The 56,176-nt window shown below is 72.6% G+C and carries 49 protein-coding genes, 4 tRNA genes and 1 pseudogene (2 of these 54 only partly in view); 29 read left to right on the top strand and 25 right to left on the bottom strand.

Annotated features, from left to right (window positions below; translation table 11 throughout):
- Both ACIBK8_RS04260 and ACIBK8_RS04255 read right to left on the bottom strand, forming a co-directional pair.
- Nucleotides 1-1,026: the 5' portion of an acyl-CoA dehydrogenase family protein gene (locus ACIBK8_RS04260; protein ID WP_399039984.1), read on the bottom strand. The gene continues 132 nt to the left of window position 1, outside the view; the window shows 1,026 of its 1,158 coding nt (coding positions 1-1,026); it begins with the start codon at nt 1,024-1,026; the stop codon falls past the left edge of the window.
- A gap of 104 nt (nt 1,027-1,130) precedes the next feature.
- Entirely contained in the window at nt 1,131-1,745 is a 615-nt protein-coding gene (locus ACIBK8_RS04255; protein ID WP_399039983.1) for a TetR/AcrR family transcriptional regulator, read from the bottom strand.
- Between the two features lie 130 nt (nt 1,746-1,875).
- On the opposite strand from ACIBK8_RS04255, the gene ACIBK8_RS04250 reads away from it, so the two are divergent.
- Genes ACIBK8_RS04250 through ACIBK8_RS04235 form a run of 4 tightly spaced genes read left to right on the top strand, consistent with a single transcriptional unit; the run spans nt 1,876 to nt 7,689 of the window.
- A complete protein-coding gene (locus ACIBK8_RS04250; protein WP_399039982.1) occupies nt 1,876-3,507 on the top strand; it encodes a carboxyl transferase domain-containing protein in 1,632 nt (543 codons plus the stop codon).
- A 53-nt stretch (nt 3,508-3,560) separates the two neighbouring features.
- A complete protein-coding gene (locus ACIBK8_RS04245; RefSeq protein ID WP_399039981.1) occupies nt 3,561-5,585 on the top strand; it encodes a biotin carboxylase N-terminal domain-containing protein in 2,025 nt (674 codons plus the stop codon).
- A complete protein-coding gene (locus tag ACIBK8_RS04240; protein ID WP_399039980.1) occupies nt 5,582-6,523 on the top strand; it encodes a hydroxymethylglutaryl-CoA lyase in 942 nt (313 codons plus the stop codon). Before ACIBK8_RS04245 ends, ACIBK8_RS04240 begins: the two co-directional genes overlap by 4 nt.
- Before the next feature lie 5 nt (nt 6,524-6,528).
- Nucleotides 6,529-7,689, top strand: a complete 1,161-nt coding sequence (locus ACIBK8_RS04235; protein ID WP_399039979.1) for an acyl-CoA dehydrogenase family protein — start codon at nt 6,529-6,531, stop codon at nt 7,687-7,689.
- 64 nt (nt 7,690-7,753) lie between these two features.
- Here ACIBK8_RS04235 and ACIBK8_RS04230 read toward each other — a convergent pair whose 3' ends face one another.
- Both ACIBK8_RS04230 and ACIBK8_RS04225 read right to left on the bottom strand, forming a co-directional pair.
- A complete protein-coding gene (locus ACIBK8_RS04230) occupies nt 7,754-8,590 on the bottom strand; it encodes an alpha/beta fold hydrolase (RefSeq protein ID WP_399039978.1) in 837 nt (278 codons plus the stop codon).
- Between the two features lie 246 nt (nt 8,591-8,836).
- Nucleotides 8,837-10,432 (bottom strand): beta-N-acetylhexosaminidase, encoded by a 1,596-nt coding sequence (locus ACIBK8_RS04225; RefSeq protein WP_399039976.1) that lies wholly within the window; start codon nt 10,430-10,432, stop codon nt 8,837-8,839.
- Nucleotides 10,433-10,623: 191 nt separating this feature from the next.
- On the opposite strand from ACIBK8_RS04225, the gene ACIBK8_RS04220 reads away from it, so the two are divergent.
- Nucleotides 10,624-10,923 carry a hypothetical protein gene (locus ACIBK8_RS04220; RefSeq protein WP_393685453.1) on the top strand — a complete coding sequence of 100 codons (300 nt, stop codon included), beginning with the start codon at nt 10,624-10,626 and terminating at the stop codon, nt 10,921-10,923.
- 205 nt (nt 10,924-11,128) lie between these two features.
- A complete protein-coding gene (gene glmS / locus ACIBK8_RS04215) occupies nt 11,129-12,958 on the top strand; it encodes a glutamine--fructose-6-phosphate transaminase (isomerizing) (RefSeq protein ID WP_399039975.1) in 1,830 nt (609 codons plus the stop codon).
- A 414-nt stretch (nt 12,959-13,372) separates the two neighbouring features.
- Here glmS and ACIBK8_RS04210 read toward each other — a convergent pair whose 3' ends face one another.
- A complete protein-coding gene (locus ACIBK8_RS04210; RefSeq protein WP_393685457.1) occupies nt 13,373-13,894 on the bottom strand; it encodes a universal stress protein in 522 nt (173 codons plus the stop codon).
- 1,086 nt (nt 13,895-14,980) lie between these two features.
- On the opposite strand from ACIBK8_RS04210, the gene ACIBK8_RS04205 reads away from it, so the two are divergent.
- From ACIBK8_RS04205 to ACIBK8_RS04195, 3 genes are all read left to right on the top strand, one after another.
- Nucleotides 14,981-16,078, top strand: coding sequence for a helix-turn-helix domain-containing protein (locus ACIBK8_RS04205; protein WP_399039974.1), 1,098 nt, complete (start codon nt 14,981-14,983; stop codon nt 16,076-16,078).
- Between the two features lie 5 nt (nt 16,079-16,083).
- A complete protein-coding gene (gene orn, locus ACIBK8_RS04200; RefSeq protein WP_393685461.1) occupies nt 16,084-16,701 on the top strand; it encodes an oligoribonuclease in 618 nt (205 codons plus the stop codon).
- Between the two features lie 109 nt (nt 16,702-16,810).
- Nucleotides 16,811-16,886: transfer RNA gene (locus ACIBK8_RS04195), tRNA-His, on the top strand.
- A gap of 76 nt (nt 16,887-16,962) precedes the next feature.
- Here the strand turns inward: ACIBK8_RS04195 and ACIBK8_RS04190 are convergent.
- Nucleotides 16,963-17,613, bottom strand: a complete 651-nt coding sequence (locus tag ACIBK8_RS04190) for an NAD(P)-dependent oxidoreductase (protein WP_399039973.1) — start codon at nt 17,611-17,613, stop codon at nt 16,963-16,965.
- Between the two features lie 117 nt (nt 17,614-17,730).
- On the opposite strand from ACIBK8_RS04190, the gene ACIBK8_RS04185 reads away from it, so the two are divergent.
- The 4 genes from ACIBK8_RS04185 to ACIBK8_RS04170 all read left to right on the top strand — a co-directional run bounded on the left by ACIBK8_RS04185 (nt 17,731) and on the right by ACIBK8_RS04170 (nt 22,101).
- Nucleotides 17,731-18,666 (top strand): helix-turn-helix domain-containing protein, encoded by a 936-nt coding sequence (locus ACIBK8_RS04185; protein ID WP_399039972.1) that lies wholly within the window; start codon nt 17,731-17,733, stop codon nt 18,664-18,666.
- Nucleotides 18,667-18,877: 211 nt separating this feature from the next.
- Nucleotides 18,878-20,182: an extracellular solute-binding protein gene (locus ACIBK8_RS04180; protein WP_399039971.1), complete on the top strand. Its 1,305-nt coding sequence runs from the start codon at nt 18,878-18,880 to the stop codon at nt 20,180-20,182.
- A gap of 28 nt (nt 20,183-20,210) precedes the next feature.
- Entirely contained in the window at nt 20,211-21,182 is a 972-nt protein-coding gene (locus ACIBK8_RS04175) for a carbohydrate ABC transporter permease (RefSeq protein ID WP_399039970.1), read from the top strand.
- A 43-nt stretch (nt 21,183-21,225) separates the two neighbouring features.
- A complete protein-coding gene (locus ACIBK8_RS04170) occupies nt 21,226-22,101 on the top strand; it encodes a carbohydrate ABC transporter permease (protein ID WP_399039969.1) in 876 nt (291 codons plus the stop codon).
- A gap of 37 nt (nt 22,102-22,138) precedes the next feature.
- Here ACIBK8_RS04170 and ACIBK8_RS04165 read toward each other — a convergent pair.
- The 3 genes and pseudogenes from ACIBK8_RS04165 to ACIBK8_RS04155 all read right to left on the bottom strand — a co-directional run.
- Nucleotides 22,139-23,029 (bottom strand): annotated as a pseudogene (locus ACIBK8_RS04165) (chitinase); the annotation flags it as partial.
- A 360-nt stretch (nt 23,030-23,389) separates the two neighbouring features.
- Complete coding sequence (locus ACIBK8_RS04160) at nt 23,390-24,805, bottom strand: sensor histidine kinase (RefSeq protein WP_399039968.1); 1,416 nt, start codon at nt 24,803-24,805, stop codon at nt 23,390-23,392.
- The gene (locus ACIBK8_RS04155) at nt 24,802-25,494 is read right to left on the bottom strand and encodes a response regulator transcription factor (protein WP_399039967.1); all 693 of its coding nucleotides are present in this window, start codon (nt 25,492-25,494) and stop codon (nt 24,802-24,804) included. Before ACIBK8_RS04155 ends, ACIBK8_RS04160 begins: the two co-directional genes overlap by 4 nt.
- A 119-nt stretch (nt 25,495-25,613) precedes the next feature.
- Here ACIBK8_RS04155 and ACIBK8_RS04150 point away from each other — a divergent pair, with 119 nt between their 5' ends.
- Complete coding sequence (locus ACIBK8_RS04150) at nt 25,614-26,165, top strand: hypothetical protein (RefSeq protein ID WP_399039966.1); 552 nt, start codon at nt 25,614-25,616, stop codon at nt 26,163-26,165.
- A gap of 51 nt (nt 26,166-26,216) precedes the next feature.
- On the opposite strand, the gene ACIBK8_RS04145 is transcribed toward ACIBK8_RS04150, so the two are convergent.
- Both ACIBK8_RS04145 and ACIBK8_RS04140 read right to left on the bottom strand, forming a co-directional pair.
- On the bottom strand, nt 26,217-27,077 hold the full coding sequence (locus tag ACIBK8_RS04145; protein WP_399039965.1) for a spermidine synthase: 861 nt from the start codon (nt 27,075-27,077) through the stop codon (nt 26,217-26,219).
- A gap of 153 nt (nt 27,078-27,230) precedes the next feature.
- A complete protein-coding gene (locus ACIBK8_RS04140; protein WP_393685610.1) occupies nt 27,231-27,491 on the bottom strand; it encodes a chaplin in 261 nt (86 codons plus the stop codon).
- Nucleotides 27,492-28,176: 685 nt separating this feature from the next.
- On the opposite strand from ACIBK8_RS04140, the gene ACIBK8_RS04135 reads away from it, so the two are divergent.
- The gene (locus tag ACIBK8_RS04135) at nt 28,177-29,472 is read left to right on the top strand and encodes an NAD(P)-binding domain-containing protein (RefSeq protein ID WP_399039964.1); all 1,296 of its coding nucleotides are present in this window, start codon (nt 28,177-28,179) and stop codon (nt 29,470-29,472) included.
- A gap of 74 nt (nt 29,473-29,546) precedes the next feature.
- Here the strand turns inward: ACIBK8_RS04135 and ACIBK8_RS04130 are convergent, their stop codons facing one another.
- A complete protein-coding gene (locus ACIBK8_RS04130; protein WP_393685613.1) occupies nt 29,547-29,984 on the bottom strand; it encodes a hypothetical protein in 438 nt (145 codons plus the stop codon).
- Nucleotides 29,985-30,217: 233 nt separating this feature from the next.
- On the opposite strand from ACIBK8_RS04130, the gene ACIBK8_RS04125 reads away from it, so the two are divergent.
- Entirely contained in the window at nt 30,218-31,624 is a 1,407-nt protein-coding gene (locus ACIBK8_RS04125) for a tetratricopeptide repeat protein (RefSeq protein ID WP_399039963.1), read from the top strand.
- Between the two features lie 68 nt (nt 31,625-31,692).
- On the opposite strand, the gene ACIBK8_RS04120 is transcribed toward ACIBK8_RS04125, so the two are convergent.
- Nucleotides 31,693-32,286 carry a histidine phosphatase family protein gene (locus ACIBK8_RS04120; protein ID WP_393685616.1) on the bottom strand — a complete coding sequence of 198 codons (594 nt, stop codon included), beginning with the start codon at nt 32,284-32,286 and terminating at the stop codon, nt 31,693-31,695.
- A 301-nt stretch (nt 32,287-32,587) separates the two neighbouring features.
- On the opposite strand from ACIBK8_RS04120, the gene ACIBK8_RS04115 reads away from it, so the two are divergent.
- The 7 genes from ACIBK8_RS04115 (at nt 32,588) to ACIBK8_RS04085 (ending at nt 39,057) form a co-directional block, all read left to right on the top strand.
- Nucleotides 32,588-33,481 carry a phosphatase PAP2 family protein gene (locus ACIBK8_RS04115; RefSeq protein ID WP_399039962.1) on the top strand — a complete coding sequence of 298 codons (894 nt, stop codon included), beginning with the start codon at nt 32,588-32,590 and terminating at the stop codon, nt 33,479-33,481.
- Nucleotides 33,390-34,688 (top strand): hypothetical protein, encoded by a 1,299-nt coding sequence (locus ACIBK8_RS04110; RefSeq protein WP_399039961.1) that lies wholly within the window; start codon nt 33,390-33,392, stop codon nt 34,686-34,688. Before ACIBK8_RS04115 ends, ACIBK8_RS04110 begins: the two co-directional genes overlap by 92 nt.
- Nucleotides 34,679-36,223: a hypothetical protein gene (locus ACIBK8_RS04105; RefSeq protein WP_399039960.1), complete on the top strand. Its 1,545-nt coding sequence runs from the start codon at nt 34,679-34,681 to the stop codon at nt 36,221-36,223. Before ACIBK8_RS04110 ends, ACIBK8_RS04105 begins: the two co-directional genes overlap by 10 nt.
- The gene (locus ACIBK8_RS04100) at nt 36,220-37,602 is read left to right on the top strand and encodes an AAA domain-containing protein (RefSeq protein WP_399039959.1); all 1,383 of its coding nucleotides are present in this window, start codon (nt 36,220-36,222) and stop codon (nt 37,600-37,602) included. Before ACIBK8_RS04105 ends, ACIBK8_RS04100 begins: the two co-directional genes overlap by 4 nt.
- Nucleotides 37,603-37,704: 102 nt before the next feature.
- A complete protein-coding gene (locus ACIBK8_RS04095; RefSeq protein ID WP_393685625.1) occupies nt 37,705-38,088 on the top strand; it encodes a hypothetical protein in 384 nt (127 codons plus the stop codon).
- 191 nt (nt 38,089-38,279) lie between these two features.
- Nucleotides 38,280-38,915: a bifunctional DNA primase/polymerase gene (locus tag ACIBK8_RS04090; protein ID WP_399039958.1), complete on the top strand. Its 636-nt coding sequence runs from the start codon at nt 38,280-38,282 to the stop codon at nt 38,913-38,915.
- Between the two features lie 68 nt (nt 38,916-38,983).
- Nucleotides 38,984-39,057 (top strand) — tRNA-Lys (locus ACIBK8_RS04085).
- Nucleotides 39,058-39,115: 58 nt separating this feature from the next.
- Here ACIBK8_RS04085 and ACIBK8_RS04080 read toward each other — a convergent pair.
- A complete protein-coding gene (locus tag ACIBK8_RS04080) occupies nt 39,116-40,357 on the bottom strand; it encodes a M6 family metalloprotease domain-containing protein (protein WP_399039957.1) in 1,242 nt (413 codons plus the stop codon).
- A 292-nt stretch (nt 40,358-40,649) separates the two neighbouring features.
- Here ACIBK8_RS04080 and ACIBK8_RS04075 point away from each other — a divergent pair, with 292 nt between their 5' ends.
- Nucleotides 40,650-42,563 (top strand): putative bifunctional diguanylate cyclase/phosphodiesterase, encoded by a 1,914-nt coding sequence (locus tag ACIBK8_RS04075; protein WP_399039956.1) that lies wholly within the window; start codon nt 40,650-40,652, stop codon nt 42,561-42,563.
- 106 nt (nt 42,564-42,669) lie between these two features.
- Here ACIBK8_RS04075 and ACIBK8_RS04070 read toward each other — a convergent pair whose 3' ends face one another.
- The 3 genes from ACIBK8_RS04070 to ACIBK8_RS04060 form a co-directional block, all read right to left on the bottom strand.
- Nucleotides 42,670-43,785: an LLM class flavin-dependent oxidoreductase gene (locus ACIBK8_RS04070; RefSeq protein WP_399039954.1), complete on the bottom strand. Its 1,116-nt coding sequence runs from the start codon at nt 43,783-43,785 to the stop codon at nt 42,670-42,672.
- Nucleotides 43,786-43,884: 99 nt separating this feature from the next.
- A complete protein-coding gene (locus tag ACIBK8_RS04065; RefSeq protein WP_399039952.1) occupies nt 43,885-44,616 on the bottom strand; it encodes a decarboxylase in 732 nt (243 codons plus the stop codon).
- Nucleotides 44,617-44,744: 128 nt separating this feature from the next.
- Nucleotides 44,745-45,641, bottom strand: a complete 897-nt coding sequence (locus ACIBK8_RS04060) for a decarboxylase (RefSeq protein ID WP_399039951.1) — start codon at nt 45,639-45,641, stop codon at nt 44,745-44,747.
- 206 nt (nt 45,642-45,847) lie between these two features.
- On the opposite strand from ACIBK8_RS04060, the gene ACIBK8_RS04055 reads away from it, so the two are divergent.
- Both ACIBK8_RS04055 and ACIBK8_RS04050 read left to right on the top strand, forming a co-directional pair.
- Nucleotides 45,848-46,813: a D-2-hydroxyacid dehydrogenase gene (locus ACIBK8_RS04055; RefSeq protein WP_399039950.1), complete on the top strand. Its 966-nt coding sequence runs from the start codon at nt 45,848-45,850 to the stop codon at nt 46,811-46,813.
- Nucleotides 46,814-46,912: 99 nt separating this feature from the next.
- The gene (locus tag ACIBK8_RS04050) at nt 46,913-48,328 is read left to right on the top strand and encodes an amidase (RefSeq protein ID WP_399039949.1); all 1,416 of its coding nucleotides are present in this window, start codon (nt 46,913-46,915) and stop codon (nt 48,326-48,328) included.
- On the opposite strand, the gene ACIBK8_RS04045 is transcribed toward ACIBK8_RS04050, so the two are convergent.
- Entirely contained in the window at nt 48,309-48,809 is a 501-nt protein-coding gene (locus ACIBK8_RS04045) for a DUF3830 family protein (RefSeq protein ID WP_399039948.1), read from the bottom strand. The genes ACIBK8_RS04050 and ACIBK8_RS04045 overlap by 20 nt on opposite strands.
- Nucleotides 48,810-49,292: 483 nt before the next feature.
- Between ACIBK8_RS04045 and ACIBK8_RS04040 the strand changes: the two genes are divergently transcribed.
- Together ACIBK8_RS04040 and ACIBK8_RS04035 are read left to right on the top strand one after the other, a co-directional pair.
- Complete coding sequence (locus tag ACIBK8_RS04040) at nt 49,293-50,051, top strand: IclR family transcriptional regulator (protein WP_399039947.1); 759 nt, start codon at nt 49,293-49,295, stop codon at nt 50,049-50,051.
- Nucleotides 50,052-50,191: 140 nt separating this feature from the next.
- Nucleotides 50,192-50,265: transfer RNA gene (locus ACIBK8_RS04035), tRNA-Lys, on the top strand.
- Nucleotides 50,266-50,495: 230 nt separating this feature from the next.
- On the opposite strand, the gene ACIBK8_RS04030 is transcribed toward ACIBK8_RS04035, so the two are convergent.
- From ACIBK8_RS04030 to ACIBK8_RS04020, 3 genes are all read right to left on the bottom strand, one after another.
- Nucleotides 50,496-51,089 carry a lytic polysaccharide monooxygenase gene (locus tag ACIBK8_RS04030; protein WP_399039945.1) on the bottom strand — a complete coding sequence of 198 codons (594 nt, stop codon included), beginning with the start codon at nt 51,087-51,089 and terminating at the stop codon, nt 50,496-50,498.
- 267 nt (nt 51,090-51,356) lie between these two features.
- Entirely contained in the window at nt 51,357-52,652 is a 1,296-nt protein-coding gene (locus ACIBK8_RS04025) for a hypothetical protein (RefSeq protein ID WP_399039944.1), read from the bottom strand.
- On the bottom strand, nt 52,652-53,071 hold the full coding sequence (locus ACIBK8_RS04020) for an SsgA family sporulation/cell division regulator (RefSeq protein WP_399039943.1): 420 nt from the start codon (nt 53,069-53,071) through the stop codon (nt 52,652-52,654). Before ACIBK8_RS04020 ends, ACIBK8_RS04025 begins: the two co-directional genes overlap by 1 nt.
- A 646-nt stretch (nt 53,072-53,717) precedes the next feature.
- Between ACIBK8_RS04020 and ACIBK8_RS04015 the strand changes: the two genes are divergently transcribed.
- Nucleotides 53,718-53,791 (top strand) — tRNA-Lys (locus ACIBK8_RS04015).
- Between the two features lie 70 nt (nt 53,792-53,861).
- On the opposite strand, the gene ACIBK8_RS04010 is transcribed toward ACIBK8_RS04015, so the two are convergent.
- The 4 genes from ACIBK8_RS04010 to ACIBK8_RS03995 form a co-directional block, all read right to left on the bottom strand.
- Nucleotides 53,862-54,599 (bottom strand): class F sortase, encoded by a 738-nt coding sequence (locus ACIBK8_RS04010; protein ID WP_399039941.1) that lies wholly within the window; start codon nt 54,597-54,599, stop codon nt 53,862-53,864.
- The gene (locus ACIBK8_RS04005; protein WP_399039940.1) at nt 54,589-54,924 is read right to left on the bottom strand and encodes a hypothetical protein; all 336 of its coding nucleotides are present in this window, start codon (nt 54,922-54,924) and stop codon (nt 54,589-54,591) included. The genes ACIBK8_RS04010 and ACIBK8_RS04005 overlap by 11 nt, the downstream gene beginning before the upstream one ends.
- Nucleotides 54,925-55,078: 154 nt before the next feature.
- Nucleotides 55,079-55,858, bottom strand: a complete 780-nt coding sequence (locus ACIBK8_RS04000; RefSeq protein ID WP_227048831.1) for an HAD-IIA family hydrolase — start codon at nt 55,856-55,858, stop codon at nt 55,079-55,081.
- A gap of 175 nt (nt 55,859-56,033) precedes the next feature.
- Nucleotides 56,034-56,176: the end of a 2-aminoethylphosphonate ABC transporter substrate-binding protein gene (locus ACIBK8_RS03995; protein WP_399039938.1), read on the bottom strand. Its footprint extends 922 nt past the window's final position; only the last 143 of its 1,065 coding nucleotides appear in the window; its start codon lies beyond the right edge, outside the window — the gene reads right to left on this strand; the stop codon is at nt 56,034-56,036.

Genomic DNA, 56,176 nt, shown 5'->3' with positions numbered 1-56,176 from the left:
CTGGAGGCACTTGTCGATGACGACGGCGGCGCGCTCGGTGGTGAAGAGCTTGGCGGACGCGGCGTCGGCGGCGGTCAATTCCCCGGCGTCGTGGGCGTCGAGGGCGCGGTCGACGACGGCCTGCATGGCGTCGACCTCGGTCTTGCAGTCGGCGAGCACGAACTTGGTGTTCTGGAAGGAGGCGACGGACTTGCCGAAGACCTCGCGCTGCTGGACGTACTCCTTGGCGAACCGTACGGCCGCGTCGGCCTGGGCGTAGGCGCTGACGGCTATGCCGAGCCGCTCCTGCGGGAGGTTCTGGCCGAGGTAGGAGAACGCCTTGCCCTCGTCGCCGAGGCGGTCGGCGACCGGCACCTTGACGTCGGTGAAGGAGAGTTCGGCGGTGTCGGACGTCTTCAGGCCGAGCTTGTCGAGCTTGCGGCCGACGGCGTATCCGTCGGATGTGGTGTCGACGACCAGGAGGGTGATGCCGGCGCGGCGGTCATCAGGGTTCAGCGGAGTGGTGCGGGCGCAGACGATGACGCGGTCGGCGAGTACGCCGCCGGTGATGAAGGTCTTGGCGCCGTTGAGGACGTAGTGCGTGCCGTCGTCGGAGAGCTTGGCGGTGGTCTTCATGCCGGCCAGGTCGGATCCGGTGCCCGGTTCGGTCATGGCGATGGCCATCATCATCTCGCCGGCGATGAAGGGCGGCAGCCAGCGCTGCTTCTGCTCGTCGGTGGCGTAGGCGAGGAGGTAGGGCAGGCAGAGCCCGGTGTGCACGCTGGAGCCGCCGAAGCTGACGCCGGCGCGGGCGCACTCCTCGGTGATGACGGCGTTGAACTTGAAGCTGGTCTCGCCCGCGCCGCCGTACTCCTCGGGGACCTCGATGCCGAAGACACCCAGCTCGCCGAGGGTCCGGTAGAAGTCGCGCGGGGCCTGGCCCGCCGCGATCCACTCGTCGTAGACGGGGACGACCTCGGCCTCGATGAAGGCGCGGATGGTCGCGCGGAACGCCTCGTGGTCCTCGTTGAACACTGTGCGACGCACGGCCGCCTCCTCCGGATCGCTGGCTAAGCGCTTGCTCAGCGAAAGCTACCGGCCGGTCCTTATGCCTGTCCAGAGGTGACCACGTGCCACCCCCGGGAAGCCGCTCAGCTTCCCGCCGCCGGCTCGCCCGCCATCGCGCCGAACGCGCCCAGCGCGAGCCGGTGCAGCAGCCGCGCCATGTCCGTGCGGTCGGGGAGCGAGCCGGGGCGGCCGAGGTGCGGGGTGGAGTTGAGCAGGCCGAAGACGGCGTGCACGGCGGCGCGGGCCTCCGCTTCGGACGGCATGGGGTGGACCTGGCGCACGACCTCCACCCACAGCTCGACGTACTCGCGCTGGAGCCGCCGCACCCGCTTGCGGTCCGCCTCGCGCAGCCGGTCCAGCTCCCGGTCGTGGACGGTGATCAGCGGGCGGTCGTCCAGGGCGAAGTCGATGTGCCCGTCGATCAGCGCGTCGAGCACCGCTTCGGGCGTCTCGCCCCCTTCGGCGACCCGCATCCGGCCGCCGTCCAGCAGCCGCTCGCTGATCCCCACGAGGAGTTCGGCGAGCATCGCGTCCTTGCCGGCGAAGTGACGGTAGAGGCCGGGGCCCGAGATCCCCACGGCCGCCCCTATCTCGTCCACACCGACGCCGTGGAACCCGCGTTCGGCGAAGAGCCGGGCGGCCTCCTTGAGGATCTGCTCGCGGCGGGTGGCGGGGGCGGGGGCGTGCGCATTGCTCATGACGACAATTGTAGACAGCCGGGTTAGTGCTCGTTAACCTGAAGGGAGTCACGTTAACGCCCATTAACCGCAGGTCGGGACTTCCACGAGAAGCCGGGCCTGCGGAGACCGAGCAAGGGGGCTCGTACTGATGGAGCAGGCACCGGTGCTGGGGAGCGCCGCCGACCCGGCGTCCGACTCCTGGCGGGCCAACGAGGCCGCGCACCGCGAACTGGCCGCGCGGCTGCGCGAGAAGCTCGCGGCGGCCCGGCTGGGCGGCGGCGAGAAGGCCAGGGCCCGGCACACCGCGCGCGGCAAGCTGCTGCCCCGGGACCGGGTGGACACGCTCCTGGATCCCGGATCCCCGTTCCTCGAACTGGCGCCGCTGGCCGCCGACGGCATGTACGGCGGGGCCGCACCGGCCGCCGGGGTGATCTCCGGCATCGGCCGGGTCGCCGGCCGCGAGACGGTGATCGTCGCGAACGACGCCACGGTCAAGGGCGGCACGTACTACCCGATGACGGTCAAGAAGCACCTGCGGGCCCAGGAGATCGCCCTGGAGAACCACCTGCCGTGCCTGTACCTGGTGGACTCCGGCGGCGCCTTCCTGCCGATGCAGGACGAGGTCTTCCCCGACCGCGAGCACTTCGGACGGATCTTCTACAACCAGGCGCGGATGTCCGGCGCCGGCATCCCGCAGATCGCCGCGGTGCTCGGCTCCTGCACGGCGGGCGGCGCGTACGTCCCGGCGATGAGCGACGAGGCGATCATCGTCCGCGACCAGGGCACGATCTTCCTGGGCGGGCCGCCGCTGGTGAAGGCCGCGACCGGCGAGGTCGTCACCGCCGAGGAGCTGGGCGGCGGCGAGGTGCACGCCAGGACGTCAGGCGTCACCGACCACCTCGCCGAGGACGACGCGCACGCCCTGCGGATCATGCGCACCATCGTCGGCACCCTCGGCGACCGCGCCCCGCTCCCCTGGTCCGTGCGCCCCGTCGAGGAACCGAAGATCGACCCGGCCGGGCTCTACGGCGCGGTGCCCGCCGATTCCCGTACGCCCTACGACGTCCGGGAGGTCATCGCCAGGATCGTCGACGGCTCGCGGTTCGCCGAGTTCAAGGCGGAGTACGGCCAGACGCTGGTGACCGGCTTCGCGCATCTGCACGGCCACCCGGTCGGCATCGTCGCCAACAACGGCATCCTGTTCTCCGAATCCGCCCAGAAGGGCGCCCACTTCATCGAGCTGTGCGACCAGCGCGGCATCCCGCTGGTGTTCCTCCAGAACATCTCCGGCTTCATGGTCGGCCGGCAGTACGAGGCGGGCGGCATCGCCAAGCACGGCGCGAAGATGGTGACCGCGGTCGCCTGCACCCGCGTCCCCAAGCTGACCGTCGTCATCGGCGGCTCGTACGGCGCGGGCAACTACTCGATGTGCGGCCGTGCCTACTCCCCCCGCTTCCTGTGGATGTGGCCGAACGCCAAGATCTCGGTGATGGGCGGCGAGCAGGCCGCGTCCGTCCTGGCGACCGTCAAGCGCGACCAGTTGGCGGCGCGCGGCGAGGAGTGGAGCGCCGCGGACGAGGACGCCTTCAAGGCGCCGGTGCGCGAGCAGTACGACACCCAGGGCAACGCCTACTACGCCACCGCGCGCCTGTGGGACGACGGCGTCATCGACCCGCTGGAGACCCGGCGGGTGCTGGGCCTCGCGCTGACCGCCTGCGCCAACGCGCCACTGCCGGCCAAGGACGCCACCGCGCCCGGCTACGGCGTCTTCCGGATGTGAGCGCGATGCCACAGGGGAGCGGGATGTCCGACACGAGAGGGACCGCCACAGCCATGCCCATCACCATGTTCGACACCGTCCTGGTCGCCAACCGTGGCGAGATCGCGGTCCGCGTCATCCGTACGCTGCGCGCCCTCGGCATCCGTTCGGTGGCGGTCTTCAGCGACGCGGACGCGGACGCGCGGCACGTACGGGAGGCCGACACCGCCGTACGCATCGGGCCCGCGCCGGCCGCCGACAGCTATCTGTCGGTGGAGCGGCTGCTGGCCGCGGCGGAGCGCAGCGGCGCACAGGCGGTGCACCCCGGGTACGGCTTCCTCGCCGAGAACGCCGGCTTCGCCAAGGCGTGCGCGGACGCAGGTCTGGCGTTCATCGGCCCGTCCGCCGACGCGATCGACCTGATGGGCGACAAGATCCGGGCCAAGGAGACGGTGCGGGCGGCCGGGGTGCCGGTTGTGCCCGGCTCGTCGGGCAGCGGCCTGACGGATGCCGAACTGGCCGCCGCCGCCCGGGAGATCGGGGTTCCGGTGCTGCTCAAGCCGTCCGCGGGCGGCGGCGGCAAGGGCATGCGGCTGGTCCGTGACCAGGCACTGCTCGCCGATGAGATCGCCGCGGCCCGCCGCGAGGCCCGTGGCTCGTTCGGCGACGACACGCTGCTCGTCGAGCGCTGGATCGACCGGCCGCGGCACATCGAGATCCAGGTGCTCGCGGACGGCCACGGCACCGTCCTGCATCTGGGCGAGCGCGAGTGCTCGTTGCAGCGGCGCCACCAGAAGGTGATCGAGGAGGCGCCCTCGGTCCTCCTCGACGAGGCGACCCGCGCCGCGATGGGCGAGGCGGCCGTGCAGGCGGCGCGCTCCTGCGGCTACCGGGGCGCGGGCACCGTCGAGTTCATCGTCCCCGGCAAGGACCCGGCGTCGTACTTCTTCATGGAGATGAACACCCGTCTCCAGGTCGAGCACCCGGTCACCGAGCTGACCGCGACCGTCGCCGGGCACCGCGGCCTCGACCTCGTCGAGTGGCAGCTGCGGATCGCGGCGGGCGAGCGTCTCCCGTTCGCCCAGGAGGACATCACCTTCACCGGGCACGCCGTCGAGGCCCGGATCTGCGCCGAGGACCCGCACCGCGACTTCCTGCCCACCGGCGGCACGGTCCGCCTGCTGCACGAGGTGCAGGGTGGCGGCGTGCGCACCGACTCCGGCCTCTCCCAGGGCGCCGAGGTCGGCAGCCGCTACGACCCGATGCTGTCCAAGGTCATCGCGTACGGCCCTGACCGTGCGGCGGCGCTGCGCACCCTGCGGGCGGCGCTGGCCTCGACCGTCACCCTCGGCGTGACCACCAACGCCGGGTTCCTGCGGCGCCTGCTGGCCCACCCCGACGTGGTCTCCGGCGATCTCGACACCGGGCTCGTCGAGCGGGAGGCGGCGGATCTCGTCCCGTCCGGGGTGCCGGACGAGGTGTACGCGGCGGCTGCGGCGGTGCGCCAGGCCGGTCTGGAGCCGGTGGTTCCGGACGGCGGCTGGCGCGACCCGTTCGCCGCGCCCGACGGCTTCCGGCTGGGCGGTGAACCGGCGCCGGTGCGGCACTGGCTGCGGGTGCCGGGCCAGGAGCCGGTGGCCCGCGACCTGCGGCCGGGCGAGGGATCAGCGCAGGTCGGGCCCGCGCTGGTCCGGGTGACCGTGGACGGCGTGCTGCACACCTTCCACCGCGCCGGCGACTGGCTGGGCCGGGACGGCGACGCCTGGCACGTACAGGACCACGACCCGGTGGCGGCGACGCTGGCCGGCGCGGCGGGCGGGCACGGCGTGGACGCGCTGACCGCCCCGATGCCCGGCACGGTCACCGTCGTCAAGGTGTCCGTCGGCGACGAAGTGACCGCGGGCCAGGGCCTGTTGGTGGTGGAGGCGATGAAGATGGAGCACGTCATCGCCGCGCCGCACGCCGGGACCGTCAGCGCGCTCGACGTCCTGCCGGGCGCCACCGTCGCCATGGACCAGGTCCTGGCGGTCGTCGACCCGCACGAGGAGCCAGGCGGCCTTGCCCCCTCCCCCGACGGCGAGCAGGAGAACGCGTCATGACCGCACCAGGACTGCCCATGCAGATCCCCGCCGACGGACTGCCCGCGCGGGTACGGATCCACGAGGTCGGCGCCCGGGACGGCCTGCAGAACGAGAAGGCCGTCGTCCCCACCGAGGTCAAGGCGGAGTTCATCCACCGCCTCGCCGACGCCGGGCTCCCGGTCGTCGAGGCGACCAGCTTCGTGCACCCCAAGTGGGTGCCCCAACTGGCCGACGCGGAGGCGCTGTTCCCGCTCCTCGATGACCTCGACCCGCAGACGCTGCCGGTCCTGGTGCCCAACGACCGCGGTCTGGACCGCGCGCTGGCACTGGGCGCCCGCAGGATCGCCGTCTTCGGCAGCGCCACCGAGTCGTTCGCCAAGGCCAACCTCAACCGCACGGTCGACGAGGCGCTGACGATGTTCGCGCCGGTCGTCCAGCGGTCGAAGGACGCCGGTGCGCAGGTACGCGGCTATCTGTCGATGTGCTTCGGCGACCCCTGGGAGGGCCCGGTGCCGCTCCCCCAGGTGGTGCGGGTGTGCCGTGCGCTGCTCGACGTGGGCTGCGACGAGCTGAGCCTGGGCGACACCATCGGCGTCGCCACCCCCGGCCACGTCCAGGCCCTGCTGTCCGCCCTGAACGACGCGGGGGTGCCCACCGCCCGCATCGGGGTGCACTTCCACGACACCTACGGGCAGGCGCTCGCCAACACCCTCGCCGCGCTCCGGCACGGCGTGACCACCGTCGACGCGTCGGCGGGCGGCCTGGGCGGCTGCCCGTACGCCAAGAGCGCCACCGGCAACCTCGCCACCGAAGACCTCGTGTGGATGCTGCACGGCCTCGGCATCGACACCGGTGTCGACCTCGGCCGCCTCACCGCCACCAGCGTGTGGATGGCCGAGGCCCTGGGCCGGCCCAGCCCGTCCCGCACCGTCCGCGCCCTCTCCCACAAGGAGTGACTTCCATGTCCCTGGACCACCGTCTCCCCTCCGAGCTGGAAGAACTCCGGCGTACGGTCGAGGCGTTCGCACACGACGTCGTCGCTCCCAAGATCGGCGAGTTCTACGAGCAGCACGCCTTCCCCTACGAGATCGTCCACGAGATGGGCCGGATGGGCCTGTTCGGCCTGCCGTTCGCCGAGGAGTACGGCGGGATGGGCGGCGACTATCTGGCGCTCGGCATCGCCCTGGAGGAGCTGGCCAGGGTCGACTCCTCGGTGGCGATCACCCTGGAGGCCGGTGTCTCGCTCGGCGCCATGCCGCTCTACCACTTCGGCACGGATGAGCAGAAGCGCGAGTGGCTGCCCCGGATGTGCACGGGCGAGATCCTCGGCGCGTTCGGCCTCACCGAACCGGACGGCGGCTCGGACGCCGGCGGCACCCGCACCACCGCGGTACGGGACGGCGACGAGTGGGTGATCAACGGCAGCAAGTGCTTCATCACCAACTCCGGTACGGACATCACCGGCCTGGTCACGGTCACCGCGGTCACCGGCCGCAAGGAGGACGGCCGCCCGCTGATCTCGGCGATCATCGTGCCGTCCGGAACCCCCGGCTTCACGGTCGCCGCCCCGTACTCCAAGGTCGGCTGGAACGCGTCGGACACCCGCGAACTGTCCTTCTCCGACGTCCGCGTACCGGCCGCGAACCTGCTCGGCGAGGAAGGCCGCGGCTACGCCCAGTTCCTGCGCATCCTCGACGAGGGCCGGATCGCCATCGCCGCGCTGGCCACCGGCCTCGCGCAGGGCTGCGTCGACGAGTCGGTGAAGTACGCGCGCGAGCGGCACGCCTTCGGCCGGCCGATCGGCGCCAACCAGGCGATCCAGTTCAAGCTCGCCGACATGGAGCTGCGGGCCCACACCTCCCGCCTCGCCTGGCGCGACGCCGCCTCCCGGCTGGTGCACGGCGAGCCGTTCAAGAAGGAGGCGGCGATCGCCAAGCTCTACTCGTCCGAGATCGCCGTCACCAACGCCCGTGAGGCCACCCAGATCCACGGCGGCTACGGCTTCATGAACGAGTACCCGGTGGCCCGGATGTGGCGCGACTCCAAGATCCTGGAGATCGGCGAGGGCACCAGCGAGGTCCAGCGGATGCTGATCGCACGGGAGTTGGGTGTCACGGACTGAGCGTCGCCGCCCGGCCGCGTGACGGGTTCCGGGGCGGCGGACGGATCCACCGCCCCGGGCTGCGTTACGCGGCGCCCAGGCAGCGCGGCCGGAAGTCCGGGTCGGCGGGCCCGGTGCGCCCCAGCGCGTTCAGCACCCACTGCGCCACGACCGGGTCCTTGGTGGCCTGGTCGTGCAGGAACGGATCGAGCGGGCAGCGGTCCTGGAGGACGACGTTGGTGACGGACCTCGCCGGGCCGCTCAGCAGCGCGCTGGTGTACGGCACCACGATCTCGTCGTGCCGGGTGGTCAGGACGGTGTAGTCGGGTCCTGCCGGTGTCTCGGTGCCCGCGTTCAGCTTCTTCAGCAGCTTCGATCCGGCCATCTGGTCGGTGCAGGCCGGGCAGAACAGCTTCCCGAGCGGCCCGGCAAGCGGGTTGGTGGTGCCGTGGTTGGAGGGCACGATGCCGATCAGGTCGTCCACGACCCGGTCGCCGCCCAGGAACTTGACGTAGTAGCGCGGCATCATGCCGCCCTGGCTGTGCCCGACGAGGTCGACCTTCCGGGCGCCGGTGGCACCGCGTACCGCCTCGACGAAGTCCTTGAGTTCGGCGGCGGCCTGCGGGACCGGGTCGGTCTCGGCGTGGCCGTAGTTGAAGGCGAAGACGCAGTAGCCGGCGCGCTGGAGCCTGGGGGCGAGCGCGGACCAGTTCTCCGCCATGAGCTTGAACGTGCCGTTGACGAGGACGACCGGCTGCGGATGGGCCGCGTCCGGTGTGCAGGACCAGTCGTTGGCGCCCCGGGGCGGGATGTCCAGTACGGAGGCCGATGCCGGAGCGGGCGCGGCCAGGCCGAGCAGTCCGATGGCGAGGGTGGCCACGGCGGTCAGCAGTGACCGGGCGGCGGTGTGACGCAGGCGCATGAGTGTTCCCAGGGTTCCTGACGAAGCGTTCGGCAATGTCGACCAGTGGTCGGATCTTGTCCGTGGACCGTCAGAGGCGTCAAGGGATTACCCGCAGTCACGCCTGCGTCATCTGGGTCACACCCGTACGGCCGCCCGGGTCGCGGTCCGCGTCCCGCGCGCCCGCCCCGCACCACGGCCGGTGGCGGCGGGCAGCCCTCGCCGCCCGCCGCCACCGTCGTGCCTCACCTCACCTACCGGGGCTCCCTACCGCGCGGGCCACGGCACCTCGGGCGACCTGTAGTAGCCGATGCCCAGGGCGTCCCAGCGCGGCCCCTGGGCGGCCAGCCTGGCCTTGTACCGGCCCCAGTCGTGACCGGCCGCCGGTGACCAGCCCAGCTCGGCGACACCGGGCAGCCGGGGGAACGCCATGTACTCGATGTGCGCGGACGTCGACAGGGTCTCCGACCAGATCGGCGCCTCCACCCCCATGACCGAATCCGCGGGCGCACCGGACAGATAGCTGCCCGGATCCCAGTCGTAGGAGCGCTGGACGCTGACGTAGCCGGCCCAGGCCAGCCCCAGCGGCGAGTTCTTGTCGTACTTCATGTCGAGGTAGGAGCGGTCGGCCGGGGAGAGGATCAGCCGGGTGCCGTTCTTGGCCGCGTCGACGACCTGCTGCCGCTCGTCCGCGCCGGTCGCGTCGTAGCCCCAGTACTGCGCGACGGCGCCCTTGGCCGGGTGCGCGCCGGTCAGCTGGTGCCAGCCGATCGCGGTCTTGCCGTACTTGGCGACCACCGGCTGCACCTTGTCCATGAAGGTCACGTAGTCCTCATGGCTGGTGGAGTGCGCCTCGTCGCCGCCGATGTGCAGGTAGCGGCCCGGCGTCATCGCCGCCACCTCGCGGATGACGTCGTCGATGAAGTCGTACGTCTCCTTCTTCGGCACGCACAGCGAACTGAAGCCGACGTCGGTGCCGGTGTACAGCGGCGGCGCCTTGCCGTCGCAGTTCAGCTCGGCGTAGGAGGAGAGCGCCGCGTTGGTGTGGCCCGGCATGTCGATCTCCGGGACGACGGTCAGGTAGCGGCTCGCGGCGTACCGGATGATCTCGCGGTAGTCGTCCTTGGTGTAGTAGCCGCCGGACCCGCCGCCGACTTGGGTGCTGCCGCCGTGGGACGCCAGCTCGGGCCGGGAGGCGATGGCGATCCGCCAGCCCTGGTCGTCGGAGAGATGCAGATGGAGCGTGTTGATCTTGTAGAGGGCGAGCTGGTCGATGTAGCGCTTGAGCTTGTCGACGCCGAAGAAGTGCCGGGAGACGTCGACCATCGCGGCGCGGTAGCCGTAGCGCGGCGAGTCGGCGATGGTGCCGCCGGCGACCTGCCAGGGCCCCGGCTGCGCGGTGTTCCGCTCGACCGCGGCGGGCAGCAGCTGACGCAGCGTCTGGACGCCGTGGAAGAGGCCCGCGGGCCGCGTGGCGCTGATGGTGACCGAGCGGCCGGCCGAGCGCAGCCGGTAGCCCTCGGAGCCGAGCCCCTTGGCGTCCCGGCCGCCGAGCCTGAGGACGATGCCGTCCTTGCCCTCCTTGGTGGTGACGGGCAGCGCGAAGCCGGTGGCCGGGCGGAGCAGCCCGGCGAGGTACTCGGCGACCCGCTTCACCTCGGCTGATGCGCCCGGTACCCGGATCAGGGTGCGGTCGCTGACGGTGTACGCGCCCTTGCCGGGGCGTACCGAGGCGGGTGCGGGCACCACTTGGTCCAGCGGGGTGGCGGCGTCCGCCGCGGCGGACCGGGGTGGTGCGGCGGCGGTTCCCATCCCCGCGGCCGCGACCAGCAGGAGGGAACAGAGGAGTCTGCGTCGTCTCATCGACGATCCCTTCGGCGAGCATCGTGCATGGCATGTCGTGCATGGCATGGAGCGACCGAACGGTCACCATGCGTACCGCGCACCCTGATCCGGGTCAAGGTGCAGACCAATTTCCGAACACCAGGACGCGTTCCTGCCCGATATCGGGCAGGATTCTTGCGAAACTCCCCGCTGCCCCGCAGTATCGACGCGTGCTCGATCGCCCCGACCTCCGCACGGACCCCCGTCCGGCGCCCCACGACGACCTGGTGGACCACCTGGTGCGCAGCACACCGCTCCAGCGCGGTGAGGCCACCCGGGTGGTGCTGGACGTCCTCGCCTACTTCGACGAGACGACCGAAGGCTTCGTCCGCAGGCGCCACCGCGAGCTGCAGTCCCAGGGTCTGCGCAACGACGCGATCTTTGAACGGATCCGGCTGGAGCTTCCGCACCGCGCCGTGAGCCCGCCGGATCTCTCGCCACGCCAGCTGCGCCGGCTGGTCTACGGCTGAGCGCGCACGCCGTCGCGGACCCCACCGGCCGCGCCGGAAGGCGGCCTGAGCAGGACCGGAAAACCTCAGCATCACCATCAGCATCACCACCCACGTCATCACCCGCGCAGGCACCACGCATCGGCAACACCCCGCCCCGGAGGCCGGTTCGCCGCCGCGGCGCCTGCGCCCCACCCGTCAGCACGTCCATCTCGGAGGCTCACCCATGTGCGGGATCGTCGGATACATCGGCAAGCGCGACGTCGCTCCGCTGCTCCTCGAAGGGCTGCAGCGCCTGGAGTACCGCGGCTACGACTCGGCGGGCATCGCCCTGCACGCCAAGGGCTCGGGCAAGACCGCGGGCGGCCTGAAGACCGCCAAGGCCAAGGGCCGGGTCCGTGAGCTGGAGGCCCGGCTGCCCAAGCGGTTCGCCGGCACCACCGGCATCGCCCACACCCGCTGGGCCACCCACGGCGCACCCACGGACGAGAACGCCCACCCGCACCTCGACACCGAGGGCAAGGTCGCCGTCGTCCACAACGGCATCATCGACAACGCCTCCGAGCTGCGCACCCGGCTGACCGCCGACGGCGTGGACTTCGCCTCCGAGACCGACACCGAGGTACTGGCCCACCTCATCGGCCGCTCCACCGCCGACACCCTGGAGGAGAAGGTCCGCGAGGCGCTGCGGCACGTCGACGGCACCTACGGCATCGCCGTCCTGCACGCCGACTTCACCGACCGCATCGTCGTGGCTCGCAACGGCTCCCCGGTCGTGCTGGGCATCGGCGAGCACGAGATGTTCGTGTCGTCCGACGTCGCCGCGCTGGTCTCGCACACCCGCCAGGTCGTCACCCTCGACGACGGCGAGATGGCCACCCTCAAGGCCGACGACTACCGCACGTACACCACCGAGGGCTCCCGCACCTCGGCCGCGCCGACCACCGTGGAGTGGGAGGCCGAGTCGTACGACATGGGCGGCCACGACACCTACATGCACAAGGAGATCGCCGAGCAGGCCGAGGCGGTGGACCGGGTGCTGCGCGGCCGGATCGACGACCGCTTCTCCACCGTCCACCTCGGCGGCCTGAACCTGGACGCCCGGGAGGCGCGCGGCGTCCGCCGGGTCAAGATCCTGGGCTGCGGCTCGGCGTACCACACCGGCCTGATCGGGGCGCAGCTGATCGAGGAGCTGGCACGGATCCCGGCGGACGCCGAACCGGCTTCGGAGTTCCGCTACCGCAACGCGGTGGTCGACCCCGACACCCTCTACATCGCGGTCTCCCAGTCCGGCGAGACCTACGACACCCTCGCCGCCGTGCAGGAGCTGAAGCGCAAGGGCGCCCGGGTGCTCGGCGTGGTCAACGTCGTCGGCAGCGCCATCGCGCGGGAGACCGACGGCGGGGTCTACGTGCACGCCGGGCCCGAGGTCTGCGTCGTCTCGACGAAGTGCTTCACCAACACCGCGGTGGCCTTCGCCCTGCTCGCGCTGCACCTGGGCCGGATCCGTGACCTGTCGGTCGCGGACGGCAAGCGGATCATCGCGGGGCTGCGCAAGCTGCCGCAGCAGATCGCCGATGTGCTGGCGGACGAGCCGGCCATCGAGAAGCTGGCGGTGGACTACGCGCAGGCCAGGAGCATGATGTTCGTCGGCCGTGTGCGCGGCTACCCGGTGGCCCTGGAGGCGTCGCTGAAGCTCAAGGAGGTCTCCTACATCCACGCGGAGGCGTACCCGGCGTCCGAGCTGAAGCACGGGCCGCTGGCGCTGATCGAGCCGGACGTGCCGTCGGTGGCGATCGTGCCGGACGACGACCTGCTGGAGAAGAACCGCGCGACGCTGGAGGAGATCAAGGCCCGCAGCGGGCGCATCCTGGCCGTCGCGCACCAGGAGCAGGAGAAGGCCGACCACACGATCGTGGTGCCGAAGAACGAGGTCGAGCTGGACCCGATCCTGATGGGCATCCCGCTCCAACTGTTCGCCCACCACACGGCGTTGGCGCTGGGACGGGACATCGACAAGCCCCGCAACCTCGCCAAGTCCGTCACGGTGGAGTAGGACGCGGCGGCCGGAGACGGAACGGGAGGCGGCGGCCTCGCGCGTGCCACCCGCGCGCGAGACCGCCGCCTCCCCTGTTGCCGGCGTCGCCCATACGCCGGCGGATGCCACCACACCCGGCAACCGTCACCTCCGGGCCGGCAGCACGCCGTTACGGGTTCGGCGCCGCCCGGAGACCCTCCGGGAGCGGCCCGCTCACCCGACCGGTATCTACCCGTCACAACGGCACAATCCACCTCCGTACGGCAGTTGATCTACCGACTCCCCGCAATCCCCATGACTCCCCCTCAACCATGGACAGGAAGGGAAGATCCGGGCACGTACCGGGTGACGGGACACAAGGAATCGAAGGGCTGACAGCGACAGCCGGCCAAAAGGCCGTCAGGGGGCCATCAGGGAAGCGTCAGGGTGCCGTCAGGGAATGACGATGACCGGGCGCTGCGCACGCCGGGCCAGGCGTCCGGCGACCGAGCCGAAGATCCGGCCGACGATGCCGTGCGTGGAGCCGACCACGATCGCGTCGGCCTCGTACTCCCGGCCGACCTCCTCCAGCTCGTGGCAGATGTCCCCGCCGCGCTCGACGAGGATCCAGGGCACGTCGGACAGATGATCGGCGCAGGCCAGCTCCAGGCCCAGCACTTCCGTACGGTGGTCGGGGACGTCCACGAAGACCGGGGGTTCGCAGCCCGCCCAGACGGTCGTCGGCAGCCTGTTGGCCACGTGGACGATGATGAGGCCGGAGCCGAGGCGCCTGGCCATACCGATTGCATACGCCAATGCCCGTTCGCTCGACATCGATCCGTCGAAGCCGACGACGACGCCGTGCTGGAACGCGGGGTCGCAGGAGTGGCGTGTCTCTTCCGCCGCTTCCAGGCCGGCCGTCGGATCGGCCACCTGCTTGCGGTGCGCGGGTTCAGGAAATTCGTGACCGGCCATTGGTGTCTCGGCGAGGACGTCCTCTTGCGGAGGGGCGAACGGGAAACGGCGATTGACTTGATCCGGCAGTTGACTGAGCTGGCGCGAGTGACGAGCCGGCGGCTTAGTTCAATGAGGAACGATACGACCGGGAATCATCTTTCCAAGTCTTTACCTCAAGAGTACGGCGCCAGCCCTCCACTGCCCAGGGCGCGTGGCGGCAGCGGAGCGCTCGCAACGGGCCGGCCGGCCCCTCGAACGTTCCCCGGAGCATGCCGGAGCGCGGCGCGGATGGCAATGCCCCGGCCTGCCCCCGTACGCCCCCCGGTCGATGACCGGCCACCACCCGGCGACCCGGTTATGGCCGCCCGCCGGAGAGGGCCACCGCGCGTCCGGCCGGTCCCGGATGTCAACCGATCCGGTGACCTCGCACGACCACGGGACCTCCTTGTCATCCTCCGAACGGCACCCGGTCCGCAGGGGTCTCGGGGTGCCTGCCGCACACGGGGACATAAGCGGACGGAAAGGGGCAGGGGCGCACGGGGGCGGACGGCATTTCGACAGGCGTACGCGGCGTGAATCTTGCCCCGCCAACCTCCGCCCCGAGCGTTTTCAGCCAACTTCCGGCCCGGATCCCCACCTTGGTCCGACCACCCTCCAACCCCGGCGTGAGCAGGGAGGAAAGGACCGCTCGGCATGGTTGTGCCCTACTGCGGACGGGCAGAGCCGAGACGCGTACTTTCCTTGTAGGCCCGACGAGTGGAACCCTTCGTGATCGAATGCTTCGCGCCAAGTTGCCATATCGACATACCAGCGGGTGGTGAACTTGGCACGCCATCCTCACGGGACACAGTAGATTCGATCTTGGTAGTTACGGCGGGGGAACTGTGCAGTACCGAGAGGGCGAGACGACCGAGGGGGGCTTAAGTGCCATGAGCCAGGACTCCGCTGCCGTACCAGATCCCGCACGCAAGCTCGCCGCCCGACGACGCCGCGAAATAGTCGCGGTGCTCCTCTTCAGCGGCGGCCCCATTTTCGAGAGCTCCATACCGCTCTCGGTCTTCGGTATCGACCGACAGGACGCCGGGGTTCCTCGATACCGACTGCTTGTGTGCGCGGGCGAAGACGCGCCTTTGCGCACAACCGGGGGGGCTTGAACTTTCCGCCCCCTATGGGCTGGAAGCCATCGCACGAGCCGGGACGGTCGTCGTACCGGCCTGGCGTTCCATCACCCAGGCCCCGCCGCCCGCCGCGCTCGACGCGCTGCGTCGCGCGCACGAAGAAGGGGCCAGGATCGTCGGGCTGTGCACGGGGGCATTCGTCCTCGCCGCGGCCGGACTGCTCGACGGCCGACCGGCCACCACCCACTGGATGTACGCGCCGACGCTCGCCAAGCGTTATCCGTCCGTCCATGTCGATCCCCGTGAACTCTTCGTCGACGACGGCGATGTGCTCACCTCCGCGGGGACGGCGGCCGGTATCGACCTGTGTCTGCACATCGTGCGCACCGACCACGGCGCGGACGCGGCGAACGCACTGGCCCGCAGGCTGGTCGTACCGCCCCGGCGCACCGCGGCCGACCTGGGTCACCAGCGTTACCTGGACAGGTCATTACCTGAAGAGATCGGTGCCGACCCGCTCGCCGAGGTCGTCGCCTGGGCGCTGGAGCACCTCCACGAGCAGTTCGACGTGGAGACGCTGGCGGCCCGTGCCTATATGAGCCGTCGTACCTTCGACCGGCGGTTCCGTTCCCTCACCGGGAGCGCTCCTCTCCAGTGGCTGATCACGCAGCGGGTCCTCCAGGCCCAGCGGCTGCTGGAGACCTCCGACTATTCGGTCGACGAGGTCGCGGGGCGCTGCGGATTCCGTTCACCGGTCGCGCTGCGCGGCCACTTCCGGCGGCAGCTGGGTGCCTCGCCCGCGGCGTACCGCGCCGCGTACCGGGCACGCCGGCCGCAGAACGGTGCGCCCGAGGGCGCGCTGCGTACGGAGCGGAGCGAGCGGGCGGCGCTGGGCGCGGGCGGCGACAGGTTCGCGGCGGTGGCCGGCCACGGTCACGGCGCGGCGGCGGCGCTGGCGACCGCGGAGGGCGGCGATCACGCACCGCAGGCGGACGCCTATGCCGCCCGTCTCCCGGAGGCTCCGGTCGGACGGGGTGCGGGACGCCCCGTGCTGCCCAGCCAGCGTGAGCGCCCCGTAGGGTGAGCCGTATGAACGATCGCATGGTGTGGATCGACTGCGAGATGACCGGACTCTCGCTGGCGAATGACGCGCTCATCGAGGTGGCCGCGCTGGTCACCGACTCGGAGCTGAAGGTGCTCGGCGAGGGGGTGGATGTGGTGATCCGCCCTCCGGCCGAGGCGCTCACCACCATGCCGGAGGTGGTGCGGCAGATGCACACCGCCTCCGGGCTGCTGGAGGAACTGGACGGCGGCACGACGCTGGAGGACGCACAGGCGCAGGTGCTGGCCTACATCAAGCAGCACGTGCCCGAGCCGGGGAAGGCGCCGCTGTGCGGCAACTCCGTCAGCACCGACCGCGGCTTCCTGCTGCGCGACATGCCGACGCTGGAGAACTATCTGCACTACCGGATCGTCGATGTGTCGTCGGTGAAGGAACTGGCCAGGCGCTGGTTCCCGCGGGCGTACTTCAACAGTCCGGACAAGAGCGGCAACCACCGGGCGCTGGCCGACATCCGTGAATCCATCGCGGAGTTGCGCTACTACCGGGAGGCGGTCTTCGTGCCGCAGCCCGGCCCGGACTCGGACACGGCGAAGGCCATCGCGGCCAAGCATGTCCTGCCGCCCGAGGCGCCGTCCGCACCGTAGTGACGCAGCTCGCTCCCGGCCAGGCGAAAGCCGGGAGCGAGCACCCCTCCAGACCCTGTACACTTTTTCTCAGCCGGTGGGGAAAAAGAACCACACAGCACCGGTCATGGTGGGTATAGCTCAGCTGGTAGAGCACCTGGTTGTGGTCCAGGATGTCGCGGGTTCAAGTCCCGTTACTCACCCCAACGTCAAGGCCCCCGACTTCGGTCGGGGGCCTTGCGTGTTGTCGGGCGTCGTGTCCGGACCGGTGGCCCGGTGCGCTCAGTAGGCGACGGTGAAGCGCTCGCCCGTGTGCTGCGGGCGCTCGATCTCGTCGACGAGGGCGACCGCGTAGTCCTCGGCGGAGATCCGGCTGCTGCCGTCGGCCGCGGTGAGCAGGTCGTCGACGGCGGTGCGGTAGCTGCCGGTGCGCTCGCCGGGCTCGATGGTGGCGGCCGGGCTGAGGTTGCTCCAGCGGATGTCGCTGACGGTGCGGTAGTACTCCAGCGCGTCGCCGTGCGCGTGCATGATCTGGAGCAGGAACTCGGGGAGTCCTTCGGTGTCCCAGACCTGGGTGCCGTCGGCCTTGCGGAGCGAGCCGGCGCCGCCGACGGTGATCAGCCGCGGGGCCGCGTCGCCGAGGGTGCGCAGGCCGGCGACGAGCGACTTGGCGGCGGGCTCGATGGTGGCGACGTGCCCGGGGCCGTCACCGCCGCCGACCGCGCTGACCAAGATGTCCTTGCCCTTGGCCACGGCGGCGACGGATGCCGGGTCGAGGATGTCGCCGGTGGTGACCGTGAGGTTCGGGTGGCTCGTGGTGAGCTTCGCCGGGTCGCGGACGACGGCGGTGACCTGGTGGCCGCGGTCAAGGGCCTCCTGGAGGATGCGGCTGCCGATGGTGCCGTTGGCGCCGAAGATCGCGATCGTGGACATGGTGACTCCTGGGGTGCTGGGTCCGGTGAGGACTTCCGTTTTCCGTCATCAGCCGCGCTGACGTCTTCTACGCTAGAGGGACCAGCGGGACATTTCGGGGTAGACATGGGACGGGTGATGGTCAGAATGCGACAGGCGGGGGCGGATGCCGATATCCGGGAGGTCCCGTTCGCCGCGCCCGCCGGGCGGCCGGCGGGGGTCGAGGTGATGACGCTGGCCGAACTCCGCGACCGCGCCGACGCCTGCGGGCTGGCCACCCCGCACCGCCCCGGCTTCCACCACCTGCTGACCGTCGACAGCGGACGCCTGACGCACACCGTCGACTTCCGGGAGCACACCATCACCGCGGGCGACTGGCTGTGGTCCCGGCCCGGGCAGGTGCAGCACTTCGGCGACCTGACCGGGGCCGAGGGGCGGCTGGTCCTGTTCGAGTCGGGTTTCCTGGATCCGGCGACGGCGACCGCGGCCCGGATCGAGGACTGGTACGGGCCGGCCGTGCGGCATCCGGAGGGCGCGGCGGCCCGCCGTACGGAGGACGCGCTGCGGCAGTTGCACGGGGAGTTCGGGGTGCTGGGCGGGCTGCCGCTGGAGACGCATCTCGACGTGCTGCGGCACCTGCTGGCCGTACTGGTGCTGCGGGTGGCGCACCTGGAGGTTCCGGCGGACGCCGCCGACGGTTCGGTCTGTGAGGCGAGCGAGGCGTACCTGCGGTTCCGGGAGGCGGTGGAGCGGGACTTCGCGCGCAGCCGGCGGGTCGCCGACTACGCCAGGGCGCTGGGGTACGCACCGCGCACCCTGTCCCGCGCCACCGAGGCGGCGGCCGGGATCGGGGCGAAGGAGTTCATCGACCGTCGGGTGGTGCTGGAGGCCAAGCGGCTGCTGGCGCACGGCGACCGGTCGGCGGCCCGGATCGCGGACCGTCTCGGCTTCGCCGACGCCACCAACTTCACCAAGTTCTTCCAGCGGCACGCGGGCACCACCCCGATCGCCTTCCGGGAGGCCGTACGGGGCAGCACGGGGGTCGCGGCGCTCGCGGGTGCCGACCGCCCCTGAGCGGGAACGCGGCGCCGCCCGGGGGGAGTTGGGGCGTCCTGTGCGGCGGGGGCGCCGGGGTGAGGTGTGGCGTGAGTTGGTGCGTACTCCCTTGACACCACCGGGGGTTGAGGTGACTCTTCACCTCATCACAGCTGGAAGCGCTCCCGGAACGGGATCCCTACATCTCTCGTACGCACCGGTACGTCGTCAGGGCACCAGGAGGACGCAGATGCACGGCGGTTCCCGTACGTCCCGCACGGTAGTGATCCTCACCGCGGTCACCGCTCTCGGTGCCGCGCTGCTCGCCGGCTGCGCCGACGACGGCGCCGACGCCGCCGGGGGCAAAACCGTCATCAGCGTCGGCACCTTCGGCGTCTTCGGCTATCAACAGGCCGGTCTCTACAAGGAGTACGAGAAGCTGCACCCGGATGTCACGATCAAGGAAAACGTGATCGAGCGCAACGACATCTACTACCCGCAGCTGCTCACCCACCTCGCGGCCGGCAGCGGCCTGTCGGACATCCAGGCCGTCGAGGTCAACAACATCAACGAGGTGGTCACCACCCAGGCCGACAAGTTCGAGGACCTGTCCGGGGCCCCTGGTGTCGACAAGAAGCGCTGGCTGGACTGGAAGTGGGCGCAGGCCACCGCCCCGGACGGCCGGACGGTCGGGCTCGGTACGGACATCGGGCCGACCGCGCTGTGCTACCGCAAGGACCTGTTCCGCAAGGCAGGACTGCCCACCCGGCGCGACGAGGTCGGCAAGCTGTGGGCGGGCGACTGGCAGAAGTACGTGGCCACCGGCACCGCGTACCGGAAGAAGGCCCCCAAGGGGACGGTCTTCATGGACTCGGCATCCGGGCTGTTCAACGCGGTCGTCAACGGCTACACCGACCGTTTCTACGACGCCAAGGGGAAGCTGATCTACCAGCACAGCCCGGCGGTGAAGGACGCGTGGGGACTGTCCGTCAAGGCGGCCGAAGGCGGGCTGACCGCGCGGCTCAAGCAGTTCGAGAAACCCTGGGACCAGGCGTTCGCCAACGGCAGGTTCGCGACGGTGGCCTGTGCGCCCTGGATGCTCGGCTACATCAAGGAGAAGTCCGGGGCGTCGGGCGAGGACAAGTGGGATGTGGCTCCCGCGCCGCGGCCCGGCAACTGGGGCGGCTCCTTCATCGCCGTACCCCGGGCCGCCCGGCACAAGGCCGAAGCGGTCGAGCTGGCGGTCTGGCTGACCCGGCCCGAGCAGCAGGCGAAGGTCTTCGCCGAGCAGGCCAGCATCCCCAGCACACCCGCCGCCTACCGACTGCCCGCCGTGAAGGACGCCCGCAACCCGTACTTCGGTGACGCGCCGACCGGCGAGATCTTCTCCGCCGCCGCCAAGGGCATCCCGACGCTGCGGATCGGGCCCAAGGACCAGCAGATCACCCAGGCGTTCACGGACGTCGGTGTGCTCCAGGTCGAGCAGCAGGGCAAGTCGCCGCAGGCGGGCTGGCAGGCGGCGGTCGAGGACATCCAGAGCGCGGTGGACGGGTGAGCGGCGCCGCACCGGGCCGGGGGGACGGGTGACGGGCGCGGCGCAGGCCGCGGCGGCGCAGGCGGCGGACGACAGGGGAGCCCGCCGCCGCGCCCGGCGCAGCCGCCGCTACCGCTGGGACGTGCGCTACAGCCCGTACGTCTTCATCGCGCCGTTCTTCCTCTTCTTCGCCGCGTTCGGCCTGTTCCCGCTCCTGTATACGGGGTGGGCCTCGCTGCACCGGGTGGAGCTGTCGGCGCCCGGCGACATGCAGTGGGCCGGGCTGCACAACTACGTACGGCTGCTCGACGACGACCTCTTCTGGAACGCGCTGCGCAACACCTTCACCCTCGGGGTGCTGTCGACGGTGCCGCAGCTGCTGATGGCGCTGGGCCTCGCGCACCTCCTCCATCAGCGGATGCGCGGCGCGTCGTTCTTCAGGGTGGCGCTGCTGACCCCGTACGCCACGTCCGTCGCCGCGGCCTCCCTGGTCTTCGTGCTGCTCTTCGGACGCGACTACGGAATGATCAACTGGGTGCTGGGCGCGGCCGGGATCGCGCCCGTCGACTGGCAGAGCGGCACCTGGTCCTCGCAACTCGCGGTCTCCTCGATCGTCATCTGGCGCTGGACGGGCTACAACGCGCTGATCTACCTGGCGGCGATGCAGGCCATCCCGAAGGACCTGTACGAGTCGGCGGCGCTGGACGGCGCGTCACCGTGGCGGCAGTTCCGGCACGTCACGGTGCCTTCACTGCGGCCGACGCTGCTGTTCACGGTGGTCGTCTCGACGATCGGCGCGACCCAGCTGTTCGGCGAGCCGCTGCTGTTCGGCGGTGCGGCGGGCCAGAAGGGCGGCGCCGCGCACCAGTTCCAGACGCTGGGGCTGTACCTCTACGAGCAGGGCTGGTTCAACTTCCATCTCGGCCGGGCCTCCGCCGTCGCGTGGGCGATGTTCCTGATCCTGCTGGTGATCGCGGGGATCGCTGCCCTGGTCGGCCGGCGGCTGCGTGCGGACCGGTGAACTGCCGGGCGGACGGCCGGATTCCGAGCGACCAGGAGGCGGAGTGAGGGCATCGCACAGGGCCGAGGCGGGCGGGCGTGGGAGGCGCGGCGGGGCGGGCCGCACGCTGCGCGGCGGCCCCGTGGCCCTCGCCGTGCTGGTGCTGTTCACCGTCGGCTCGCTCTTCCCGCTGGTGTGGACGGCGATCGCGGCCTCGCGGGACAACGGGCGGCTGGCGCAGACGCCGCCGCCCTTCTGGTTCGGCTCCCATCTGCTGAAGAACCTCGGCACGGCCTGGTCCGACGCCAACATGGGTCTTGCGCTGGCCAATACGACGGTGGTGGCGGGCACCATCGCGCTGGGCACGGTGATCTTCTCCACGCTCGCCGGGTTCGCCTTCGCCAAGCTGCGCTTCCGGCTGAAGAACCTGCTGATGCTGCTGGTCATCGGCACGATGATGATCCCGCCGCAGCTCGGTGTCGTCCCGCTGTTCATGACCATCGCCCAGCTGGAGTGGACCAACCACCTCCAGGCGGTGGTGCTGCCGACGCTGGTCAGCGCCTTCGGGGTGTTCTTCATGCGGCAGTACCTGCTTCAGGCGCTGCCGACGGAGCTGGTCGAGGCGGCCAGGATGGACGGGGCGAGCAGCCTGCGGGTGGTGTGGCACGTCGTCTTCCCGGCCGCCCGCCCGGCGATGGCGGTGCTGGGCATGCTCACCTTCGTCCAGGCGTGGAACGACTTCTTCTGGCCGATCATCGCGCTCACCCAGGAGAACCCGACGGTGCAGGTCGCGCTGACCGGTCTGGGCCGCGGCTACATCCCCGACCAGTCGGTGATCATGGCGGGCGCGCTGCTCGGCACGCTCCCGCTGCTGCTCGCCTTCCTGCTCTTCGGCCGGCAGATCGTCGGCGGCATCATGCAGGGCGCGGTCAAGGGCTGACGGGTCCGGGGCACCCCGGACCCGCCGGCCCTGCGGTTCAGCCGGTGTACTTGCCGAACGCCTTGGTGAAGTCCAGCGGGCCCTGCTCGATGGAACTGCAGGTGGGCTGCGCGGAGTTCTGGGCGCCGCCCTCGCACGCCTTGTCGCGGGTGGATGACCACATGGACAGGGCGCCCAGGTGCTTCTCCTTGGCGAACGCCACCAGTTCGGCCGCGTCGTCCACCGTGAAGGTCTCGCTCTGGACGTCGTTGACCCCGATCATCGGCGTCACCGCGGCGGCCTTCCAGGCTGCCGCGTCGTCAAGACCGAGCGCCTTCTTCAGCTGCGCCTGGGTGGCGGTGGCGGCCTGGGTGGCGTAGGTGCCCATGTCGCCGTCGTAGGAGGCGCCGTAGTCCATCGCCATGACGTTGACGGTGGAGACCTTGACGCCGTTCTTCTTGGCGTCGGCGACGAGGTTCACGCCGTCCTGGGTCAGGCCCTCGGGCATCACCGGCAGCGTGAAGGACACGTCCAGGCCGGGGTGGCTCTTCTGGAGCTGGGCGATGGCCTGGGCGCGGCGGGTGTTGGCCTCGGTGTTCGGGAGCGCGCCGCCCTCGATGTCGAAGTCGACGGCGGTCAGCTCGAACTGGTCGATGACCTTGCCGTACGCGGCGGCGAGCGCGTCGGCCGATTCGCAGGCCAGGCCCAGTTCCGAGCCGTTGGCGCCGCCGAAGGAGACCCGGACGTCGCCGCCTGCCGCCCGCAGGTCGGGGATCTGCCGGGCCACCGGGTTGTCGTCCAGCGCACCGCCGCCGCCCCACTTGGGGTCGCAGCCGCCGCCCGAGGTGACGAACGCGAGGGTGAAGTGCTTGACGCCGGTCTGCTGCGCGGTGTCGGCGAGGTCGTAGGCGGGGCTGAGCGAGGTGTCGACGTACGGGGCGAAGGCGGCGGCCTTCGGGGCGCCGGTGGCCTGCGGGGCGTTGCCCGCCGTCGCCGTGCCCGCGACGGCGAACGCGCCGCCCGCGGCGACCGTGACAGCGGCGGCGGTCGAGATCAGCTTGGTGGTGCGGCTCATGCGCCGGCGGTGGACCGGGGAACTCATGGCGTGCCTGCCTGTCGTCGTGGGGGGGGGACGGGGATGCGTTCCCGCACGCTAGCGATCAGGAAACGGACAAATGCCTGGTTCTGTGCGGTGGTTGGCGGATTTATGGACCGCTTAAGGGAGGGGAAGGGGCCGGTTAAGAACCCGGCTCGCACGGCGCCCGCGGCCCGCTCGCGGACCGGCCCTGACCACCCGTCCGGCCTGCCCTCACGCCCGCCGGGCGGCCCGTTTCCCGCGGCTGCACAGGGGGCGCCGCAGCCGGTGGCCGCTGCCGCGCCTGGCTGCGCCGCGCGGCCCCCTGCCGTCCAGGGCGAGCCACACCCGTACCTCGGTGCCGCCGAGTACGGAGCGGCCGATGCGGACGTCACCGCCGGTCGATTCGGCCAGCCGGCGCACGATGTCGAGGCCGAGTCCGGTGGAGCCGTCGCCGCCGCCCCCGTGGCCGCGGCGCAGCGCGGCGGCCGGGTCGTCGATACCGGGCCCCGCGTCCGAGACCAGCACGATCACCGCGTTGCCCGCCGTGCCCGCGTGGTGCACGTCGACGGCGAACGCGGTGCCCTCGGGGGTGTGCCGGAAGACGTTGCCGAGCATCGCGTCGAGGGCGGCGGCCAGGTCGGGGCGGGCGACGGGCAGGCGTACCGGGCGGTGGATGCCCGCCACCCGGACCGTGCGGCCCTCGTCCTCGGCGAGCGCCGACCAGAAGTCCATCCGCTCGCGGATGACCTCCGCCGCGTCGCAGCCCGCCGCTGCCGCCGCCTGACGGGTCTGGGCCTTCTGCTCGCGCGCGGTGCGGATGATCTGGTCGACCTCGCGCTCCAGCTGTTCGACGGCGGCCCTGGTCTGGTCGGCGGCGGGCCCTTCGCCGAGCGAGGCCGCGTTCAGTCGCAGCACGGTGAGCGGCGTACGCAGCCGGTGCGACAGGTCGGCGGCCAACTCGCGTTCGTTGGAGAGCAGTTGGACGACCTGGTCGGCCATGGAGTTGAAGGCGACGGCCGCGGACCGCAGCTCCTTGGGGCCCTCCTCGGGGACGCGGACGCCGAGGCTGCCGGTCCCGAGGTCGTGCGCGGCGCCCGCCAGCCGCTCGGCGGGGCGGACCATGCGGGTGCCGAGACGGTCGGCGACCGCGACCGACCCGGCGATCAGCGCGAGCCCGACCCCGGCCAGCACCAGCCAGGACGTGGTGACGCCGTTGGTGAGCGCGGCGTGCGGCACGTAGACCTCGACGACGGCGATCCCGGTGGCGACGGCTGTGGGCTGGAGCAGCACGGAGCCGCCCCGTACGGGGGCGATGGAGGCGCGGCCGATATCGATCACGGACGCCACGTCCCGCGGCGCGGCACGGCAGGAACCGATCTCGGCGGCCCGCGCGCCCTTGCCGCCCGCGGGGACGTGGACGCCGATCCGGCCGCCTGGGCCGGTCTCGGCGCTGGCGACGGCGCGTTCGAGCTGGGTGCGGTCGGTGGTGATGGCGAGCACCGGGCCGATGGTGGCGGCCTGCCGTTCGGCGTTGGAGTACGCGCGGTCGCCCGCCATCTCCTTGACGACCAGGCCGAGCGGGACGGCGAAGGCCACCACGACCATGACGGTGACCGCCAGCGCCACCTTCACGAGCGCCCATCTCACCGGGGCGGCTCCAGCTTCACACCCACCCCGCGCAGCGTGTGCAGATACCGGGGGCTCGCCGCCGTCTCCCCCAACTTCCGCCGCAGCCAGGACAGATGGACGTCGATGGTCTGGTCGTCGCCGTAGGACTGCTGCCAGACCTCGGCGAGCAGTTCCCTGCGGGGGACGACGACGCCTGGCCGGCCCGCGAGGAAGGCCAGCAGGTCGAACTCCCGCCGGGTCAGATCGAGCGCGACGCCGTCCAGCGCGGCCCTGCGGCGCAGCGGATCCACCGTCAGCCCGCCGACCCTGACCACCCCGGACGGCGCGTCGGCGCCCGCCGCGCCGCTCCGTGCGCGGCGCAGCACCGCCGCCATCCTGGCCGAGAGGTGCTCCACGGAGAACGGCTTGGTCAGGTAGTCGTCGGCACCGTCGTTGAGCAGCCGCACGATCTCGGCCTCGTCATCCCTGGCGGTCGCGATGATCACCGGTACGTCCGTGACGCCGCGCAGCATCTTCAGGGCCTCGGCGCCGTCCAGATCGGGCAGCCCGAGATCGAGGATGACCACGTCGAACCCGATGTGCGCCACCTCGCGCAGCGCCTCCAGGGCGGTGCCGACGCTCCGTACCGTGTGGGACGCCTCGGTCAGATGCCGAATGAGAGCCGAGCGGACGAACTGGTCGTCCTCGACGACGAGCACACTTGCCATGGGCGGCACCGTACGCCATACGGGCGACTCCTCTCGCCCGCAACCGGCACCGCGCAGGCGCCGGGAAGCCGTTGCCCGCGGGCTGTGTCCGGTCCGGCGGGTGGTGCAGTATGAGCGGGATGCGACGAGGACTGATGCACGCCGCGGCCTGGACGCTGGCGACCGGCGCCGCGGTCACGCTGTCGTGGTACGGGGTGCACACGGTCATGTCCGGCACGGCGTACGACCCGCCGCGCGCGCTGCCGCTGTCCGCCGCCGTCCCGTCCGCACCCGACGGCAGCGCCGCGCCCCGGGTCTCCTCCACCCACCGCCCCAAGCCGTCACCGTCCGCCGGTCCCCGCGCGTCGCCGTCCGGCGCCCCGACGGCGTCCGCCGCGCCCTCCCGTACCGGAGACGCGTCCCCCCGCCGCGATCCCGGCCCGCCGGCCGGCTCCGCGTCCGGCGGGCAGCAGGTCAAGAGCTGGTCGACGGCGGGCGGCCGGGTCGTCTTCGATCTGCGCGCCGAATCGGCGCAGTTGGTGTCGGCGACGCCGAACCCGGGCTGGGAGATGCAGGTGTGGAAACAGGACAGCTGGATCCGGGTCGACTTCACCGGGCCCGGCCACACGTCGGTCTTCTGCACCTGGAACGACCATCCGCCGATGGTCCAGAGCAGCGAGGAGATGGGCTGACGCGGCGCTGCGGTACGGCCTGCGGGGACGGCCTCGGGTACGGCCTGCGGGTCAGTCGAAGACCTCGGGCGGCGGCGCGGGCGAGGCCACCGCGGTGGCGTCGGTGACCGGCGCGGCGCCGCCGGTGAAGTCCAGCAGCGCCCTGCCGTGTTCGACGCGCCCGGTCTGCGGGTCGCTCGCGGCCCGGCGGGTCAGCTCGGCGACCGGCAGCGGCCGGTCCGCGGCGACGAGCACGGCATTGCCGAACCGCTTGCCGCGCAGCACCGCGGGGTCGGCGGTCAGGCACAGTTCGGGGAAGGCCGTACGGACGGTGGCGATCTGGCCGCGCAGGAACCGCAGCGGCGGCCCGTCGGCGATGTTCGCGGCGTAGCAGCCGTCGGGGCGCAGCGCCCGCCGTACATCGGCGACGAACTCGGTGCTGGTCAGATGGGCGGGGGTGCGGGCGCCGCCGAAGACGTCGGCGATGATCAGGTCAGCCCAGCCGTCCGGGACCTTCGCCAGCCCTTCGCGGGCGTCACCGCCGCGCACCCGGATCCGCCAGCCGCTCTCCAACGGCAGCTCACGGCGCACCAGTTGGACGAGCGGAGTGTCGATCTCGACGACCTGCTGGGTGGAGCGCGGCCGGGTCGCCGCGACGTACCGCGCCAGGGTCAGGGCGCCGCCGCCGAGGTGGACGGCCTGGAGGGGCCTGCCGGGCGGCGCCGCGAGGTCGGCGACGTGGCCGAGGCGCCGCTGGTAGGAGAAGTCCAGGTACGCCGGGTCGTCGAGGTCGACGTACGACTGCGGTGCGCCGTCGATCAGCAGGGTCCTGGCGCGCGGCCTGTCCCGGTCGGGCCGCAGCTCGGCGACGCCGCCCGCCACCGTCTCCACCACGGATTCCCCGCTGCCGCGTCCGCGTCTGCTCTTCGCCATGCCCCCAGTATGGCGGTCGGCCGCCGGCCCGTATCCGCTGGTCAGCGGAGGGGCGGCGGCCGGCCGGCAGGAAGCGGCGGACCGCCCGTGACCGAGGTCAGGGACGGCCCGCCGTCGCGTGGGTCCGTACTGCCGGCCGGGCCGGCACCGGGTTCACTTGTTGGCGCAGGTGTTCCCGAACGCCGGGTTCAGCAGGCCGATCACGTTGATGCTGTTGCCGCAGACGTTGATCGGCACGTGCACCGGCACCTGGATCACGTTCCCGCTGATCACACCGGGCGACTTCGAAGCCGCTCCGACGGCACTGGCGCCACCATGGCCGTCACCACCGCTGGCGGAGGCGATTCCGGCGCCTCCCAGCACCAGTGCGCAGCCGGCCGCAGCCACCGCGGCGGACTTGGCGATCCGCTTCATCATCATTCTCCTTTCGATTGACGAATGGGGCATCGGTCACAACGAGCGGGGTGTTTTCGAGATGCTGGCTTTCCTCCTTCCGGGAGAAACGTTCGTCCTTCTGGAAGACACCGCCGTTTAACGCGCCGAAGTCCGCTGTTACTCCGGGCCGAATCCGTACCGGCATCCCGGCGCGGCAACCACCCTTTTCCGCATACGGTCTGCCAGAGTGCTCTCTTGTTTTGACGGAGAGCAGCCGGAGACGGAAATCGTGCGGCACGGACAATCGGGCCGCGGCTGTCGCCCCCGCCGTCCGGCAGGGCAACGGGAAATCGGAGCAGCCCTCGGCATCCGGCCGCAGGCCACCACCCGGACGCATTCCGACAGGCCCTCACGTATTCCGCCCACGGCTCATCGAGTGAAGGACTCCGTTCATGCCACCGTTCGCCACCGCGGCGTCCGCACCGTCACTCCCGCCCGGCCCGGTTCCTTTCCGTCCCGGGGCACCGGGTGCGTCCCGCTCCCCGGGCCCGGCGGGAATATCCGATGCCGGAATTACCGCCCGAGCGATTCACGGAACCGGCCGAACTCGCCGCACCGTGCCGGGAATTGCGAATTCCGCCGACTCCCGCGAAATCCCGGTCCGGGTGAGCACACGACGCACGGACACGGAAACGCACCCGACAAGAAAGCGCAGGGACAAGCCATGTACGACCTCGTGGTGGTGGGCGCCGGCCCCTACGGACTCTCGATCGCCGCGCACGCGGCGGCCTCCGGCCTGAACCTGCGGGTGCTGGGCCGCCCGATGGCCTCCTGGCGGGACCACATGCCGGCCGGCATGTTCCTCAAGTCCGAGCCCTGGTCGTCCAACCTGTCCGACCCGGCGGGCGAGCACACCCTGGCCGCCTACTGCGCGGCCCACGACCTCACCGTGCGGCACGGCGTCCCGCTGCCGGTCGGCGCCTTCGCCGCGTACGGCAGGTGGTTCGGCGAGCACGCGGCGCCGCCGGTCGACGAGGTGACGGTGACCGCGGTACGGCCCGACTTCGGCGGGTTCCGGGTGGAGACGGGCGGCGGCGAGAGCCTGCGGACCCGCGCCGTCGCCCTGGCGGTCGGCGGGCTGCCGTTCGCCCACCGCCCCGAGCCGCTGCACCAACTGCCCGCCGCGCTCGCCTCGCACAGCAGCGACCACCACGACCTGTCGGGCTTCGCCGGCCGGGACGTCACCGTCATCGGCTCCGGGCAGTCGGCCCTGGAGACCGCGGCGCTGCTGGCCGAACAGGGCGCGCGGGCCCGGGTGGTGGCCCGTACCGGCCGGCTCAGGTGGGACGGCCCGCCGCAGCCGCTGCGCCGCGGACCGCTGCGCACGCTGCGCGCTCCGCACGGCGGGCTGGGCACCGGCTGGTCGAACTGGGCCTGGGCCGAACTGCCGTGGGCGGTACGCCGGCTGCCCGCCGCGTCCCGGGTGCACCTCGCGGCCACCGCGCTGGGCCCGGCCGGCGCCTGGTGGCTGCGGGACCGCTTCGAGACGGCCGTGCCGGTCCTGTTCGGGCACCGCGTCCGGGCCGCGGTCGCCGGGGACGACACCGTGAGGCTCGAACTGGCGGGCGCGGACGGCAGGTCGGCGGTCGTGGAGACCGAGCACGTGGTGGCCGCCACCGGCTTCGCGCCCGACCTGCGGCGGCTGCGGCTGCTCGACCCGCGGGTGCGCGACGCGCTGCGGACGGTGGGCGCGGGACGAGCACCCGAACTGACCGGCGGCTTCGAATCGTCGTGGCCTGGGCTGTTCTTCGCGGGACTGCTGACCGCCCCGTCGTTCGGCCCCGCGATGCGCTTCGTGTACGGCGCGGCCTTCACCGCAGGCCGGCTGGTGCGCGGCGTCCGCCGCCGCCTGGACGGCCGTCCGGTCGCCGCCCCCGCCCTCCCCCGCCCGGTCGCACCGCCCCGCGCGGTCGCCGCCGCGCACCCGTCGGCCGACGAGGCGCAGCAGCCCACGCACTGACACCCCGTCACCCCACGGAAACGCGAGGGGCCGCCCGGCTGTCCGGGCGGCCCCTCACCTGCTCGGCGCGCGCCTCAGCGGCAGCGGTCGACGGCCTCGATCGTGCGGGCCGCCTCGCCGAGCGCCTTGCGCAGCACCGCCGGGTCGGTGGCGGTGCCGTACGCGCCGCCCGGCGGCACCAGCCAGCCGGTCCCGGTCACCGGCGGTTCCGGCAGCGGCTCCCCGCTTCCGTACGCGGCGCCCGGCTCGATCCCGCACCCGTACGTCTGGGTACACGCGCTGCCCGGTACGTCCCAGCCGTCGGCCGTCCCCGGGGGCACCAGGAAGCCGAGGGTGTCGCAGCCGCCGTCGTGCAGGACGGGCCCCACGCCGTCGCGCAGCCGCAGGATGTCGACCGCCTCCAGACCCTGCCGTGCGGGCACCGTGACGAGGTCGCAGGGCTGCGCGGGCTGTGGCGGCGCACCCGGCTCCGCGAACCCGCTGCCGCCCCTGCTCACGCCGGTATCCCACACGGGAACCCCTCCTCATGCACACGCCGCACCGTTACCCCGTGTTCAACGGCGCGGCCCGTCAACGGCTACGGCGGCGGACCGCTGCAAAGGATGGCACTTCATGGCGGATCCTGCGTGAGATATCCGATTTGTAGCCAAACTCTCTGTACCCGGACCGTCACAGCCGGTACGGTCGTCCCGCCGCGCCGCCAGGTAGCGGCACCGCCACGAAAAGGGCACGGAGAGGGTCCGCCATGGCGTCGCCAGCAGCGAATTCAGCGTCGTCCCGCACTGTTCCCGACCGTCCGAACACCGCCTTCAGACAGCTGCGCGGCGAGCTGTCACCCGGCGAGTTCGCGGCGGCGGTCCGGCGGGCCGCCCGTGACATCGGTGAGCAGGTCTCGTGCGACGCCCGGTACGTGGGCCGCGTCGAGTCCGGCGCGATCCGCTGCCCGAACTACGCCTACGAGCGGGTGTTCCGGCACATGTTCCCCGGCCTGGCGCTGTCCGACATGGGCTTCGCGCCACGCGAGACGGTACGCGGACGGAGGGCGCGTACGGCGGCGGGCGCCGCGCCCCCGGCAACCGAATCCGACCACCGCGATACCCGTATCCAGAGTTGCGAGGAGAGCGACGTGCTGCGTCGCGCGTTCATCACCGGCGGCCCGACCGCCGCTCTGGGCATCGCCGCCCAGCCGCCCCGCGCCGCCGCCGTGCCCGCGCCGAGGCCACCGTCCGGCGGCCGGGCAGGCGCCGCCGAGGCCGCCGCCGTCGAGGAAGCGGTCCGGCAGATCCGGCTGCTCGACGACCGGCACGGCGCGGAGGGCCTGCACCACCGGGCGGCGGCGCCGCTCCAGGCCGCCTACGCCCTGCTGGACGCCGGAGCGCAGCGCCGTTCGGTGACCGACAGGCTGCACGCGGGCACCGGCGAACTGGCGATCTCCGTCGGCTGGTTGGCGCACGACTCGGGCCGGTTCGACGAAGCCCGCTCGTACTACGCCGAGGCGCTGGCCACCGCCAGGATCTGCGGCGACCGCGGTCTTGAGGCGCACGCGTTCTGCAACACCGCCTTCCTCGCCAGGGACGCCGGGCGCCCGCGCGAGGCGGTACGCGCCGCGCAGGCCGCCCAGCAGGCCGCCAGGCGGCTCGCCTCGCCCCGGCTGCTGTCGCTGCTGGCGCTGCGCGAGGCCGGCGGCTGCGCGCTGCTTGCCGACCGCTCCGGCTGCGAGCAGGCGCTGCTGCGCGCCCAGCGGCTCTTCGGGCGCGGCCCCGCGGACCCGGATCCGGAGTGGATGTCCTTCTTCGGCGAGGCCGAACTGGAGGGCCTGGAGGCGCAGTGCTGGTCGGCGCTGGGCGAAGGGGGGCGCGCGGCCGAGCACGCGCGCCGGGCGGTGGCGCTCCAGGATCCCCACTTCACCCGCAACATCGCCCTGTTCACCGCGGAGTTGGCGGGCGACCTGGCGGCGGGCGGCGCGCCCGATGAGGCAGCGGCGGCGGGGACACGGGCGCTGCACCTGCTGGGGCAGGTCAGGTCCGCACGGATCCGCGCGATGCTCGACGGCACGGCCCGCATCCTGCGCCCGCGCCGCGGGGCCCCCGAGGTCGCCGCCTTCCTCGACCGGTACGCGGCGCTGCCCGTGGCGTGGGGGAACGGAGCCTGACGGGCCGGGCCCGTGGGGCCGAGGAGGGCGGGCCGCCCCGGCCCTCCCCTACGGGATGCCCGCCCGGGTCAGCCGAGGTGCCCGGTGTCGTTCCAGCGCTCGATGGCCGGCTCGCCATAGGCCCAGCCGAGCACCGAGAGCGAGGTCGGCTCCAGGCGGATGCGGGCGCCGAAGGAGAGGTCCATGCCCAGCCAGCGGGCTCCCAGGGAGCGCAGGATGTGGCCGTGCGCGAAGACCAGCACATCGCGGTCGGCCGAACGCGCCCACTCCACGACCCGGTCGGCCCGCGCGGCGACCTCGGCGAGCGTCTCGCCATCGGGGACGCCGTCGCGCCAGATCAGCCAGCCCGGCCGGTCCCGCTTGATCTCGGCCGGGGTCAGACCCTCGTAGGCGCCGTAGTCGACCTCCATCAGGTCGTCCCAGTCCTGCGCGCGGTCGCCGAAGCCGGCCAGCTCGCAGGTCTCCTTGGCGCGGATCAGCGGGCTGGTGCGCACCTCGACGTCCGGCAGGCCGTTCCACGGGGTGTGGTGCAGCCGCTCGCCCAGCAGTTTGGCGCCGCGGCGGCCCTCGTCCAGGAGCGGAATGTCCGTACGGCCGGTGTGCTTGCCGGAAAGGGACCACTCCGTCTGTCCGTGCCTGGCCAGGAGTATGCGCGCTGCCATGGGCCGTACCTCTCGCCGATGTCTCGGCTGTTCGTCGCTCGGTGCGGGCGGCGCAGACGCTGCGCTGGGCCTGCGCGGCCCGCGGGACTTCCATCATCGCGCACCTGCCGTCGCACCGGTGTCCGGGGCGGGCCCGCTGACCTGCTCGTACGGTGCCCGGCCCGGTCCGCGGCCGGGCGCGGGGGCGGCACGGGGCCCGGTCGGGAGAACCCCGCCATACAGCGTATGGTGGACGGTCGCCGGGATCGCCGGCGGCATGGCGCGGGGGCGCCGCACGCCCCACGAGTGAAGAAGGTTCTCGATGCTCAGCGCAGCGCGCCGCACGGCGGCGGGCGGCGGCCGGCCCCGGTGGTGGACCGAACTCCCGTTGCTCGCCGCCGTCTACCTGGCGTACACGGCCGGCCGGCTGCTGGCCCGCGGTGACGTGCACACCGCCACCGGCAACGGCACCGCCCTGCTCCGCGCCGAGCGTGCGCTGCGCCTCACCCCGGAGCCCGCGCTCAACCGGCTGTTCACCACGACCCCGGCCCTGGGCGTACCGGCGGCGTTCGCCTACGCGGCGCTGCACTACCTGGTCACCCCCGCGGTACTCGTCTGGCTGTGGCGCCGCCGCCCGGACGACTACCGGACCCTGCGCAGCGGCCTGCTGATCGCCACCCTCATAGGGCTCGCCGGATTCACGCTCTTCCCGACCGCCCCGCCCCGCCTCCTGGACGCCGGGCACGGGTTCACGGATTCCATGGCCCAGTACGCCGGTTACGGCTGGTGGGGCGGCGAGGCGAGTGCGCCGCGCGGCCTGGGCGGGCTCACCAACCAGTACGCGGCGATGCCGAGCCTCCATGTGGGGTGGGCACTGTGGTGCGGGGCCGCCGTGTGGCGGCTGGCGCCGTCCCGGGTGGCGAGGACCCTGGCCGTCGCCTACCCGGTGGCCATCGCCCTGGTGGTGATGGGCACCGCCAACCACTACCTGCTCGACGTGCTGGCCGGGATCGCCGTCATGGGTGTGGGCGCGCTGCTCGCCCGGCCCTTCCTGCGGCGCGCGGACGCCCTGCGCGGGCGGGTGCCGGGCGGCGTTGTCAGTGCCGGATGCGAGACTTCCGCAGGTGAACGTTTCCCGCGACAGCCGACCCGCGGCAGCCGCTCCGCCGACGGAGCAGCAGGCGCCGAATCCGAGCCTGCGGCAGCGGCTCACTGAGCTGCGCGGACCCGGTGTACGGCCGCGTGCGCTGGATGCCCGCGCGCTGGCCGCGCTGGCGTCCAACCCCGGCTGCCGGCGCCGCGCGCTGCTGGACGGCGCCGGCGTCGACAAGACCGCGCTCGCCCAGGCGCTCGGCTCGCCCGCGAGCTACGGCCAGTCCCGGTTCGCCCTCGCCCGGGGCAACAGCTTCGAGGCGCGGGTCAAGGCCGACGGCGGCGCCGACCTGCTGCGGCTGCTGCACGACCGGCTGCGGCCCGGCACCCCGGCCCCCGAGGACGGCGAGGTCGCCGTCCCCGACCTGTCGGCGGCCGGACCCGAGGGCCGCGCGGCCCGTACGGCGCTGGCGCTGCGGGAGGCCACCGAGGAAGGCGGCTGGACGCTGCTCGACCACCCGATGCTCGCCGTCGAGGTCGCCGGATCGCCCGCCTACGTGGAGCCGGACGCGGTGGTGGTGCATCCGGACGGCGGCTGGACGGTCGTGGAGATCAAGTCCTTCCCGATGATCGACGGCGTGGCGGACGCCGCCAAGGTGGGCGCCGCGGCCCGCCAGGCGGCCGTCTACGTCCTCGCCCTGGAGAAGGTCGCCGGGCACGTCACGGCCAGGACCGGGCGCCCTGCCGAGGTCCGCGACCGCGTCCTGCTGGTGTGCCCCAAGGACTTCTCCAACCTCCCGACGGCCGCCGCCGTCGACATCCGCAAGCAACTGGCCACCACCCGGCGGCAACTGGCCAGGCTCACCCGCATCGAGGAGATCGCCGCGGAGCTGCCCCCGCGCACCACCTTCGACCTGCGGCTCGCCGACGACGGTACGACCGCGACCCGCCCCGCCGGCGAACTCGCCGCCGCCGTAGAAGCGGTCGGCGCCAGCTACGCACCGGAGTGCCTGGCCGCCTGCGAGCTGGCCTTCCATTGCCGCAAGCGCTCCCGCGACGACGGCGCGGTGGAGTCGCTGGGGCGCAGCGTGCGCGGCGAGTTGGGCACGCTGCACACGATCGGCGAGGTGCTCACCGCAGCCGCCCCGTGCGGAGCTTCCCCCGGCGACGCCACCGAAGACCCCGCGGCGGACGCCCTGCGCCGGGCGGCGGCACTGCGCGCCGAGGCGCTGGCCGCCGCCCCCGTGGCCGACGGACCGGCGGCGGACCGGGTGCGCGACGCCGACGGCGCCGGTGCGGCGCAGGGACGACAGGAGCCGGGATGCCACTGATCGAGACGCTGGCCCGGATGGAGGCGGCGGCGGCCGGCGAGGCCCGCCCGCTGACCACCGTCCGGCACCGCCATCTGTCCCACAACCCGCTGGTCTTCGTGCCGTTGACCACGTCGGGCGAGGCCGGCGCACCCCTGGGCGCCCTGGTCGGCACGGACCGGGAGAACCCGCTGCTGCTGGCCGTGCCGCAGCCGCGCGACCGCGATCTGCGCTTCGCCTTCCTGGCCGAGCTGGCCGAGGCCGTCCTGCCGTACGTGGACGGCTTCGCCGACGGCATCGAGTGGGAGGAGCGCAAGGAGACCGACCCGGAGACCGGCAAAAAGGTCACGGTGCAGGTCGAACTGTGCGCGGACGCACCGCAGTTGATCGTCCCGAGCGGGGCGGGCATCGACTTCGTCCGGCTGATGGGACGGTCGATGCGGTTCCGGCGGACGGCCGAGCAGGATCCGGAGACACCGCACCCCGCGCCGCCCCATGTGCCGCTGCTGGGACGCTGGTTCACCCATTTCGGCGAGCGCGCCCAGGTGCCGGGCGCCTGCCTGTTGCTCTCCATGACGGACCTGCTGACCCGCCACTGGGCCACCGGCCAGAGCGCGCTGGAGGACCAGCACCTGGGCGCCCTGCTGTCCTGGATCGACCCGCCCCCCGGCGTATCGGGCCGGACGGCCGCCGAGCGGGCCGAGTCCGCGCGGGACGCCGAAGGGCAGCTGCGGTGCCCGCCCGCGGGCCCCGCCACGGACCCGGCGTTCGACAACCGCCTGCTCGCCCCGGCCATGGCCCGCTACGACGCCGCGCTGCCCGGCGCCGGCGATGAGCTGCGCCGCCTCGTCGAAGGGCAGCTCCGGCCGACGTGGGACGCCGTCTGGCAGGGCATCGACCTGCTGCGCGCCCTGCCGCCCGGCACCCGGGTCGCCGACCGCTGGAAGCGCGACCGCTGGTCGTACACCGCGCACCGCGACCGGGTGCGCGCGGGCGAGCCCCCGCAGCCCAAGCGGGACGACGCGGTCACCGCGGCCAGGAAGCTGTCGTCCCGGGAGGCCGCGCAGGTCCAGCTCGACGCCCAGGAAGCCCTGGACGACCCCCTGGTGATGGCGGCCCGCCGCCTGGCGGGCGAGGCGTTCGCCGGCACGGTCACCAACGTCGAGATGGCCTACTCCGATGGCGCACGGCCGATGCCCCGCCCCCTGGTGACCCTGCGCACGGACGACCGGCCGCAGCTCTCCGAAGGGACGAAGCTCCACCGCCCGTCGGCCGGCGGGAAGACCGGCACCGCCGTGTTCGTGGCGTACGACGACCCGGCATCGGGCAGCCTGACGGTGCGTCTCACCGGCGGCATGGGACGCGGCAAGGTACCGGAGCCCGGTTCGGTGCCCGAGCCGGGCGACACCGTGTGCTGGACCCTGTTCGAGCACGCTCCACGCGGCGGCCCGGAGCTTCCCGACCCCGATGACACCCCCTGGACACACGGCGGCCCGCCCGCCACCGGGCCGTCCGGTGACGCGCCGGACCCGACGACAGCGGAGGACTTCCTGTGACCTGCGCCCCGCACCACGACACGGAGCAGCCCCGGCGGGCGGGCGGCGCGGAGCCGTTCGACCCGGCGGCGGCAGCGGCGCGGGCGACCGCCGAGATCCTTCAGGACACCCTGCACAGCGCGCGGCCCGGCGTGGTCGTGGACTCCCCTCCGGGGGCCGGGAAGTCCACCCTCGTGGTGCGCGCGGCCCGCGAACTCGCCGCCGCCGGGCGCCCGTTGATGGTCGTCGCGCAGACCAACGCGCAGGTCGACGATCTGGTGCTGCGGCTCGCCGAGAAGGATCCCGCGCTGCCCGTCGGCCGACTGCACAGCAGTGAGGCCGGTTCCTTCGACCCGGCGCTCGCCGAGCTGCCCGAGGTCCGTACGTCCACGAAGATCGCCGACCTGGCGGGGATGGACGTCGTGGTGTCCACCGCCGCGAAGTGGGCCTACACGAAGGCCGACGAGCCGTGGCGGCACGCCATCGTCGACGAGGCGTACCAAATGCGCTCCGACGCGCTGCTGTCGGTCGCCGGCCTCTTCGAGCGGGCGCTGTTCGTCGGCGACCCCGGCCAGCTGGACCCGTTCAGCGTGGTCGGCGCCGAGCAGTGGGCGGGGCTTTCCTACGACCCGTCGTCGAGCGCGGTGTCCACCCTGCTGGCGCACAACCCGGATCTGCCGCAGCACCGCCTGCCGGTCTCCTGGCGGCTGCCCGCGTCGGCCGCCCGGCTGGTCTCCGACGCGTTCTACCCGTTCACCCGCTTCCGCAGCGGTACGGAGCACGGCGATCGCCGGCTCGCGTTCGGCGTTCCGGGTGACGGCTCCGGCGTGGACCGTGTCCTGGACGAGGCGGCCGAGTCCGGCTGGGGCCTGCTGGAGCTGCCCGCCCGGCACACCCCGCGCACGGATCCGGAGGCCGTCGGCGCGGTGGCGCTGGTGGTGCGCCGGCTGCTGGACCGCGGCGGCGCGGCCACCAGCGAGCGCGGTCCTGATCCCGAGCCGCTCACCGCGGACCGGATCGCGGTCGGCACCGCCCACCGCGACCAGGCTGCGGCGGTCCGTACCGCACTCGCCGGCCTGGGTGTGACCGGCGTCGCGGTGGACACCGCCAACCGCCTCCAGGGCCGCGAGTTCGACGTCACGGTCGTACTGCACCCGCTCTCGGGCCGGCCCGACGCCACCGCTTTCCACCTGGAGACCGGCCGGCTGTGCGTGCTCGCCTCCCGGCACCGTCACGCCTGCATCGTGGTCTGCCGGGCTGGTGTCGCCGAGCTGCTCGACGAGCACCCGTCGACGGAGCCGGTGCGGCTGGGTGTCACGGTCAAGTTCCCGGACGGCTGGGAGGCCCATCACGCCGTGCTCTCGCATCTCGCGGAGCACCGGGTGCCCTGGCGCGGCTGACCCGGCGGGTCCGGCCGCGGCTGCCTGCGCGGGCCATGTCACGGGGCCCTCTTGCGCGGCGCGGGACAATGGAATGCGGCACTCGACCCTGGAGGTACGTTCATGTCCGAGCCGCGACCGGCTCCCGACCCACGCGGTACGGCACCCGCCCCTCGGCGCCTGAAGCCCGCGCCCCTGCTCTTCGAACCGCCCGAGGCGGTGGCGGATCCCGAGCACTTCTTCGATCTGGAGTCGATGGAGGATCCCCGGGAGCTGCTCGGCCGCTCCACGGAGCTGGCCCTGGCCTTCCGCGCCGCGGCCGACCGCGCGACGGAGTTCCAGGCGATGGCCGCCGCCCAGCTCGCCGACCCCAAGCGCTTCGACCGGCTGCCGCTCTCGGCGCTCGCCGAACGCGCGGAGTGGACCGAGGACTATGCCCGCAAGATGGTCGAGTTCGGCCGGACGCTGATGCGGGACGGCGGCTCGCGTCCCGACGGCGGGGACTGACCGGCAGCGGGCCGCCCGGCTCGGGCCGCCCGCGTCCGCGCCCGTTTTGCCCGTACCGATGGCCCGTGGTCCTTGATGACCATGGGCCGTTGGCATATGCGGGGAGGGAACATACTCCTTACCGACCCGTAGTGTCCCGTTTTCCGCCAACCTCCGGTGCCGGTCCCCCGCGGCTCGGTAGACCTGTCCCCATGAGCGACCGGCTGCCCGAACCCTCCTGTATCCCGGTATCCCCGCCTTTCCCGACCGCCTCCTACGTCACGCTCGCCGGAGCCGACTGGCTCGCCTCCGCCAGCCCGCATCCGCACCGCCTGCACACGCTGTGGGCGCAGCGGCCGACCGCTCCGAGCGTGCTGCCCTGCGGCACCGCCTTCGACGTGATCAACGCCCCGGCCCTCTTCGGGCGCCGGATGGTCGACCGCCTGTGGACCGACGGCCCCGGCTCGGGCCCGGTGGCCACCCACCACGGCAGGATCCTGCTCTTCGCCGCCCCCGGCACCGCCCACCGGCTGCCCGCGCTCCTCGGCTGGGAGGAGTGGGTACGGGCGGTGCCGCCGCTGCTGTGTCACGGCAGCGGCGACGCGGTGACCATCCCGCCGCTGCACCCCGGCGGCCGGGGGGCCGACCCGGTGCCGCCCGCCGCCCGCTGGCTGGTGGCGCCCGACGTCCGCAGCCCGTGGCTGCCGGGGCCCGACATCCTGCTCTGGGCCTGCGTGCGGGCCGCCCGTGCGGACACCGGAGTGCCGGACGCGGGCGGCGCCGAGCCCGCCGAAGCCGCCGCCCACCGGCCGTCGGGACCTCCCGTCACCGCCCTGACCTCCCGCTGAGGCTGCCGCGGTACGGGATCGATTTTTGCCCTCCCCGGTCCGGGTGCTAATGTTTCGTCCGTCAGCAGGCGCCGCTAGCTCAGTTGGTTAGAGCAGCTGACTCTTAATCAGCGGGTCCGGGGTTCGAGTCCCTGGCGGCGCACAGACAGGCGAAGGCCCCCACTCCGGTGGGGGCCTTCGTCGTACCCGCAGGGCGCCGGTCAGCCGCGGGTCACCTTGACCGTCCAGTCCCCCGCCGGTGATCTCCCGGCGACCTCCACGCGCACCCCGTCCTCGCGGTCGCGCAGGCTCTCCCCCACACCCAGCGGCGCGTCGGCGAGCGGCGGGTAGACGGACGTGCCGCGGCAGGCCGAGGTGCCCGGGTGCCCGTCGAGCACCTGCACGGGCCCCGAGCCCGACGCGGTCTCGCTGTGTACGCGGTAGACGAGGAGGCCCTCGCGGCACATCGCCTTGTCGTTGCCGCTCGCGTCGCGGGCTTCCATGACCAGGGCGCTGCCGGGGCCGGTGCGGACCACCAGGAGCCGTGCCCTGCGCTCGTCGCCCGGTTCCATGGGCGCGGACAGTGGCCGCAGGGTGTGCAGGGCGGGCCCGGTCAGCTCGGCGCAGTCGATCTGGTTGTCGGTCAGCCAGCCGAGCTTCCATTTGTGCCAGCCGAAGGGGTCGGGCGCCAGGCCGAACTGGCTGCCCATGAGGTCCCAGTCACCGACGTAGGTGTCCCAGTCGCCCTTGGCGTCCTGCGGCCGGTGGTAGAGATCCGGCAGGTCGAAGACGTGCCCGGTCTCGTGGGCGAGGACGTTGCGGTCCGGCGGGCTCTGCTCGAAGACGGTGACGAACCGCCGCAGGTCCGCGTCGTCCGCCCGCATCGGCTGGTCGAGGTTGACGACCTTGGTGGCGTCCGAGTCGACGCCCGGCGCATCGGGGTCGGCGACCAGGTAGACCATGTCGTAGCGGCTGAAGTCGACGGAGGCGTCGGCGGCGGCGACCGCGTCGTGGAGGTAGGCCGAACGCTTGCCGTCCGCCCAGTCCCGCTGTATGCCGTAACTGCCGGAGGTGTGCGGCATCCGGATCCACTTTTTGTGGAGGTGCGGGCGCAGCGTGAAGGTGCCGTAGGAGGCGCGGTCGAAGAAGCGGGAGGTCTCCGGGAAGTAGTCCCGGGAGAGTTCCCGTGTGTCGGCGACGGGCCGGGAGTCCGGGAAGGAGAGGAAGATCATCACCGCGTTGAGCGTGCCGTGGGGGCGCGGGTAGGCGGCGTTCCAGGTGTCGACGCCCTCGGAGTGGTGGGCGTCGGTCCGGCCCAGGGCACACGAGAGGGTGGCTTCGGAAGCGGTGGCCGGGCCGGCCACGATCGATGTCGCTATCAGTGCGCTCAGGGAGGTGACGACGGCGGCGAGGCGTCGCAGTCGTCGGTGGTCCACCCCGTCGGGTGTCCGGGCGGACGGCACATCAACCTCCAGGGAAGGAAGGGGAACACCTCACCCACCCTGTGGTGATTCAACGCCATTCGTCATGTTTCAAGGTCCAGCGGAGTGAGCAGCGCGTCACCGCCCGAACGTAACAGAACGTAACAATCGACCATTGGGGCAATCCGCGCGAACAGACGTGGGCAGAATTGGCTGAACTTCCGTCACACGTGCCGATGATCACGGCAGTGTCGCTGGATCGGCCGCTGCGGCAGCCTCTATGATCGCCACACTTTCCAGCGCGAGATCCCCCCTCCATCACGAGACATGCGCCATGCGGGAGCGAGCAGTGAGCGGACACCCCGACAGGACGGGCCGCACGCACGGAGCGACGCTGCCCTCCGTGACGGAGCGTAACGGCACGACCAAAGAACCCGGAGTACGCGCGGACCGGCCGGCCGCCGCCCGCGAGGCGACCGTCGCCCGCGACGTCCCCGAACCGGCCCACGAATGCCCGGCCGCCTCCTTCGGCGACTACCGCACCGCCTTTCACGCCGCCCGTCTCCCGATGGCCGTGCTCGACCGCGAGGGGCGGATCCTCGCCGCCAACCCCGCCTTCGGCGAACTCCTCGGCACCGACCCCGGACGGCTCGTCGCGGCCACCGCAGCCGACCTCGCCGACCTCGGCTCCGACCCGCGGGTGCAGGCCGCCTACCGCGAGGTGCTGAGCGGCCACAGCGACCGGCTGCGCTGCACCCGCCGCCTCAAGCACCCCTCGGGACACACCCTGTGGGTGGAGATCACCGTCGAGCCGCTGTCCGGCAGCGAGCGGATACTACTGTCCGTCGCCGACAGCAGCGACCGGCACGACCTGCTCGCCCGGCTGCGGCATCTGCAGATGCACGACCCGGTGACCCGGCTGCCCAACCGCGCGCTGTTCTTCGAGCGGCTGTCATCGGCCCTCGAATCCGCATCGGTGGCGACGACGGGCACCGGCCGGATCGGCCTGTGCTACCTGGACCTCGACGGGTTCAAGGCCGTCAACGACACGCTGGGGCACCGCGTGGGCGACCGGCTGCTGAGCGCGGTGGCGCAGCGGCTGACGCTCTGCGCCGAGCACGCGGCGGACCGCGGCACGGGGAACGGCCGCGCGCATCTGGTGGCCCGGCTCGGCGGGGACGAATTCGCCCTCCTGGTGGAGGACTCGACGGGCACCGACCAGCTGTCCGAGCTGGCCCAGTGCGCGCTGGACGCGCTCCAGCGGCCGTTCGACCTGGCCGGGCAGCGCCTTTCGGTGTCGGCGAGCATCGGCGTCGTGGAGCGGGCCGCGGCCGGCACGACCGCGACCGGGCTGATGCAGGCGGCGGACACCACGCTGTACTGGGCCAAGGAGGACGGCAAGGCCCGCTGGACACTGTTCGACCCGGAGCGCAACGCCCACCGGATGACCCGGCAGGCGCTCTCCAGCACCCTGCGTCCTGCTGTGGACCGCGGCGAGTTCACGCTGGAGTACCAGCCACTGGTCGGCCTGGACGACGGCCGTGCGGAGGGTGTCGAGGCGCTGGTGCGCTGGCGGCATCCGCAGTTCGGGATGCTGTCGCCGAATCGGTTCATCGCGCTGGCCGAGGAGAACGGCGCGATCGTCGAACTGGGCCGCTGGGTGCTGGAACAGGCGTGCCGGCAGGCCCGCGCCTGGCAGCTGGAGCGGCCCGGCGACCGGCCGCTGTTCGTCAGCGTCAACGTGGCGGTGCGCCAGGTGTGGGACTCGGATCTGGTCGCGGACGTGGCCGGCATCCTCGCCGCGACCGGGCTGCCGCCCGAACTGCTCCAGCTGGAGCTGACCGAGTCGGCGGTGATGGGTTCCGCCGGGCGCCCGTTGCAGGCCCTCCAGGCGCTCAGCGACATGGGCGTGCGGATCGCCATCGACGACTTCGGGACCGGCTACTCCAACCTCGCCTACCTCAGCCGCCTGCCCGTCTCCGTCCTCAAGCTCGACGGGTCCTTCGTCCGCGGGTTCCGCTCGCAGGAGCATCCCAACCCGGCGGACGAGACGATCGTGGAGGCGCTGGTCGCGCTGGCGCACCGGCTCGGCCTGACGGTCACGGCGGAGTGCGTGGAGAGCGCCGAACAGGCGGCGCGGCTGCGGCGGATCGGCTGCGACACCGGCCAGGGCTGGCTCTACTCACGGCCGGTGCCGCCGGAGCGGATCGACGCACTCCTCGACGCCGGTGGCCGCACCGGCGGCTGACCGCCCGCGGCTCCGTACGTTTTCGGGGCGGTCCGCGTACGGGTCGCGACCGGCGCCTCCCCGCGCCCGCCGCGGCCCGCACGCGGACCGCCCCGAAGGACGGTTTTCAGCCCTGCGGCAGGTCGTAGGCGTCGGCGATCAGCTCGTAGGAGCGCAGTCGCGCGGGGCCGCCGTGGGCGTTGGCGGTGATCATCAGCTCGTCGGCGCCGGTCCGCTTCGCGAGGTCGTTCAGGCCCTGCCGGACGGCGTCGGGGGTGCCGTGGATGACGTTGCCGAGCCAGCTGTCGACGAAGTCCCGCTCCCGCTCGTCGAACGGGTAGGCCGCCGCTTCCTCCGGGCTCGGCACCAGCCCTGGCCGGCCGGTGCGCAGCCGGAGCATGGACAGCGCGCCGGTCATCACCTGCCGCTCGGCCTCCCGCTCGTCATCGGCGGCCAGCGCGGCGACGCCGATCAGGGCGTACGGCTCGGACAGCACGTCCGACGGCCGGAACGAGGCGCGGTAGAGGTCGAGCGCGGGGATGGTGTTGGCGGCCGAGAAGTGGTGCGCGAAGGCGAACGGCAGGCCGAGCGAACCGGCCAGGCGGGCGCTGAAGCCGGAGGAGCCGAGCAGCCACAGCGGCGGCCGGTGCGGCGACTGCACGCCGCCGGGCGCGGTGGCCTGGACCGGCCCCGGCACCGCGTGGATGCGGGCGTACGGATGCCCGTCGGGGAAGTCGTCGTCCAGGAAGCGGGTCAACTCCGCGAGCTGCTGCGGGAACTCGTCGGCGCCTTCGTGCAGCCGTTCCGTGCGGCGCAGGGCCGCGGCGGTGGCGCCGTCGGTGCCGGGGGCGCGGCCGAGGCCGAGGTCGACGCGGCCCGGTGCCATCGCCTCCAGGGTGCCGAACTGCTCGGCGATGACCAGCGGCGCGTGGTTGGGCAGCATGACACCGCCGGAGCCGAGCCGGATGGACGCGGTGTGCGCGGCGATGTGGGCCAGCAGCACGGCGGGCGACGAGGACGCGACACCCGGCATGGAGTGGTGCTCGGCGACCCAGTAGCGGTGGAAGCCGCGGCGCTCGGCCGTGCGGGCGATGCCGACGGCGGTCCGTACGGCGTCGGCCGCGGTGTTGCCCTCGCCGACCGTCACCAGGTCGAGTACGGACAGCGGGACGGGAGCGGTGCCCCCGGCCGTGCCGCGGATCTCGTCGCCGGTGTCCCGGATCTCGTCGTTGCTGCCGCTCACGGGCGGGTCCTCCTCGCGTCGCTGGTCTGCGAGGAGGACAACCGGAGTAGTTCTCCGCTTATTCCCGCGGTGGGCGGGAAGTGTGCGCTCCCCAAGCCGTTACGGCTCCTGCGGCGCGCTGCGGGCGAAGAGGGTGCCCAGGGCCGGGCAGGCGGGCGTCCGGTCGAGGAGGCGCAGGCCCTCCCAGACCGTGACCTGGTTGGCGGTGAGCACCGGTTTGCGCAGCTCGGCTTCGAGGTCCGGCAGGTGGGCGGCGGTGTGCAGGGCGGTGTCGGGCAGCAGCACCACGTCGGCGTCGGGGTGGTCGCCCGCCCTGGCCAGTGCCAGCACCTCGTCGCGGCCCCAGGTGCCGACCTCGGCGGCGGTGATGATGCCGCTGCCGCGGGTCGAGACGACCTCCGTGCCGGCGGATTTCAGGAAGGCGTGGAAGTGGTCGGCCACGTCGGACGGGTAGGTGGCGGCGATTGCGACGCGGCGGGCGCCGAGGGCACCGATGGCGTGCGCGAAGGCGAAGGAGGTGCTGGACGCGGGCAGCTGGGCGGCCACCGACAGCTCGCGGACCTGCTCGTGGGCGCCTTCCCAGCCGAAGACGAAGCTGGCGCTCGTGCAGGCCCAGACGATGGCTTCGGCGCCGCGCTCCTTCAGCTCGGCGACCCCGGCGGCGAGCCGCCCGGCCGCGCCCATCTCCAGCAGCGCGTCCACCCGGTGGGCGTCCTCGCCGATGTCGGTGTGCACCAGCGGCAGCCGGACGCCGCCCCCGAGCAGCGAAGCGAGCCGGGGGTAGTCGTCCTCGGCGGAGTGGCCGGGGTAGAGGAAGCCAACCGATGCCATGCAGCTCTCCCTTGCGCGTACGAATGGGGTGCGGGTACAGGAGGCGCGACCGCCGCCCGCGGGTGCGGGTACCGGCCGCGCCGGGGTGCCGTCCGGTGGGTGCCCGGCGGTCACCGGGCACCGGCTGCTCAGACCGGCGGCTTCGGCCCGAGGTCGTCCGGTGGGTCGCCGACCTCGCCCGCGTCGGGCTCGGGTGCGAGCGGCGGCCCCGCGAAGGCGGCCTCGGGCGTGTCCGCCGGACGTCTGTCGGGCGGCACGTCGGATCCGGACATCGCGGCGGGACCGCTCCGCGCCACCGGATCCAGCAGTGCCTGATAGGGGCCTACCGCACGGGCGCCGATGGCGCGCAGCGCGGCCCACATCGTGACCTGGTTGGCGGACAGCACCGGCATCCGCAGCTCGGCTTCCAGCTGCGGGATGACGTCGTAGGTCGGCAGGTTCGTACAGCTGATGAAGAGCGCGTCGGCGGCGCCCACCACGGCCGTCCGTGCCATGTCGACGACGTCGCGGTACGGCACCTTCCAGATGTGCCGGGTCAGTCCGAGGTAGGCGCGGCCGGTGACCGTGATTCCCGCCTCGCCGAGAAAGTCCTCCAGGGAGTCGGTGACCGATTTCGTATAGGGCGTCACCACGGCGATGCGCCATGCGCCGATCTCGCGCAGCGCTTCGATGAGCGCGCCCGATGTGGTGAGGGAGGGGACCTCCCCCGCCTGGGTCATGGCGGTCGTCATGGCCCGCTCGCCCGCCATTCCTCCGACGAAGCTGCCGGACGTGCAGGCATAGGAGACGACCTGCGGGGACACCGCGCACAGCGCCTGCACGGCGGAGCGCAGCGTTTCGTGCTCACTGACCAGACGGGCCAGGTCGAGGCTGACCTCGACGGGCACGAAGGGAGTACGGGTGAGGTGGAGGGACACGTCGTCGGGCACCCAGCGCCACAGCTCGCGGTCGAGTGCGAAGTCGAAGGGCGCTACGACACCCACGCCGAGCTGGGGCTGTGGGCCACCGAGAAATGAGACGTCCATGAAGGCCCCTAGAAGAACGAAGGGCTGGATTGGCCAGGCCATGGCCAGGGGTTTTTGGAGCAGCCGGTATAAGCCGGGACGTCGGAACAGAGCCGTTGTTGACACGGTAGATACGACTTCTTAGCGTGGTCAATCCTCGCATCTCAGGCATCTGTCGGCGCCCCCTTCAGTTAAGGGGACTCACGTTTCAGAACGGTTGCAGGCCCATGTCCGAAAACACCGTCCTTGTCCTAGGTTCTGACCCGCCGCCGAAGCTGGACCGGCTCTCCGGCCGGGCCCGGGTGGTCTACGCCGACGAGACCACTCTCGCGGACCTACTCCCCTCCGCCGACGTGCTGTTGGCCTGGGATTTCACCTCCGATGCGATCCGGAAGGCGTGGCCCGAGCAGGGCCCGCGCCCCCGCTGGGTGCACACCGCGAGCGCCGGCGTGGACCGGCTGCTGTGCCCGGCGCTGATCGCCGACGACACCCTCGTGACCAATGCGCGCGGCGTTTTCGAGCAGCCGATCGCCGAATACGTCGCGGGCCTCGTCCTGGCCATGGCCAAAGATTTCTACGGAAGTTGGGAGCTCCAGCGGCAGCGGCGCTGGCGGCACCGCGAGACCCTGCGGCTGGCCGGGAGCCGGGCCGTCGTGGTGGGTTCGGGACCGATCGGGCGGGCCGTCGGCACCACCCTGATGGCACTGGGTGTCGACGTCGACCTGGTGGGCCGCCGGGAGCGGACCGGCGACCCGGAGTTCGGCACGGTGCACGCGTCCGACGCGCTGCATCCGCTGCTGGGCCGGGCGGACTGGGTGGTGTGCGCGGCGCCCCTGACCGACGCCACCCGCGGCCTCTTCGACCGGCGGGCGTTCGCCCTGATGCGGCCACAGGCCCGCTTCATCAACGTGGGACGCGGCCCGCTGGTCGTCGAGGACGCGCTGGTCGCCGCGTTGCGCGAGTGGCGGATCGCGGCGGCTGCGCTGGACGTCTTCGATGAGGAGCCGCTGGCGTCCGACAGCCCGCTGTGGGACGTGCCGCACCTGATCGTCTCGCCGCACATGAGCGGCGACACCCTGGGCTGGCGGGACGCGCTCGCCGAGCAGTTCCAGGACAACTTCGACCAGTGGTCGGCCGGCGAACCGCTGCGCAATCTCGTCGACAAGAAGCTCGGTTACGTCCCGGTGGGATAGCCTCCGCCCGCGCTCCCCTCCCCCGCTCCGTCCCCACCGCAGCAGCCCCGCACCCGGCCGCCGCCCCGCCACGGGGCGGCCCATCGCACGGAGGACGCCATGACCGGACCGACCCAGCTCGCCGACCTCTCCGCCCAGCGGCTCACGGCCGGTTACGCCGCCGGTGAGTTCTCTCCCGTCGACGTCACCCGGGAGACGCTGGAGCGGGCCGATGAGGCCAGGACCAGGACCAACGCCTTCACCCTGATCGACGGCGACGAGGCGCTGGCCGAGGCCGAGGCGTCCGAGGAACGCTGGCGGTCGGGGCAGCCGGCCGGTCCGGTGGACGGGGTGCCGACGACCGTCAAGGACCTGTTCCTGACCCGCGGCCGTCCCACGCTGCGCGGCTCGCTGGCCGTCAGGCCCGAGGACGCGGCCTGGGACGAGGACGCGCCCGCGGTGGCCCGGATGCGCGAGTCGGGCGCGGTGTTCCTCGGCAAGACGACCACACCGGAGTTCGGCTGGAAGGGCGTGACGGACAGTCCGCGGCACGGGGTGACAGGCAATCCGTACGACCCGGGGCGCACCTCGGGCGGCTCAAGCGGCGGCAGCGCGGCGGCGGTCGCGCTGGGCGCGGGGCCGCTCAGCCTGGGGACGGACGGCGGCGGGTCGGTCCGTATCCCGGCGTCGTTCTGCGGGATCTTCGCGCTCAAGCCGACGTACGGGCGGGTGCCGCTCTATCCGGCGAGCCCGTTCGGGACGCTGTCGCACGCCGGGCCGATGACCCGGGACGCGGCGGACGCGGCGCTGCTGATGGACGTGATCAGCGGCCCGGACTGGCGCGACTGGTCGCAGCTCGGGCCGGTCGCCGGGTCCTTCCGTGCGGCGCTGGACGATCCGGTCTCCGGGCTGCGGGTGGCGTACAGCCCGGCGCTCGGCTGGGACGTGCCGGTGGCGCCCGACGTCGCGGCTGCGGTGCGGTCGGCGGTGGAGACGCTGGCGTCGCTCGGCGCGTACGTCGAGGAGATCGATCCGGGGATCGAGAATCCGGTGGAGGCGTTCCACACGCTGTGGTTCAGCGGTGCGGCGCGGGTCGCCGAGCACCTGGACGCGGCGGACCGGGAGCTGCTGGATCCGGGGCTGCGGGAGATCTGCGCGCAGGGCGAGCGGTACAGCGCGCTGGACTATCTGGCGGCGGTGGACGCGCGGATGGCGCTCGGCCAGGCGATGGGCCGCTTCCACAGCGCCTACGACCTGCTGGTGACACCGACCGAGCCGATCACCGCCTTCGAGGCGGGGGCCGAGGTCCCCGCGGGTTCGGGGCACACCCGCTGGACCGGCTGGACACCGTTCACCTACCCGTTCAACATGACGCAGCAGCCCGCCGCGACCGTGCCCTGCGGTCTGGACGGCGACGGGCTGCCGATCGGGGTGCAACTGATCGGCGCGCGGCACGCGGACGCGCTGGTGCTGCGCGCCGCGCACGCCCTCTACACCGCCGGGGTCGCCGACATCCCTAGGCCCGGCGGAAGTTGAGGGTCTCGCCGAGCGCGCCGCCCCGCCAGAGGTCCTGGCAGGCGTCGGCCATCCGGTCGAGGCCCTCCACGACGGAGCCCCAGACGATGCCGGGCACCCAGCCCGCGTCACCGTTGATCAGCAGGTTGTTGCGCTCGTAGAAGAGCGCGAGGTCGACGACGGTGGCGCGGCCCTGGTGCCCGGCCGCGGACTCGTAGCCGTAGGAGGCGGTGCCCAACTCGGTGTCGCTGAAGGTGAAGTAGCACAGGTCGCCGGGGATCGGTGTGATGGTGGGGTTCTCCAGCGGCGGCTCCTGGGGGGCGAACGGCGGGACCAGGGCGTAGATCTCGTTGCGGGCGTACTTGGCGTGGTAGACGTCGCCGCCGAGCGGCAGGGCGTCCCAGACGGCGTTGCAGGTGATCGGCGCCCGCGCGTCCAGCAGCTTCGCGGTGCAGCTCACGCCCCGCTTGTCCAGCGAGACTTCGATGAAACGGTCGGCCATGTGGCCTCCTATCGGTCCTCTTCGGTCGTGTGCCGGTCTCTTCCGGGCGCGCGCCGGCAATCTGCGCGTCCGGTTCCTGGGTATCCCTTTGTGAGACGCCGGGCCGGTACGGCGGGCCGTCCGAAACGGTGAATTCCGTGACACCCGTACGGAACAGCATCACCACCGGGCTCCACCATCACACTTACGCCCCAACCCCTCATGGCGTTCCAGGGGTTACACATCAGGCACCCGCACCGTAAGCACTCATGACGGAGCGCGGTGCTCTGAAGCGGCACTACTGTGCCTGTGGCATATGCCAGCGTGGCGCTTCCCTGGACAGGCGCATACCGGACCGTGCTTTTCGGTCAAGACCCCCTCCACCGAAGGCCGTTGGCCGCTATCGTGGTACGAGCCCCGCTGTCCGGGAGCGTCCGGTCCCCGCCGTTCGCCCCGCCCGCGACGGTCACTACGCAAGCGGTACCAACCTGCTAGGGGGACACCGTGGCGCTGAAGCCCGAGCCGACCGCGCCGTTCCATTCGGTGCAGTACGCCCTTCGCGTGCTCGAAACCATCTCCCGGCACGCCAGTGGCGTGACCGACGTCCAGATCGCCCGCGAGACCGGCCTGGCCACCGGCCATCTCGCGCACATGCTGTCGATGCTGCAGCGCGAGAGCTACATCGAGCAGGTCTCCGACGGCGCGTACGTCGTCGGCGAATCGCTCCTCCTGCTGGGTACCGGCGGCGACCGCGACCAGGCACTCCGGGGCAAGCTCCAGATCACGCTCGACGAGCTGCGGGACTCGGTCGGCGCCGCGGTGTACATCAGCCGCTACATCGACGGCGAGGTCAAGATCCTGCACTACGCCGACGGGCCGCTCGCCCCCAAGGTCAACGAGTGGGCGGAGTTCCGGCGCACGGCCCACGCCAGTGCGGTCGGCAAGTGCCTGCTGGCGCAGCTGGACCACGACGGCCGCAAGGACCACCTCTCCCGGCACAAGACGGCCCGGCTCACCTCCCGGACGATCACCAACGAGCGGATCCTGCTGCACAAGCTCGACAGCCAGCCGCCGACGGTTCCCGTACTCGACCTCCAGGAGTACGCCGTCGGCACGGTCTGCGCCGCCGTGCCGATCACCGCGGGTTCGACGGTCGGCTGCCTCGCCCTGTCGATGCCGCTGGAGCACGCGCACCGCCTGCGGCAGGCCGCCGACGCCCTCAACCGCAGGGCCGCCCCGGTACTGCTCTCGCTCGCGCTCTGATCCGCGGGCCCGGTCACGACGCCGCCCGACCACGGGGCGGGCGGCCTCGTACCGCTCGCGTCGGGCCGCTCCGCGCGCTCCGTCCCGGCCGGTGGTCCGGAGCACCCGCCGGGACCAGGTAGTATTTATTTCGTCAGCGCGCGCCGCTAGCTCAGTTGGTTAGAGCAGCTGACTCTTAATCAGCGGGTCCGGGGTTCGAGTCCCTGGCGGCGCACCTGTGAAGTGGGCGTCCTCGGTTTCCGAGGGCGCCCACTTCGGCGTTCCGGCCCGTCCTTGGCGTGGATGCCTGACCTCCGGAGGCTCGGCCCGGCCCGGTCCGCGAACCCGCAAGGTGAGGACTTGCGGGCCGGGGACGGCACGGGACCGGGCGGGTCCGGCGGGTCCGGAGGCCAGGCGGTCAGGGGCCGCAGGCGGGCGGTGTGCGCACCTGCGGCCGGGGCCGGGTCAGGTGAGGTCGACGTCCGAGCAGGCGTAGAAGGCGTTGCCCGTGTCGGCGATGTTCCAGACACCCAGGATGATGTGGTGGCCGGCCTTCTGCGTCGGGACGGTGCCCTGGTGCTGCACCGTCGCCTCCGGCTGCTTGCCGCCCATCGGCACCGTCATGAACGGCTCGGGCTCAAGGTCGGCGCGGGTGAGCGGCTTGCTCGGGTCGTAGCTGTCCTTGGTGATGAAGTACTCGAAGTCCGTGGTGGCATGACGTGCGGTCAGCCGCCAGGTGAAGGTGTATCCCTGCCCGGCGGACAGCTTGGTCGCCGGCCACTTGCCGCCGCGCGGGTCGTCCAGCTCACCGAATCCTTCGTTCCCGCCGGAGCAGATCTTGCCGTCGGCGGGACCTGCGGCGGGGAAGCCCTTGGGGCCCTCGACGCTCTGGGGTTCATAGGCGATCGCGCCGCAGTCCTTGACCGTGCCCTTGGCGCAGAGCGCCTGCCGGCTGGGGGGTGCGTCACTGTAGCCGTGGCTGGACGCACTGGTGGTGGCCAGCAGGGAGGCGCCGACGACGCCGAGCCCGATCACGGCAGCACTGATCCTTTTGCGCATGCTTCGCTCCTGACGAACGTGGGGTGTTTCATCAGCGGGGGGGGGAGGTGCGGTCTAGACCATCTCGGAGACTAACGACGGGTGCTGGACATGTCCAGACCAATAACAACCGGAGAACCGGCTTCCGGAGCATGCCGAAAGCGGGCCACCGGCGGTACGCCGATGACCCGCAACTGCCTTGTCCTGGGGGCCTCGCGCTCCGCGGGCGCCCCCGGGCGTCGCCCGTCCGTCAGGAGCGTCCCGGATCCGGGGCGCCCACCCGGTGCCTCAGGCCGCGGTGGCGAGATCTCCGGGGCCGGGGCGGGCGGCCGTGTGCACCAGGGTCGTGTACGTACGCCGCAGCGCGATCAGCGACTCCTGTGCCTCGCGGTAGACGGCGGCATCCGGGCCGCCGCGGTGGGCGAGGGTGCGGACCGGTGCGCAGTGCCGGTCCATGGCGCCGAGCCAGGCGCGGTGGTGCGTGGGCAGATGGCGGCGCACCGACTGCCGCCCGCCCTCGCCCGTACGCCGCCCGCCGACGCCGAGCACCGCGTCCGCCGCCTGAAGCACCGGCGGCTCCAGAGCACCCTGGGCGGCCAGCGCGCCGAGCACCGCGCACTGCTGCGCGGTCGCCGGGGCCGCCGCCAACTCCGCGGTCTCCTCCTGGAGTTGGGCCCGCAGCGCGTGTTGGATGCGGACCAGACGGCGGAGCGCCGTCGGGGTGGAGGAGTCGTCGGGCGACCGGCCCGCGAGGGTTTCGGCGAGCCGGAAGAGCCAGATGCCGTGCGCTTCGAGGCGCGTCACGGCCAGCATCAGCCGGTCGAGGCGGCACAGCGGCTGGCCTTCGGGCGCCCAGCGGACGATCGGCACCAGCTGTTCGGTACGGGCCAGTTGGTCGATCGGCAGGTGCCGGCGCGGCTTGCGCTCCGGGGCCCAGTTGTGCAGCGACAGCGTGGGCAGCGCGACGAACTGGTCGTGGTCGATGCGGTGCGCGATCGCGGCCCACAGGTCGAGGAACGCCCCGTCGGCCGACTCGCGCGCGGCCGGCGCCTGCGGGTCGAGCCCGTTCCAGCCGCAGGCCACCGCGATCACCGCGATCCGCATCGCCGCGGCCTCGGCGTTGCGCGGCGACAGCCGCGAGACGCGCTGCCGGAGAGCGGCCAGTTCGCCGCTGCGGCCGGCGCGCTCGACGGCCGCGACGGCCGCCGCACGGTCGGGGGTGACGGCCACCGCGCGCGCCGTCGCGTCCAGCCGCGTCCAGGTGCCGATCATGCTGCGCACCGGTGGCCGCTCCGGCAGGAAGCCGTGTGCCCGCGGATCGTGCGCCCGCGCGTCGGCGGTCCGCTGGTCCGCTGTCACATCCGGCAGATCCGGGTGGCCGGAATCGGGCTGCTGCGCCGGCCGGCCGTCGTGGCCGCTCGGGCCCTCGTGCCCGGCCTGTCGCTGCTCGGGCACGTACGGGTGGTCCCCTTCGCGCGGGGCGGCCGGTTGCGGTGCCGTGCGCTGCGCGGGCGGCGTCGGCAGCCTGCGCTGCGCCGCCCGCGTGCCGGGGCCGGGGTCGGTCGTGGTGGTCATGGTCGTCATCAGCACTTCCCCGCGAACAGCCGAGCCAGGTGGGTGTCCATATCCAGATAGCGGTCCTCGTGGCCGGGTGGCACGATCGCGACCGTCTGTTCCAGCCATGCGGCCAGTTCCCCCGTGCGCACCGACAGTTCACAGACGGCGTCGTCGGTGAACAGCTCGATGTGGATCCGGCGCTGCCCGTCCGCCTCGCGGAAGGGCCACACCCGTACGTCCCCCTCGCCCTCCTCGCCGCGCAGCCCGTCCAGCAGCAGCTCGCGGCCGAACAGCCAGGTCGCGACCGTGGCGCCACGGCTGACGAACGCGACCTCGACCTCGTAGGGCCGGTCGCTGCGGTAGCTGAACGTGCCGGACACCGGAAGGGCTTCTTCCGGGCCGAGCAGGAGCTGCATCTCCAGGGTGCGCTTGGCTGTCGACACCATGACGATCAACCTTTCCGAGGGGGGACGGTCCCGGCGGACCCGAGTTCGGGGTGCGCGTCTTAGCAGACGTGACCCAGAGGGACGGGGTTGCAACAGTCGGGGCAGGAGTGACGGACACCATCGCGAACGCGGTCCTTACCTGCGCGTCGCGGGTCACGGTCGGCACGGGTGCCGCGGCGGTGCCGGCGGCGCACGGATACCCGCGGGCGCCCGCCGCGCGACCCTGCACTGGCATTCCCGCTTCCCTCCGTCCGCGTTCCGCTCTTCTCCCGCCCCGGCACTCGCTTCAGCCTCGCAACCGGCGGGCGATATCGCATGTTGACGGGGCAACTGATGATCTAGCGCACTGAACTCGATCTTCACAGAGCAATTCGGGCAACCCACCAGTCGAAGGTCCTGAGATCGAGGGACTTTCGCCCGCATCGGACAGGAATTCCGTGCGGTAGATGCGGCGCCCTTTCCGTGTGCCGCTCTTACGGCGTCGATTCCCCTCGCCTTTCCCCGCGCCGCTTCCCCCGGCCCGGATTCCCCGAAGCCCACCCATGTGACGCGTATCACCGGCCTTTCACGCATGAAGAGGTGCCCGGACAGCCAAAGGCGGTCGGAAGCACTCCGGGCATTCGTGTAAAGTTATTCAGGTCAGCGCGCGCCGCTAGCTCAGTTGGTTAGAGCAGCTGACTCTTAATCAGCGGGTCCGGGGTTCGAGTCCCTGGCGGCGCACGTAGGACTGAGGCCCCTCGCCATGCGGGGGGCCTCAGTCGTTCCCGGGCACGGCCCGGTGCGCGGCGGATCAGCCGGACGCCGGGCGGCCCGGTGCGTAGCCGCTCAGGTAGGCCGAGACCACCACGTCGGCCGGGCCGCCGTCCCGTGCGGTGCCGGGGTGCGCGCCGCGGGTCACCAGCCGCAGTTCGGCCCGGTCGGGCTCGTGGGCGCGGCGGACCTTCCGTGCGTCGAAGTCCCGGTGCTCGAAGATCTGGACGTCCTCGACGGTGAACCGTGCGGTGCTGCCGTCCGAGCGTTGTACGTCCACCCGCGCGCCCGGCCTGAGCCTGGTCAGACCGGCGAAGGCGGCCCGCCCCCGGCCCCCTGTGGACCGGCCGGCGAGCACCGCCGCTCCGGCCGCACCGGGTTGCGGCCCGTCCGCGTGCCAGCCGACCCTGCCGGGTGCGTCGGCCCGGGGCACGGCCACCGCGCCGTCCGCGTCCAGACCCTGTGCGACGAGCCCGGCGTGCATGCCGAGGGCGGGGATGGTGAGGCCGCTGGGGCGTACGGTGCCGGGCGCGGCGACCGGGTCGTGGGTGCGCGGGGGCCCGCCGCCCAAGGGGCGGCCGACGGCTGCGACGTCTCCGGTGGCGGTCAGCTGGGACAGGGCGGCGTTCCCCGCCGCTCCGCTCCCCCACAGCCACAGGCCGAGCAGCAGCACCAGCCATCCCACCCCGATGAACAGCCGCCCGTATCCGGCGCCCGGACTCGCGCCCGTGGTGACCGTCGCGGCCACCCCCGCGGCGCCGTGGCGCTCAGTCCTCATCGCCACCGCCCTGCCGTTCGCGGCGGGTGCGCAGGCGGAGTCTGAGCAGTTGCCCGGCGATGATCAGGACCGCGCCGCCGGCCAGGACGAGGCCGACGGCCTGGGTGTTGTTCATCTCGGTGTCGGTCGCGGCGCCGGTGACCTGCGCGGGCTCGGGCCGTGGGGCCGGTTCCGGGTGGGGCCTGACCTCCGGTATGACGGCGCGGGCCGCCGGGCCGGTGCCGGGCAGGGCCGCCGAGCCGCTCGGGGCCGCGGCCGGGGCGACGAGTGCCGTGCCGGTTCCGGCGCCGCGCCCGTCCCCTGCGTACGCGGGCGATGCCGTCACCGCACACACTGCGAGTGCGGCACAGAGAGTGAAGTGCGGTGAGCGCATGGTGAACCTCCGATATGTCGAAGGTCCGCCCGCGCCGGTTCTGCCGCATCCGGGGCGGCCGTCCGGTGCCCCGTTCAGGTGAGCGGGGCACCGGACGGCGGGCCGGTCAGATCAGGTCGACGAGGTCCGCGATGGAGTCGACGACGCGGGAGGGGCGGAAGGGGTGCCGCTCGACCTCTTCGGGGCGGGTGAGGCCGGTGAGGACCAGGAAGGTCTCCATGCCCGCCTCCAGTCCTGCCACCACGTCGGTGTCCATCCGGTCGCCGATCATGGCGGAGGTCTCGGAGTGCGCGCCGATGACGTTGAGGCCGTGCCGCATCATCAGCGGGTTGGGCTTGCCGACGAAGTACGGGTCGACGCCGGTCGCCTTGGTGATCAGCGCGGCGACCGATCCCGTCGCGGGCAGCGCGCCCTCGGCCGACGGGCCGGTCTCGTCGGGGTTGGTGGCGATGAAGCGGGCGCCGTCGTTGATCAGCCGGATCGCCTTCGTCAGCGCCTCGAACGAGTAGGTCCGGGTCTCGCCGAGCACGACGTAATCGGGGGCGTGGTCGGTGAGGACGTAGCCGATGTCGTGCAGGGCGGTGGTCAGGCCCGCCTCCCCGATGACGTACGCGGTGCCGCCGGGGCGCTGGTCGTCGAGGAACTGGGCGGTGGCGAGCGCGGAGGTCCAGATCGACTCCCACGGCACGTCGAGCCCGATCCGGGACAGCCTGGCGTGCAGGTCACGCGGGGTGTAGATGGAGTTGTTGGTCAGCACGAGGAAGGGCTTGCCCGATTCGCGGAGCCGCTTGATGAAGGCGTCGGCGCCGGGAACGGGGATGCCCTCGTGCATCAGGACGCCGTCCATGTCGGTGAGCCATGACTCGATCGGCTTGCGCTCTGCCACTGCCGGACTCCTGCCGTACGTGTTGACCAGGGGCGCCGACCGCCTCCCGTACGCCCCGCGGACCACACCGTGCGCCGCGGACTCGTACGTACAGCCGACACGGCCAGCCTAAGTCAGGGCGGGCCCGGGGAGACCCCGGCGGTCGTCCGGGTTCCGGTCCGCCGGGGCCGCGGGCTCAGCTGCCGGTCGCCGTGCGCCAGGCGCCGACGTAGCCGTCCAGGTTCTTGTCGATGTCCTTCCAGTCCGGCTCGAAGATCTCGACTCCCTTCATGAGGGCGGCGAGTTCGGTGGCGCGGGCGTCCTTCGCCTCGATGTCCT

The organism is Streptomyces sp. NPDC050161, assembly GCF_044460025.1.
Taxonomy (GTDB): Bacteria; Actinomycetota; Actinomycetes; order Streptomycetales; family Streptomycetaceae; genus Streptomyces.
Note: the sequence above shows the minus strand (reverse complement) of the source record. Positions and strands in the feature narration are given on the sequence as shown.

Coding starts and splice junctions, on each gene's coding strand:
- ACIBK8_RS04125 (WP_399039963.1), top strand. CDS start 30,218: ATGGCGTCGCCAGCAGCGAATTCAGCGTCGTCCCGCACTGTTCCCGAC.
- ACIBK8_RS04115 (WP_399039962.1), top strand. CDS start 32,588: ATGCTCAGCGCAGCGCGCCGCACGGCGGCGGGCGGCGGCCGGCCCCGG.
- ACIBK8_RS04210 (WP_393685457.1), bottom strand. CDS start 13,894: ATGGCCGGTCACGAATTTCCTGAACCCGCGCACCGCAAGCAGGTGGCC.
- ACIBK8_RS04245 (WP_399039981.1), top strand. CDS start 3,561: ATGCCCATCACCATGTTCGACACCGTCCTGGTCGCCAACCGTGGCGAG.
- ACIBK8_RS04145 (WP_399039965.1), bottom strand. CDS start 27,077: ATGGCGAAGAGCAGACGCGGACGCGGCAGCGGGGAATCCGTGGTGGAG.
- ACIBK8_RS04250 (WP_399039982.1), top strand. CDS start 1,876: ATGGAGCAGGCACCGGTGCTGGGGAGCGCCGCCGACCCGGCGTCCGAC.
- ACIBK8_RS04235 (WP_399039979.1), top strand. CDS start 6,529: ATGTCCCTGGACCACCGTCTCCCCTCCGAGCTGGAAGAACTCCGGCGT.
- ACIBK8_RS04230 (WP_399039978.1), bottom strand. CDS start 8,590: ATGCGCCTGCGTCACACCGCCGCCCGGTCACTGCTGACCGCCGTGGCC.
- ACIBK8_RS04010 (WP_399039941.1), bottom strand. CDS start 54,599: ATGAGGACTGAGCGCCACGGCGCCGCGGGGGTGGCCGCGACGGTCACC.
- ACIBK8_RS04135 (WP_399039964.1), top strand. CDS start 28,177: ATGTACGACCTCGTGGTGGTGGGCGCCGGCCCCTACGGACTCTCGATC.
- ACIBK8_RS04055 (WP_399039950.1), top strand. CDS start 45,848: ATGTCCGAAAACACCGTCCTTGTCCTAGGTTCTGACCCGCCGCCGAAG.
- ACIBK8_RS04105 (WP_399039960.1), top strand. CDS start 34,679: ATGCCACTGATCGAGACGCTGGCCCGGATGGAGGCGGCGGCGGCCGGC.
- ACIBK8_RS04140 (WP_393685610.1), bottom strand. CDS start 27,491: ATGAAGCGGATCGCCAAGTCCGCCGCGGTGGCTGCGGCCGGCTGCGCA.
- ACIBK8_RS04020 (WP_399039943.1), bottom strand. CDS start 53,071: ATGGTGTCGACAGCCAAGCGCACCCTGGAGATGCAGCTCCTGCTCGGC.
- ACIBK8_RS04045 (WP_399039948.1), bottom strand. CDS start 48,809: ATGGCCGACCGTTTCATCGAAGTCTCGCTGGACAAGCGGGGCGTGAGC.
- ACIBK8_RS04225 (WP_399039976.1), bottom strand. CDS start 10,432: ATGAGACGACGCAGACTCCTCTGTTCCCTCCTGCTGGTCGCGGCCGCG.
- ACIBK8_RS04095 (WP_393685625.1), top strand. CDS start 37,705: ATGTCCGAGCCGCGACCGGCTCCCGACCCACGCGGTACGGCACCCGCC.
- ACIBK8_RS04075 (WP_399039956.1), top strand. CDS start 40,650: ATGCGGGAGCGAGCAGTGAGCGGACACCCCGACAGGACGGGCCGCACG.
- ACIBK8_RS04155 (WP_399039967.1), bottom strand. CDS start 25,494: ATGGCAAGTGTGCTCGTCGTCGAGGACGACCAGTTCGTCCGCTCGGCT.
- ACIBK8_RS04025 (WP_399039944.1), bottom strand. CDS start 52,652: ATGACGACCATGACCACCACGACCGACCCCGGCCCCGGCACGCGGGCG.
- ACIBK8_RS04185 (WP_399039972.1), top strand. CDS start 17,731: ATGGTCAGAATGCGACAGGCGGGGGCGGATGCCGATATCCGGGAGGTC.
- ACIBK8_RS04120 (WP_393685616.1), bottom strand. CDS start 32,286: ATGGCAGCGCGCATACTCCTGGCCAGGCACGGACAGACGGAGTGGTCC.
- orn (WP_393685461.1), top strand. CDS start 16,084: ATGAACGATCGCATGGTGTGGATCGACTGCGAGATGACCGGACTCTCG.
- ACIBK8_RS04030 (WP_399039945.1), bottom strand. CDS start 51,089: ATGCGCAAAAGGATCAGTGCTGCCGTGATCGGGCTCGGCGTCGTCGGC.
- ACIBK8_RS04060 (WP_399039951.1), bottom strand. CDS start 45,641: ATGGACGTCTCATTTCTCGGTGGCCCACAGCCCCAGCTCGGCGTGGGT.
- ACIBK8_RS04090 (WP_399039958.1), top strand. CDS start 38,280: ATGAGCGACCGGCTGCCCGAACCCTCCTGTATCCCGGTATCCCCGCCT.
- ACIBK8_RS04065 (WP_399039952.1), bottom strand. CDS start 44,616: ATGGCATCGGTTGGCTTCCTCTACCCCGGCCACTCCGCCGAGGACGAC.
- ACIBK8_RS04150 (WP_399039966.1), top strand. CDS start 25,614: ATGCGACGAGGACTGATGCACGCCGCGGCCTGGACGCTGGCGACCGGC.
- ACIBK8_RS04255 (WP_399039983.1), bottom strand. CDS start 1,745: ATGAGCAATGCGCACGCCCCCGCCCCCGCCACCCGCCGCGAGCAGATC.
- glmS (WP_399039975.1), top strand. CDS start 11,129: ATGTGCGGGATCGTCGGATACATCGGCAAGCGCGACGTCGCTCCGCTG.
- ACIBK8_RS04050 (WP_399039949.1), top strand. CDS start 46,913: ATGACCGGACCGACCCAGCTCGCCGACCTCTCCGCCCAGCGGCTCACG.
- ACIBK8_RS04240 (WP_399039980.1), top strand. CDS start 5,582: ATGACCGCACCAGGACTGCCCATGCAGATCCCCGCCGACGGACTGCCC.
- ACIBK8_RS04180 (WP_399039971.1), top strand. CDS start 18,878: ATGCACGGCGGTTCCCGTACGTCCCGCACGGTAGTGATCCTCACCGCG.
- ACIBK8_RS04190 (WP_399039973.1), bottom strand. CDS start 17,613: ATGTCCACGATCGCGATCTTCGGCGCCAACGGCACCATCGGCAGCCGC.